Genomic DNA, 56,572 nt, shown 5'->3' with positions numbered 1-56,572 from the left:
GCCTCCGGCGAAACCGACCGTGATCACCCCGGCAATGACGACTGCCGCGCCCGCCAGGGCGAGGGCGCTGGGTCGTTCGGCGAAGAGCAGCATTGCGAAGATGACGGAGAGCAGCGGACCGGTCCCCCGTGCCAGCGGATACACCACCGAGACGTCACCGGCCCGATAGCCGGTCTGGAGCAGCAGGAAGTAGACGACCTGCAGGGCGCCGCTGACCGACGCGAAGCCCAGCCAGTGCCACAGGTTCGCACCGGAGTCGATAAGCGACCACACGCCGAACGGCAGGTACACGATCGCACCGACCAGGAACGCCAGCCAGAGGAACATCGCACCGGTGGCGCCGGCCTTCTTGATCGCCAGATTCCAGGCGGCGTGCACCACCGCGGCGAGGGCGATCAGGCCCAGGACGAGCGGGGTCATCCTTCAGCCGGCGCCCGGGATGGGCTAGTTGGAGACAAGCGTGCCGATGTTCTCACCACGGATGGCCTTGGCGACGTTCCCGGCCGGCGTCATGCCGAAGACCACCATGGGCATCCCGTTGTCCATGCACAGGCTGAACGCTGTCGAGTCGACCACCTTCAACCCCTGTACCAGGGCCTCCTGGTAGGTCACCTTCTCCAGCTTGGAGGCGTCGGAGTTCTTGTTCGGGTCGTCGTCGTAGACCCCGTCGACACCGTTCTTGGCGACCAGCACGACATCCGCGAAAATTTCCAGCGCCCGCTGGGCAGCCACCGTGTCGGTGGAGAAGTAGGGCAGGCCGGCACCGGCGCCGAAGATGACCACACGGCCCTTCTCCAGGTGACGCTCCGCACGCCGCGGGATGTAAGGCTCGGCCACCTGGGTCATCGAGATGGCGGACTGCACACGCGTAGCCGCGCCGGCCTGCTCGAGGAAGTCCTGCAGGGCGAGGGCGTTCATCACGGTGCCCAGCATGCCCATGTAGTCGGCTCGGCCACGGTCCATCCCGCGTTGGGAGAGCTCGGCCCCGCGGAAGAAGTTTCCTCCGCCGACCACGATGGCGATCTCCACCTCGGATGCGACCGAGGCGATCTCCTTCGCGATGGAGCTGACGACATCCGGATTCACGCCAAGGGAACCGCCACCGAAGGACTCTCCTGAAAGCTTGAGAAGAACCCGTCGCTTGCTTTTCCCTGTCGTCATGTCTTCTCCCTCGATGGTGTTCTTACAGATTATTGCGTTGCACATGAAAAAGGGGTCCGAGTCGCATCAGCGTCTCGGACCCCTCATCACACCAGGGCTAGGCGCCGACCTTGAAGCGGGCGAAGCCGCTGACAGTCAGGCCGGCATCGCTGAGCACCTTGCTGATGACCAGCTTGTTGTCGCGGGCATACTCCTGCTCGAGCAGGGCGACCTGCTTGAAGAATGCGCCAAGACGACCCTCGATGATCTTCGGAAGGGCAGCCTCAGGCTTTCCCTCGCCGCGGCTGATCTCCTCGACGATGCGACGCTCGTTGTCGACGTCTTCGGCCGGAACGTCCTCGCGGGTCAGGTAGATCGGGTCAGCGAACGAGATGTGCTGCGCGACACCGCGGGCGGTCTCCCCATCGTCACCGGCGTAGCCGAGCACAACGCCGACCTGCGCTGGCAGGTCCTTGTTGGTCTTGTGCAGGTAGATGGAGAACTTCTCCCCCGAGACGGCGGCCACGCGGCGAAGCTCGATCTTCTCGCCGAGGATAGCGGCCTCGTCGCTGATGAGGTCGGCAACCGTCTGAGAGCCGGCGGGAGCCGCGAGGGCCTCCTCCAGAGTCGTTGCTCCGGCAGCGACCACCGCGTCGAGCACCTTCTCGCTCAGGGAGACGAATTTGTCGCTCTTGGCAACGAAGTCGGTCTCGCAAGCGAGTTCGATCAGCGTTGCGGTGTTTCCGTTCTCACGAGCGGCAATGAGGCCCTCGCTGGTGGACCGGTCGGAGCGCTTGGCGTTGCTCTTCGCACCGCGCAGGCGCAGCAGCTCGGTGGCCTTCTCCAGGTCACCGCCCGCCTCAACGAGCGCGTTCTTGGTCTCGACCATGCCAGTGCCGAGGCGCTCGCGCAGGGTCTTGAGGTCTTCCAGGCTGAAATCTGCCATGTCGGTTCCTTACTCCTTGTCTGCTGCGGCGTCAGCCTTGGCAGCAGCGGGCTTCTTCGCAGCCGGCTTCTTGACGGCGGCAGGCTTCTTCTCGGCGCCGGTGGAGGCGGCTTCGATCTTCGCCTCGGTCTCGGCGTCCGACTCCGGCTCGTGCTTCGGGGTGACGTCGCTCGACTCTGCAGCCTTCTCGGCAACAGCGGCATCCGCGTCGTTCTCCTGCGTGGTGTCGCCAACCGGCTTCTCCGCCTTCGCGGGCTCCTCGGTCTTGGCGGGCTCCTCCGCCGTGGCGGGCTCCTCAGCCGTGGCGGCTGCTTCAGCAGGCGTCTCAGCAGCAGGCGCGGCCTCGGCGGTCTGGCCGAGCAGTTCGGCCTCCCACTCGGCGAGCGGTTCGACGGCGGAGACGTTGCCCTCCTCGGTCTTCGAGTGGCGCTGAACCAGGCCCTCGGCCGCGGCATCCGCAATGATGCGGGTGAGCAGGCCGACCGAACGGATGGCGTCGTCGTTACCCGGGATCGGGTACTGAACTTCGTCCGGGTCGCAGTTGGTGTCGAGGATCGCGATGACCGGGATACCGAGCTTGCGCGCCTCGTCGATGGCGAGGTGCTCCTTCTTGGTGTCGACGATCCAGATCGCGGAAGGCGTCTTGGTCAGGTTGCGGATACCACCCAGGCTCTTGTGCAGCTTGGTGAGTTCACGCTTCTTGATCAGGAGTTCCTTCTTGGTGAAACCCTTGGTGGTGTCGTCGAAGTCGAGCTCTTCGAGCTCCTTCATGCGCGAGAGGCGCTTCGACACGGTCTGGAAGTTGGTGAGGAGCCCACCGAGCCAGCGCTGGTTGACGAACGGCTGGCCGACGCGCTGAGCCTGCTCGGCGATGGCGCCCTGAGCCTGCTTCTTGGTGCCGACGAACAGGATGGTGCCGCCGTGGGCAACCGTCTCCTTGACGTAGTCGTAGGTCTTGTCGATGTAGGCGAGCGACTGCTGCAGGTCGATGATGTGGCTGCCGCTGCGCTCGGTCAGGATGAAACGCTTCATCTTCGGGTTCCAGCGGCGGGTCTGGTGTCCGAAGTGAACGCCGCTGTCGAGCAGCTGGCGGATGGTGACAACGGCCATTGCCGTCTCCTTTTCTGGCACGGCTGCCCGAGGCTCGCCGTGCTCGTTCTCAGTTGTTATCGCGGCCGGTCGGCCACTGATCCTGGTGCCCGGCCCACATCCGCAGATCACTCCCGTTTCGACGTGCGGCACGGATGATCAGACTGATTGGATGTGAGTGCCACGTCGGTGAGGACGTCATGGGCACGCGTAGTCACCCCGAATACACGGGATGCGTCGTCAATCATAGCACTGCTCCCTCCCCTCCCCGTGGCTCCTGCGAAGTGCACCAATCAGGGTCAACCCCGGCGGTCCCTGGTCGGCGTTCGGCACCATGGAGGGGTGTTGCTCCCTCCGCCAGGCACCGGTCCATCCCGGCTTGCTGCGCTGGTGATAGTGATCGCATCGACACTGTTCGCGGCGTCCCCCGCCGCGTCGGCGACGAGCGTTCACGCGGCGGAGGGAGCATCCGTCACCTGGGTCTGGCCGGTCAGCCCGCCGCGGATGATCGTGCGGCCTTACATTGCCCCGCCCATCCCCTACGCCGCCGGGCATCGCGGTATCGACATCGGGACCCAGGCGGATGCCCCAGCCGGCGTGTTCTCACCGGATGACGGGGTGGTGCACTTCGCCGGAGTGGTGGTTGACCGCCCGGTGCTGTCGATCCGCCACCGTGGCGGCCTGATCTCGAGCTTCGAGCCCGTGACGACGGAACTGGTGGCTGGAGCAGCCGTACTTCGCGGCCAGCAGGTCGGAGTGCTGCAGCCCGGGCACTGTTCCAGGCCCTGCCTGCACTTCGGCGTTCGCCTGCACGGGGAATACCTCTCACCGCTGGCCTACCTCGGCGGGATCCCCCACTCGGTGCTGCTGCCGACCCGGCCTCTGCGCTGACTCGCGCTGAGACCTACTCAGGGCAGGCTATTTCGAGCGAGAAAGGGCGCTCGGCCACCAGATGGTGCGGCCGATGTCGTGGCTGAGGGCTGGGACCAGCAGCGAACGCACCAGGAAGGTGTCGAGCAGCACGCCGAAGGCGACGATGAAGGAGATCTGCGCCAGGAACAGGATCGGCAGGACTCCGAGCGCCGCGAACGTCGCCGCCAGCACCAGCCCGGCCGAGGTGATTACTCCCCCGGTGGAGGACAGCCCGCGCAGGATGCCCTCTCGGGTGCCGTGCTTCAGCGACTCCTCCCGCACCCGCGTCATCAGGAAGATGTTGTAGTCGATGCCGAGCGCCACCAGGAACACGAACCCGAACATGGGCACCGACGGGTCGGCTCCGGGGAAGTCGAAGATCCCGTTGAACACCAGCGCGGAAACTCCGAGCGCGGCGCCGAACGACAGCACGACACTGGCGACCAGCAGCACCGGCGCGAGAACCGACCTCAGCAGCAGCATCAGGATGAGCAGGATCGCGCTCAGCACCAGTGGGATGATCAGGTTCCGGTCGTGGATCGCTGCCTCGTTGGTGTCGATGGCGACGGCGGTGACCCCGCCGACGATGGCCGCGGAGCCGCCCTCCTGGAATGACCCGCGCAGGGCGTTCACGGTGACCGCAGCATCCGCTGAATCGCCGGCATCATCGAGTGTTGCCTGCAGCATCACCCGACCGTCAACCGTTTTCGGCTCGGGAACCGGTGTTCCGGGCGGACCGACCGGCTGGATGCCGTCGGCGGTCACCGGTGCTGTGCCGCTGGGCGAATCATCCGACAGCACCGAGACGGATGCGACGCCGTCGGTTTCGAGGACGGTCGCCACCACCTCACCGAGCTCCGGCACCGGCGCGATGATCACCGCCGGGGTACCCGACCCTCCGGGGAAATGCTCGCCCAGCACCGCCTGGCCGTCCCGCGCCTGCGACTCGCCCAGCACGAACTCGCTCTGCGCGACGCCGTCCGCCTTCAGCTGGAGCATCCCGACGGAGGCGACCACCAGGATGAGGGTGCTGGCAATCCACACCACGCGCGGACGCCGGGAGACCAGACGACCGACACGGCCCCACACGCCTCTTCTGGCGGTGTGTTCCGGATGCTCGGAGCCGAGAGCCGGTGCAAACGGCCAGAACGCCACCCGCCCGGCAGCCATCAGCACAGTGGGAAGGAACGTCAGGGCAGCAAGCACCGCGAAGCCGATGCCGATGGCAGCGACCGGGCCCATCGCCTTGTTCGAGTTCAGGTCGCTGAACAGCAGGATCAGCATGGCCGCGATGACGGTTCCACCAGACGCCAGGATCGGCTCGAATGAGCCCTTCAACGCAGCCCAGGTGGCGTCCCACCGCCGTGCATGATCGCGTAGCGCCTCCTTGTAGCGCGCCACGTATAACAGCGAGTAGTCGGTGGCGGCACCGATCACCAGGATCATCAGGATGCCCTGCGTCTGCCCGCTGAGCACCACGATCTCTGCCTTCGCCAGTTCGACGACGACGAAGATCGCGGCAGTCAGCGCGAACATGCTGGTTCCGAGCACGATCAGGGGCAACAACGGCGAACGGTAGACGACGATGAGGATCACGAGCACTGCGGCGAGTGCGACCAGCAGCAGCAGCCCATCGATTCCGCTGAAGGCGTCGACAATGTCAGCAGAGAGACCGGCTGGGCCGGTGACCAGGGCGACCAACCCCGGCTCGGAGTCAGCGGCCAGGTAGGCGCGGACCTCCTCGACGGTGTCAGCCACCTTGATGTTCGTGTCGATCGGCACGAACAGTTCGGCGGCCTGGCCGTCCTCCGAGAAGATCGGCGGCGACACACCGTCAGACAGGACACCGTGCATGGTGCCGAGGTCTTCCGCCTGACGCTCGATGCGACGCTTGTCGGCATCCGTCAATCCGGTGGAGCGCTGGTAGACGAGCACGGCCGGAACAGCGTCACTGTCGCGGAACTCCGCCTGCAGCTCCTGCACTTCGGTCGCTTCGGCACTCGACGGCAGGTGCTGGGCCTGGTCGTTGTCGGCGACCTCGTTGACCTCACTGAACGACGAGCCGCCCACGCCGGCCATCGCAAACCAGGCCAGGGCCAGCACCATCGGGATCAGGACGCGCAGCCAGCGAGGCACGCGGGTACGGCGAGGTGGGCGGGCGGTGGTTGGAGTCTCAGATGCGGTCACTATTCCGACAGTATTCACGCGGATGTCCGGCGGCGTCGTACAAAAGTTTGAATCCGCCGGAGTGGTTCGGGGGTGATGGTCCGTTCGATGGATGCCGGGCATCCGCTGGCGGAACTAGGCTCGCGTCATGGACCGGACGGGCACACAGGAACGCACAGTCGTGTTCTCGCGGAACACCCCGCTGGCCCCCGTCTTCCTCGGCCTGCGCATTGCGCTGCACACGACGGTGACCGGGCTCACGCTCTTCGTGATCGTTCGAGGCGTCACGCTGGAGCTTCCGGCCGCCTCCTGGATCGTCGCCATGGCGGTCGTGCTGCTGATCACCTATACCAGTGGCGCTTTCCTGTTGCGGTCGGGGCCGTCGCGACTCGTCCAGTTGTGCTGGCTGGCCACGGTGACCGCAGAAGTCGTCGCGCTGGTCTGGCTGACATCGGATGCCGCGTTCCTGGTCTTTCCGCTGTTCTTCCTTCAATTGCACCTGCTCCCGATCAGGTGGTCGGTTCCCCTGGTGGCCGCCACCACGGCGTTCACCATCGCATCCATGGCCGCGCACACCGGGTGGGGCGTGGGCGGGGTGATCGGCCCGATCATCGGCGCTGCGGTCGCCATCGCCATCGGGCTCGGTTACCGCGCGCTGTACCGCGAAACGGAGGAGCGGCAGCGCCTGATCGACGACCTGGTGGCCACGCGCCACGAACTGGCGGTACGGGAACGGGAGACGGGCGTCCTGGAGGAGCGTGAAAGGCTGGCGCGGGAAATCCACGACACCGTCGCCCAGGGCTTGTCGAGCATCCAACTGCTCCTCCACGCAGCCGAGAGAACCGTGACTGACCCGGGGGCCGTCGAGCACGTGCGCCTGGCGCGCGAAACCGCCGCAGCGAGCCTCGCGGAGGCACGGCAGTTCGTTCGGGAGCTTTCTCCACCCGCCCTTGAAGAACAGGGGCTCCCGCAGGCCCTGGAGCGACTTGCGGAGGCCACCACACAGGCCGACCTGGTGGTGTCGTTCCACCTCAGTGGCGACCTCATCGAGCTGCCGATGCGCCAGGAGACCGCGCTGCTGCGCATCGCCCAGGCATCACTGGCCAACGTGACCCAGCACTCCGGAGCGACCCGAGCAGAGGTGACGCTCACTTATCTCGATGACTGGGTCGGCCTGGACATCGTCGACAATGGCAGTGGTTTCGATCCCAATGAAGCGACCAAAGCGTCGTCGTTCGGCCTGGCCGGTCTTCGCGGGCGCGTCGCGGGGTTGGGCGGCCGGCTGTCGATCGAATCCACTCCGGGTGGGGGTACGGCCATCGCCGCCGCGTTCGACCTGACGGATGGTGCACCGTGATTCGCATCCTGATCGCCGACGACCACCCAGTGGTGCGGGCCGGTCTGCGCGCACTGTTCTCCGGCGAGGCCGACCTCGAGGTGGTTGCCGATGTGCCCACTGCCGAGGAAGCCGTGCGGTCGGCAGGGCAAGGCACTGTCGACCTGGTGCTCATGGACCTCCAGTTCGGCGGGGGAATGCAGGGTGTTGCCGCCACCCAGGCGATTCGCGCGCAGCATCCGTCGCCCCGCGTGCTGGTGTTGACCAATTACGACACGGATGCCGACATCCTGGGCGCCATCGAGGCTGGCGCGAGCGGCTACCTGCTGAAGGATGCGCCGCCACACGAACTGCTTGCCGCGGTGCGAGGTGCGTCAGCCGGCGAGACCGCGCTGGCGCCCGCTGTCGCCGACCGTTTGAGCATCCGTCGGCAGAAGAAGGGGCCCGAACTCACGCTGCGCGAGATCGAGGTTCTGGGCCTGGTGGCCGACGGGAAGTCCAACCGGGCCATCGGGCGGGAGCTGTTCCTCAGCGAGGCGACCGTCAAGTCGCACCTCGTGCACATCTTCACCAAGCTCGGGGTGGCATCTCGGACCCAGGCCGTCGCCCGGGCGCGCGAGACCGGGTCCATTCGCACCTGAGACTGTGCGCTCAGGCGCGAGGGTGAGCCGAACGGTAGCTGTCCTTCAACCGCTCCATGGAGACGTGCGTGTATATCTGCGTTGTGCCGAGGCTGGCATGCCCGAGCATCTCCTGGACTGCCCGCAGGTCGGCGCCGCCGTCCAGCAGGTGCGTTGCTGCGGTGTGGCGGAGCGCGTGCGGGCCGGACGGCCCTCCGCCGGGGATCTCATCCAGAAGTCCGGACACCAACCGGTAGACCGTACGGCTGCCGAGGCGCCGCCCCTGGGCGCCCAGGAACATGGCCTGTGTCGGCTCGCGCAGCAGCAGCCCGCGAGCGTCGTCGAGGTAGGCGACGATGGCGTCCTTCGCCGGAACCCCGAACGGGACGACCCGCTCCTTCGACCCCTTGCCGAGCACCCGGACGGTGAGGCGCCCGAGGTCGACGCTGCCCTGGTCCAGCCCCACCAGCTCGCTGACACGTAGAGCGGATGCGTACAGCAGCTCGATGACGCACAGGTCACGCATCGCGTTCGGGTCGCCCGTGCCCGCCTTCACCTCGAGCGAGGCGAGCATGTCCGCCAGCTGTTGGCGGGTCAGCACCCGGGGTAGTGAGCGGTCTGGTCTCGGCGATTTCAGGCGGACTGCCGCATCCGTCGACCCGTCCTGCTTGGCCAGCCAGGCACTGAACGCCCTGGCGGCAGCTGACCGGCGGGCGAGGGTGGACTTCGCAAGGCCGTCCTGCGTTCCCTGCCAGAGCCAATCGCGGAGGAGGTCGAGCGAGAGGCCCTGTGACGTTGCGACGCCCTGGGTGTCGGCGAACTCGCTGAGCCTGGCCAGGTCTGCGCGATACGACCTAACCGTGTTCGGGCTGAACCCCCGCTCGGCGCTGAGGTAGCGCGAGAACGCGTCAATGGCAGGGTCAAGCTTCACGCCTCTATCGTGCAGCGCGCTGCCTCCGCTCTGCCGCTCCCCCGCCGCAGTGCGCGGATCGGATTCGCTCCAGCCGGGCGGGTAACGGCCGATTAATGTCAGCGCATGCCCTAAGGCCGCTCCCCTGGCCGGCTACCCTCAGCTGGCAGGTTCGGTGCCCAGGTTGAAGCTGCTCTTCTTGCTGGAGAACATCTCGCGCCGCTGGTGGGGTGTCATGGCTTCGATCTGGGCGCGGTAGTCCGCGGAGAAGCCGGAAACTTCAGCGTTGTCTCCGAGCGGGACGAGCGAGTGCACCACCCTGTCCTCGTAGACATGAACCATGCTGATCGCCTGGCCAGCGTCGATGCCGGAGAGCAGGCGGTGGTCGGCGGTGAGGTCCAGCGTGTAGCAGGTGGCTGAGACGACCGACACGGGCACGCCGGCGAACATGCTGTGGGTGGAGTAGTGGAGGTGGCCGGCGAGGATGCCGCGGACATCCGTTCCCCGCACCACCTCGGCGAAGGCGTGCTGGTCTTCGAGTTCGAGCATCTCCATCGCCCAGAGGAGCGGGGTGGGGATCGGCGGGTGGTGCACGGCGATGAACGTGCCGTGCGGCGCAGGCGTGGCCAGCTCGGCGCGGAGCCATTCGAGTTGGTCGGGGGTGATGGCACCGTGGTGGTAGCCGGGCACGCTGGTGTCCAGCGAGATGATGCGCAGGCTGCCCACGTTGTAGACGCGGTCCTGGGGCGCTTCGCTGCCCGGTTCGTCGAAGAGTTCCTGCGAGTACTGCAGGCGCTCATCGTGGTTGCCCATCACCCAGATGACCTGGGCGCCGAGGCGTTCGGCGGCCGGCTCGACAATGGCGCGGAGGCGCTGGTAGGCATCCGGCTCCCCCAGGTCGGCCAGGTCACCGGTGAAGACGATCGCTTCGGGGCGGACGTCTGACCGTTCCAGCTGCTTGAGCGCCTGCTCCAGGTGGTCTTCGGTTCTCACCGATCCGTACAGCTCTTTGCCGGCGGCGAGAAAGTGGGTGTCGCTGATGTGGGCGATGGCGTGCAGGGGCGCGGGGTGCTGGCCGAGTTGAGTCACGGCTCAACAGTATTGCCCGCCGCCGACCGTGACCAACTACACGCCTTTCTTCACCCAGCCCCGCTCCCGCTCCGCCACTGTGCCCTCCACGGAGGCGGCACCGAGGATCGCCTGCACGGTGGCGACGGACAGCCCGGAGCGGGCGGCGATGTCGTGGGTGGTCCGCGGGGAACGCGTGCTGATGGCATCGAACACCCTGACCTGTTCGGAGGTCGCACCCTCGCCGAGGCCGTCCAGCGTGTTGGCTTCGGCCCCGGCGAGCGGCGCCAGCTCGGCCATTTCGGCGGCATTGGTCACGCAGACGGCGTCGAAGTCGCGAATGAGGCGGTGACATCCGGCGGATGCCATCGAGGTCACCGGCCCGGGGACCGCACCGAGCGGCCGGCCAAGGGCAGCAGCGTGCCCAGCGGTGTTGAGCGACCCGGATCGCCAGCCGGCTTCCATCACGATAGTGGCCTGGCTGGCAGCCGCTATGAGCCTGTTTCTTTGAAGAAATCTCCACTTGGTGGGTTGTGAGCCGCACGGCAATTCCGAGACGACTGCCCCGGACTCGACAATGCGGGTCAGGAGCGCGTCGTGCCCGCTCGGATAGAACCGGTCGACGCCGCCGGCCAGGAACGCCACGGTCTGGCCGGAACTCGCGAGCGCCGCCCGGTGAGCCATCCCGTCGATCCCGTAGGCGGCGCCGGACACAATCGTGTACCCGCGGTCGACCAGGCTGGCGGATGCTTCCATGGTCACCTGCTCGCCGTAGCCGGTCGCCGCCCGGGCACCCACCAGGGAGATCGACTGCTCGAGGGTGAGCATCGTCGAGACGTTCCCGCGCAACCAGAGCGCGATCGGCGCATGGAGGCCCAGGTCGGCCATGCCGACCGGCCAGGCCGGGTCGCCGGGCGTGAGCAGTCGAACGTTGAACCGGGCGGCCTGCTTCAACGCGATCAGTGCAGTGGCAGACGTGATTCGCGGATGCCAGCGCTTCAGGGCATCCGTCGCCTCCTCCTCCGTCAGGTTCTCAATGCCGGTTTCGCGCACCTCCGACACCATTCGGGTCACTGTCCAGCGGTCAACCACGGACGCCAGTGCCTGGGAAGCACCGAGCGCGGACACGAGGACGCCTGCAACACGGTCCCCGGGCTCGGCGATCCCTGTCCATGCTGAGCGGGCGAAGCGCTCCGCGATCTCCGATGGCTCCAGCTGTTCACCGGCAATCTCACGGATCAGTGGCGCGACCACCGCCTCCTTGATGCCGAACATGCTCATCGGTGCGCCTTTCTCTTGGTGGGTTATCTCTTGGTGGGCTGTGTCTTGGTGGGTCGTGCCCTTCAGCTCCGTCATGACATCGCCCTTCTCAGGTATAGGGCGCGGCCGATCTGGTCGGGCCCAGGCGTGGTGACGCCGTCGAGGTCGGCGAGCGTCCAGCCCACTTTGAGCACGCGGTCGTAGCCGCGCATCGTGATGCCGCCGCGTTCGAGAGCCCGATCGATCGACACAGTCGTCGCGGGCGACAGCCTCATGCGCTTCGAGCGCAGCCAGGTGCCCGGTACCTGGCTGTTGAGCGTCCACGGCGTGCCAGCGAGCCTGCCCACAGCGGAATCTCGGGCGCCGATGACCCGCGAACGTGCCTCTGCCGTGGACAGGCGAGGCAGCTCATCCGCCACCTTCAGCTGCGCTGCCGTGATGCGCGACACCCTCAACTGAATGTCGATGCGGTCGAGAAGCGGCCCGGACAACCTGGCCAGGTAGCGCCGCCGCGAGTGCGGAGGGCACACGCAGTCGGAGTCGCGTGAACCGTACTGCCCGCACGGGCAAGGATTCGCGGCCATCACCAGCTGGAACTGACCGGGAAAATGGGCGACCGCGTTGGCGCGGTGGATGCTGATGACACCGGATTCGAGTGGCTGCCGCAGGGCATCCAGCACGTTGCTGTGGAACTCCGGCGCCTCATCGAGGAACAGCACGCCGTGGGCTGCACGGGCGGCAGCCCCTGGGCGGATGATGCCGGTGCCCCCGCCGATCAGGGCGGCGGCGGTTGCGGTGTGGTGCGGTGCTTCGAGCGGTGGCCGGGTGACCAGGCCGGCGCCGACCGGCATCCCGGAGAGGGAGCGCACCGAGCTCACCTCGAGGGCGGATTCGGTGCTCAGGTCGGGCAGGAGCCCAGGCAGTCTGGCCGCGAGCATGGTCTTGCCTGCTCCCGGTGGCCCGAGCAGGAACACGTGGTGTCCACCGGCGGCGGCGACCAGCATCGCGTGCACGGCGTCATCGTTGCCGACAACGTCTGCCAGGTCTGGCGTCTCGGCCTCGATAGCAGCAACATCCGGTCGAAGAATCGCGTCAACCGGGATCGGCTCGAACTCACCGCCGTGCCAGATGGCGGCGTCTCGCAGTGATGCGACACCTATGACGCGGATGCCTGGGACCAGGGCGGCTTCGTCCTGGTTGCCGGTCGGAACCATCACCGTGGTGGCGCCGGCGCGCGCCGCAGCCAGCACCGCCGGGAGCACTCCGTTGATCGGGCGCAGCCTGCCGTCGAGACCGAGTTCGCCCAGGTGCACCACCGATTCGACGGACCCCGCGCTGACCGAATCGGCAGCGACCAGCGCGGCGACGGCGATCGCCAGGTCGAACCCGGAGCCCTGCTTCGGCAACGCAGCCGGTGACAGGTTCACCGTCAGCTTTCGCGTCGGCAACGGGCATCCGGAGTTCGTGGCTGCAGCCCACACGCGATCACGTGCCTCGCCAAGCGCCGTATCAGGCAGGCCGATGAGCACGAACTTGGGCAGTTGGTTCGAGATGTCCGCCTCAACCGAGACCAGCGAACCGGTGAGGCCGAGAAGCGCCACAGCGGTGGTGCGCCCGATCGGCATCAGAACACCCGCTTCAGGTGCTCGATCTGCGGGCTGCCTAGCCTCGGGGCGATCACCGCGATGGCGTCGATGCGGATGCGCTCGTGACTACCCGGGTGCGCCTGGCACCAGGCGGCCGCCAGCCGACGAAGCCTGGCCAACTTGAGCGTCGTGATGGCTTCGAGCGGATGCCCGAAGGCGATGCTGCTGCGCGTCTTCACCTCGACGAAAGCGGTCTCCGAGCCGTCGAACGCGACCACGTCGATCTCACCCTGGCTGCAACGCCAATTGCGGTCCAGGATCGTGTACCCGGCGTCCACCAGGAATGCCGTGGCGAGTTCTTCGCCGTGCCGCCCCAGCGCATCCTTTGCAGCCATGACCACCTCCGACTTCGAGGATGGCGGCAGGTGCGCAGGCGCCTAGCGTGGTTCAGCGAAACCGTGATCGGTGGGTGTCAGCGCAGGCCTGTGGAGGGAGGGACTGCGTGAGGGCGATCTACTCGTCGAGCGCGAGTTCCTTGGGGAGCTCCAACTCCTTGGCGTTCAGCTCCTCGACGTTCACGTCTTTGAAGGTGAGCACGCGCACGGACTTCACGAAGCGGTCGGAACGGTAGACATCCCAGACCCACACGTCGTTCATGGTGAGCTCGAAGTAGAAGTCGTTCTCGGTGTCCTGCCGGACAAGCTCCACCTCGTTCGCCAGATAGAACCGTCGCTCCGTCTCCACGACATAGCGGAACTGGCCCACGACGTCCCGGTACTCCCGGAACAGCGCAAGCTCGACCTCGCGGTCGTAATCCTCGAACTCGTCCTCATCCATAGCGTGTTCAACTCTACGCTGTTTCCGATGGTGCCCTGCCGGGGTATGCAGCTCAGTCGGCGATGGCGACGAGCTCGTCGAATAGGGCCGGCTGCTTCAGCCAGGTGCGGCGGTGGAAGTCGGTAGCGCCCAGCTCGGCGATGGCCGCCATGTGCTCCGCACTGCCGTAGCCCTTGTTGCCGGCCCAGCCGTACCCGCTGGTGACAGCATCCGCTTCGATCATCAGCCGGTCGCGATGCACCTTGGCGATGACGGATGCTGCGGCGACCGACGCGCATTGCTGGTCGGCCTTGACGAGCGTGCGCACCGGGAGCGGGGACGACAGCCCGGGGTTGAGCCAGTCGAAGTGGCCGTCGAGCAGTACGATGCTTTCGCGGATGCTCGCGCCAGCCTCATGCAGCGCGGTCAGGGCGCGCTTTCCCGCCAGGGCGAGGGCGGCGGAGATGCCCAGCTGGTCGACCTCCAGGGGCGACGCGAGACCGACAGCACTGAAGCGGCACCACGATGCGCTGAGCGGCGCCAACTCCTCGCGGCGCTTCTCGCTGAGCATCTTCGAGTCGCGAAGCCCCTTCGGGATCGCGCCCATCTTCCGTTCGACCACGCTCATGCCCACCCCGACCGGGCCGGCGATCGCACCCCGGCCGACCTCGTCACATCCGATGACGTAACGGGCGCCCTGCGCGTGCAGGCCGGCTTCGTAGTCCAGTGTGGGGTCGGAGACAACCATCTACTGTCCCTCGTCGACCCCAGCGAAAGTCTGGGGGTAGTTGTCGAGCCAGGTCCAGTTCTGGCTGGGCCAGCTGACCAGGAACGCCCGGCCCACCACGTGGTCGAGCGGGACGAATCCTTCGGTCGGGCCAGAGGTATTGCAGCGCGAGTCGCAGGAGTTGTAGCGGTTGTCGCCCAAGACCCATAGGGAATCCTTGGGGACGGTGATCGCGAAGTCGTCCTTCGACACCTTGGTCACCTTGTCCGGCAGCTTCAGGTATCCCTCATCGATCGGCACGCCGTTCACCGACAACTGGCCGAAAGCGTTGCAGCAGGCCACCTCGTCGCCGGGAAGGCCGATGACGCGTTTGATGAGGTGGTCGTTGCTGTCCGGGGCGCTCAGGCCGATCGCCGACAGCATCCAGTCGACCGCCTCGACCAGCGGGGCGCGCTCTTCCTGCGGAACCGGGTTCAGCCAACCGCCCGGATCCTTGAACACCACGATGTCGCCGCGCTCGACGTCGAACAGGTCGGGGATCAACTGGTTGACGATGATGCGGTCCTGCACCTGCAGGGTGTTCTCCATCGACGAGGAGGGGATGTAGAACGAGCGGATCAGGAAGGTCTTGATGCCCACCGAAATGATGATCGCGGCCAGGAAAATGAGGACGATGTCGCGGAGGAACAGCTTGATACCGCGTGTTTTGCGGCGCCGTTCGATCGCCTCGCTGGCTGTGCGCGAAGCAGGCAGTGCATCTGTCATTTAACCCCTGAGCTCCCCGCCATATTACGTGGTGGGGAGCTGAAGTAGCGTGCGCTATCGGGTGCGTTGCGTGGGACGGGAGGAGCGCTTAGCGCTTTTCCTTGATCTTCGCCTTCTTGCCGCGCAGGTCGCGCAGGTAGTACAGCTTGGCGCGACGAACGTCACCGCGGGTGACGACCTCGATGTGGTCAATGACCGGGGAGTGAACCGGGAACGTGCGCTCCACGCCCACCTGGAAGCTGACCTTGCGAACCGTGAAAGTCTCGCGGACGCCCTCGTTCTGGCGGCCGATGACGACCCCCTGGAAGATCTGGATACGTGAACGCGTACCTTCAACGATGTTGACGTGCACCTTCACGTTGTCGCCGGCGCGGAAGTCCGGGATGTCTGAGCGGAGTGAGGCCGCATCTACGGCGTCGAGAATGTGCATGATTGTTCGCTCTCTGCGGCCGCCACTGGTCGACCACGATCTAAGTACTGCTGAAGAATGGGATGGTGCCGAAAGAATGCTGGCTCCCCTGTGGCAGAGCCGTGCGCGGGCACAAACGCTAATTCTGCCATAAGCGGATGATCGCCGCCAGTTGAGCCCGCTTGTCCGGCCCGGAGCGTTCAGTCTTTCGGCGGCTCCAGGCGGATGACCGTGCCGGCGCCCGGCGCATCCGGGTTCGCCTGCCGATACTGTGACGCGGGAACGGCGGTGTAGTCCAGTGATGCCAGCGCAGACTTCACTCGCCGACGAGTCTCGGTGAACAACTGCCAGAGTGCCGACCAGAACGCCGCAACGGACAGCATGATGACGATCGCGGCGACAGCCGGATGCGCGAAAACGCCGGCGGCGATGATGGAGAGGTACCACGCGAAGTGGAGCCCGACGTCCAGCCACGACAGTGCACGGTCGCGGCGCACCGACTTGCGCGCCACCGTGAATCCTGCGACGACCAGCATCACGACACCCAGGATGGGGCTGATCAGCAGCAGCAGCGCGAAGTCCCAGCCACTCTCCGCGAGCACCAGACCGCGCCCGATCAGCAGGAACACCGGCAGCACCACGAAGGCGCCGAACATTGCGTAATAGAACGCTCGCCTCAGCCACATGGGACAAGCGTACGCGAGGCCTGCTGGAGAACAGCTAGGCCTAGCCGGTTACCCGTAAGGCAAGCATCCGTGCGTCTTTGATGGAGTACCCCAAGGTTGACGATGAAGACTGGCACCGTAACCGGATGTCATTGTTGCTGGTCAGGTCGACAACCTGGGTCCAGCCCGGTGCGATCGTCTGAACAGTTCCATGTGCAACCAGGGAACAATCACCGGTACCGCCGTCAGGCGTCCATTGAATCTCGACGAGCCACTTCTCGGCACTCAACATTGGGCTGAAAGCAAGCACCGTGTTCGGCGTATCGGTGAACCCTTGGGATGCCTTCTCGACCAGCCGCACATTCACGTCGCCATCGGCTCCATCGACACCGTCAACCCCATTTGCACCGTCAACTCCATCTGCACCAGGCGCACCGGCAGGACCGGGCATACCGGCAGGACCCGGCGAACCCGCGGGTCCCTGCGAACCTGCGTCGCCCCGAGCACCTGTGGAGCCTTTCGGCCCTACAGCCCCGCGAGCACCAGCCGGACCTACGCTCCCGTGGGGCCCGGCCAAACCGTCGACACCTTGTGCACCCTCGGGGCCGGTCGGACCCGCAGGCCCCGCCGGGCCCTCTGCTCCGTCTGTCCCGCTCGATCCCGTGGCGGACGTCGCATCCGCAACGCCCTGCGAGGCTCCTCCAGCAATGGCGTTGCCTGCGAGGCTTCCTCCCAGGGCCACCACGAATACAGTGACAAGAAGGGCGATGATACTCAAAACAGTCTTGGGCACGGGTACTCCTGAGTCGGCTGTCGGGTCCCATCGACGATATACTGTGGGACTCTCACTTTACCGGTTCGTTAGCTAGCCGTTACCATCCAGTAGTTCAGGCCTGACCTCACGGGTGCGATCCAGCTGTTGCGCCCGTCGCCACGCGGCGATGGCGGCGTGGTTGCCGCTCAGGAGCACCGGCGGTACCTCGAGCCCTCGCCATTCGGCCGGTTTCGTGTAGCTGGGGTACTCGAGCAGCCCGTCTTCGTGACTCTCCTCGACCAGGCTCTCCGGGTTGCCGACCATGCCGGGGATGAGCCGGCCGATCGCCTCGATCATCGCCATCGTTGCCACCTCTCCCCCGTTGAGCACATAGTCGCCCAGGCTGATCAGGCGAACGGATGCCCGGGTCGCCGTGTAGTCGATGACCCGCTGGTCAATGCCTTCGTACCGGCCGCACGCGAACACCAGCTGGGGCTCCTGGGCGAGCTCGCGTGCGAGCTTCTGGGTGAAGACCTCGCCAGCTGGCGACGGGAAGATGACTGTTGGCCGAGCATCCGCTGCTGCAGCATCGAGGATGCTGTCGAGCGCCTCACCCCACGGCTCCGGTTTCATCACCATGCCGGCGCCGCCGCCATAGGGGGTGTCGTCGACCGTGCGGTGCCGATCGTGGGTGAAATCGCGGAGGTCGTGCACAGTGAGGTCGATCAGGCCGCTCTTGCGCGCCTTACCGAGCAGTGAGACGTCGAGCACGGAGAAGAACTCCGGGAAGATCGTCACGATGTCGATGCGCACGTAGTGATCCTAAGCGCGGAGGACTCGCTGACACGAAAGGAGGAGAAAGCAGCACTATCGCCGAAAAAAGTCCCTCAAACCGTGCAGACGGCACGAAAGGTCCCTCAATTCGCGGGCGGCTCTTCGGTGAGTGCAGGCTTGTTCGGTTCGTCGTCGGGCTCGTCGGGCAGCTCCTCGAAAAGGCCGGGGGGCGGCGTCACCGTCAGGGTGCCGGCCTTGATGTCGACTGCGGGCACGATCGCCTTGACGAACGGGACAAGCACCTCACCGGCATCCGTCGTCACATGCAGGAGGTCCTGGGCCGGAAGGTGATCGACCAGGCTGATGGTCCCGACTTTCACGCCGTCGCGGATGACGGACAGGCCGACCAGCTGATGGTCGAACCAGGCATCCTCCTCGTCAGGGCTCTCATCGAGATCCTGGTCGACCCAGAGGATCGCCTTCAGCAACGACTCGGCTGTCGTGCGATCCGGGACATCCTTGAAGAACGCCACGGGATGCGTGTTGTACCACTTCAGCTCGACGAGCTCGAGGGTCTTGCCGTGCCAGGGCGACGAGGTCGGCACCTGGAGAGTGAACACGGCGCCCGGGACGAAACGTCGCCCCGGGTCATCCGTGTACAGCTCGATCTTTATTGCACCCTTGAGGCCATGTGCCTTGGTAAGGCGGCCGACTCTGAGTTGGGTCTTACTGGACATCGCTTGTCTAGTAATCGGTGTCGACAACGTCGACGCGCACCTTGCGGCCATCGGCGAGAGCCGAGACCAGGGTGCGGAGCGCCTTCGCAGTGCGGCCAGCGCGACCGATCACACGACCGAGGTCCTCCGGGTGCACGCGCACCTCGAGAACGTCGCCGCGAGGAGAGTTCTTTGACACGACCTGCACATCGTCCGGGTGATCGACGATCCCCTTGACCAGGTGCTCCAGAGCGGGTGCGAGCACGTGCTACGCCTTGTCTGCGTCGGGAGCGGGGGTTTCCTCGGCGGGAGCTTCGGCTGCTGCCTCAGCTGCCGGAGCCTCCTCGACCTTGGGCTCCTCGGCGGGAGCTTCCTCAACCTTGGGCTCCTCGGCGGGAGCTTCCTTAGCCTTCGGCTCTTCCTTCTTCGCCTCTTCCTTGGCCGGGGCCTCGGTCTTCGGCTTCAGGACAGCCTTCTTCTTCTCGTCGGCGACGAAAGGAACCTTCGGCTCCTTCGTCTTGACAGTCGACTTGGCGTTCTTCTCGCCCTTGAACGTTCCCCAGTCACCGGTCAGCTTGAGGAGAGCAGCAACCTGCTCGGTCGGCTGTGCGCCGACGCTCAGCCAGTACTGGGCACGCTCGGAGTTGACCTCGATGAACGAGGGCTCCTCGGTCGGGTGGTACTTGCCGATCTCTTCGATGACACGGCCGTCGCGCTTGGTGCGCGAGTCGGCGACAACGATGCGGTAGTAAGGAGCGCGGATCTTGCCGAAGCGCTTCAAACGAATTTTTACAGCCACAATTCTCCTGTGTTTCTAGATATGGGAGCGAACTGACAGCCGTGAGCGTGGGGGCACACTCGGCAGAAAGGTCTAAGGAAATCTGGTGCGGTTTGATTAGAGGGTCGAACCGCGCAGACTCAACAGTCCATTCTGCCAGAAAAACCGTGACGGTGATTACCGGGGTCGGCTACTCCGCCTGAACCGGCACCGCCGGAGTGGCTGCACGTGACGTGCGGCGGCTGAGGGCGACACCGATCAGGCAGATTACTCCACCGATGATGGCCAGTACGGTGGGGATCTCCTGGAAGAAGAGGAACCCGAGGGCGACCACGATGGCCGGGACGACGTAAGTGGTGACGCCGAGCTTGCCCGCGGGCATCCGCGACAGGGCGTAAGCCCAGGTGCTGAAAGCGAGAGCCGTCGGGACTGCGCCCAGGTAGACGACGCCGGCGATCGCCGCTGCCGGCGCCTCCTGGAGTTCGGCGATGAGACCGCCACTGAACGGGAGGCAGGCGATGGCGCCGATGACGCAGCCCATCCAGGTCACCTGCGTCGCCGGCATCCGCGTCAGTACGCGCTTCTGGCAGAGGACTCCGATGGCGTAGGCCAGCGCGGCGACCAGGCACCAGATCACACCCCAGCCGTCACCGAATTCGGATGCCCCGGTGCCGAGTCCGATGAGAATCACCCCGAAGAATGCGACCCCGGCGCCGATGGCGAGCCACTTCGGGATGCCCTCACCGAGGAACAGCCCGGCACCCAGAGCGATGAGGATCGGGCCGATGTTCACCAGCATCGCCGTGGTACCGGCATCCAGAGTCTGCTCTGCCGTGTTCAGGGCCACGTTGTAGACGCCGAACCAGGCGATCCCGAAGACCAGGATGAGGAGCCATTCGCGGCCGGTCGGCTTCACCCAGCGGCGCCCGATCAGGACCAGGGCGAGCAAAGCCGTGCCGATCAGCAGACGGCCGAGCGCGAGCGGACCGCCGGAGAAGTAGGGAGCAACGCCGCGGATGACGACGAAAGCGCTAGCCCAGGCGATCACCGTTACCACGATGGCGACGAGTACGAGGGTCGATGCGCTGGCGACGGGACGCCGGGTCTTCAGGGTGGTCACCGTCTCACGTTATCCATAGCCACCGACATTGGATCACCGAACGACGGCCTGTGGCACGGACTTGTCGAAGGCTGGCAGAAAGCTACCTGGAGTTCTGCTGATCGCGCCAGGAAAGCCAGCCCTTGATCGAGTCGAAATCGTACTCTGGCCGACGCAACTCGATCGTGAACAGGCTGACGCCGAGGGCGACCTGCTCGTCGGCGTCCGCCACGGACATCCGCGACCCCAGCTTGGTGGAGATTTCGATCTCGCTGACGTCGCGACCGACGTCCTCGCCGTGTTTCGCAAGGATTCCCAGCTTGCGCTTCAGGGTGGGCGCGTCGGAGAAGCTGTGCCAGATGTCGGCGTGCTCGGCGACGATGCGGAGCGTCTTCTTCTCCCCGCCACCGCCGATCAGCACAGGGATGCGGCGGGTGGGAGGCGGGTTCAGCTTCTCCCAGCGTGAGCGGATGATCGGAAGGTCACGAGCGAGGGCGTCCAGCCTGCTGCCGGCCGTGCCGAACTCGTAGCCGTACTCCTCGTAGTCGCGCTCGAACCAGCCGGCGCCGGTGCCGAAGATGAACCGGCCGACCCCGTCGGGACCCGCGCTGATGTGGTCGATGGTGCGGGCCATGTCCGCTTGCAGGTTGGGGTTGCGGTAGCTGTTGCAGTTCACCAGCGACCCGAGCTGGACTGTGCTGGTCTGTTCGGCGAGGGCCGCCAGCATGGTCCACGACTCGAAGTGACGGCCATCCGGGTCGCCGGACAGCGTAAAGAAATGGTCCCAGTTGAAGAGCACGTCGATGCCGAGGTCTTCCAGTTCGGCGGCGGTGTCACGCAGCTTGGGGTAGTCGGCGTGCTGGGGCGCCAACTGCACGCCGATGCGGATGGGGCGGGTGATCATCCGCTCAGCCTACGAGTCGTGAGTGGTACCTGTCGGTTCAGCGGGTCAGCGATCCCAACGCGGTACCGGATGCGTCGAAGAGGTGCAGGTGGCCGTCGGTGTCCATTCCGGCAGCGGATGCCTGCGCGACCCATGCGGGAACAGGCGCACCCTCACAGAACATCAGCGTTGACGGCCCGGAAGTCGCGAGGAACCCACCGTCGCCGTCCACCGCCCACCGTCCGCCGCCACCGTTGCAGCCGTCGGAGCCGGTCCAGGTGCCCCCGGCGTTGAACACGACGTGCGGGTCGGTCGGGGTCGTATCGACCGGTACCCACTTGCCGTCGAGCGCATCCGCTGTTGCAGGCTCCAACTCGCCCGGAAGCGGCGCCGGAGCCGCGAACTGGGCGCGCACCTCATCGGTGACCTCCGGCGGCTCGGCGAAGAACTCGGCCGCCGTCGGGATCGGCTCGGGCGCGCCGTCGATGCTGAGCGATGCGACGACACTGCCATCCGCCGCGAGCAGGTCGTAGCCGCCTGGCGTCGCGGTGAACCCCACCACCTGGTTCAGCCACTCCACGACCGGCATGCCGTCGGTCGCGCAGTCGCCCATCGCGCCCCACGCCTCACCAAGGAAGATCGAATCTGTTGCCGCCCAGGAACCGTTGATCATTCCGCAGTCCCGCCACAGCTGGAACTCGTTCGCGTCCAGCCGCAGCCACGTCGCTTCGCGTTCGCCCTCGGCACCGGTAACACGCCAAAGGTTGACCAGGCCGAGCGCTGCGGATTCGCCCTCCCCCGGCTCGATGATGATCGGCGGGGACGTCGGAAGGACGTCGTCGGGGTTGGCTTGTCCTGCGCATCCGGCCAGGAGCAGGATGGCGACGACGGGCAGGGCGAAACGCTTCATGTTCTGACCGTACCCAGTGGGCAGCGGATGCCGCGACCCAACGTTTTGCGGGGGTTGGGCGTCAGCGGGAAACCTTGACGAGTTCGGCCAACTTGCCCGCTGTCAGTGCCGCGCTGGCGGCGCGGTCTTTTCGGTGGAACGCCATCGCATCCGTCGCAGCGTTCCACTGAAAAGGCCGCGCGGCGGAAGGGACGCGCCCGCGGAGCGACGTCAGCGACCGAGGAACTTCTGCAGCGAGGCGAGCTCTTCCTCGCTGGGGCCGCCCTTGGCTGCGCCCAAGCCGAACCCGGAACCGGAGGCGGGAGCATCCGCCGGCTTGCCAGAAGCAAGCGCAGCGTTCTCGGCTGCGCGCTTCGCCGGGTTGCCCGACTTGGAGCCCTTCTTCTTGGCCTTCTGCGGCTTGCCGCGTCCGCCTCCGAAGCCTGCGCCGGGGATCGGCCCCATGCCTGGCACCTGGGGCATCCCGCCCTTGGCGACCGTCTTCATCATCTTCGCGGCCTGCTCGAACCGGTTGACCAGGGCGTTCACCTCGGTCACCGATGTGCCGGAACCGCGGGCTATGCGCAGTCGGCGCGATCCGTTAAGCAGCTTCGGCTGGCGGCGCTCCATGAGGGTCATCGACTGGATGATCGCCTCGGTACGCGTGATCTCCGACTCGTCGAAGTTGTCGAGCTGCTCGCGCATACCCTTCGCGCCGGGAAGCATCCCGAGCATGTTCTTGATGGAGCCCATGTTCTTGAGCTGCTGCATCTGGGACAGGAAATCCTCGAGTGTGAACGTGTCGGTCGCGAACTTCTCCGCAACCTTTTTGGCCTCGTCCTCGTCAAAGTTCTTCTGCGCCTGCTCGATCAGGGTGAGGATGTCACCGAGGTCCAGGATGCGGCTGGCCATCCGGTCGGGGTAGAACGGTTCGAATTCGTCCAGCTTCTCGCCCGTGCTGGCGAAGATGATCGGGCGACCGGTGACGGATGCGACGGACAACGCCGCCCCACCGCGAGTATCGCCGTCGAGCTTGGTCAGCACGACGCCGGTGAAATCGACGCCCTCCTGGAAGGCCTTGGCCGTGGTGACGGCGTCCTGGCCGATCATCGCGTCGATGACGAACAGCACCTCGTCCGGGTCGACAGCCTTGCGGATGTTCCCTGCCTGCTTCATCAGCTCGGCATCGACACCGAGGCGCCCGGCCGTGTCCACAATGACAACGTCGTACTGCTTGTCCTTCGCGAATTTGATCGCGTTCTTGGCCACCTTGACCGGGTCGCCTACGCCGTTGCCTGGCTCCGGGGCGAACACTGCCACGCCGGCCTGCTCACCGACGACCTGCAGCTGGGTGACGGCGTTCGGCCGCTGGAGGTCCGCTGCGACCAGCAGCGGCGTGTGGTTCTGCTCGGCGAGCCACTTGGCGAGCTTGCCGGCGAGGGTGGTCTTACCGGCACCCTGTAGTCCGGCCAGCATGATGACGGTGGGCGCCGTCTTGGCGAAGTTGAGTCGCCTGGCCTCGCCACCCAGGATCTGGATGAGTTCGTCGTTGACGATCTGCACGACCTGCTGCGCGGGGTTGAGCGCCTTCGACACCTCATCGCTGAGAGCGCGCTCGCGCACCTTGCCGGTGAACTCTTTGACGACATCGAGCGCGACGTCGGCGTCGAGCAGCGCTCGCCTGATCTCGCGAACGGTGCCATCGACATCCGCTGGGCTCAGCTTGCCCTTACCGCGCAGGTTCTTGAACGTATCGACGAGGCGGTCGGTGAGGTTTCCAAAAGTGGCCATGGTGCTCCCTAGTTTAAGCGGAAGGCGGGGGCTCAGGTGACCGCGGGCGGTGACGGCGGCTGGCCATAGGGTTGAGCCATGCGCCACGGAATTGTGATTCTCCCCCAGGACACGTGGGCGGATGCCCGGCACAAGTGGCAGCAGGCGGAGCAACTGGGCTTCGACCATGCCTGGACCTACGACCACCTGTCGTGGCGGAGCCTCGCCGACGAGCCGTGGCATGCCACGATTCCGACGCTCACGGCTGCCGCGACGGTCACGTCAACGATCCGGTTGGGCACCTTCGTGGCGTCGCCGAATTTCAGGCATCCGGTTCCGTTCGCCAAGGAACTGGCCACGGTCGACGACATTTCCGGCGGGCGGATGCTGCTGGGTGTCGGCTCCGGCGGCACCGGGTTCGATGCGTTCGTGCTGGGGCAGCCCGAATTCACGCCGCGGCAGCGACACGAGCGGTTCGTCGAGTTCGTGACCGGCCTCGACGAGTTGCTGCGGTTCGAGGCGCCGGGAAGCGGAGGCGTGTCGTTCGAGGGCGAATGGTTCACGGCGAGCGGCGCCAGGATGGTCGGAGCGCCCGCTCAATCGCCCCGGATACCGCTGATCGTCGCCGCAAATGGCCCAAAGGGCTTGCGGATGGTCGCCGAGCGTGCGGACGGCTGGGTGACGACCGGTCGGGAATCCGAAACCGGCGACGTCTGGTGGGCGGGGATCGCCGAGCTGTCCGGACGCCTCGACGATGCGCTTGCGGCGCAGGGGCGCGAATCCATCGACCGGTACCTGAGCCTGGACTCGGGTGGCCGGCTCGCGCTGGACAGCGTTGGCGCCTGGGAAGACTCGGTCGGCCGGGCATCCGTTCTCGGCTTCACCGACGTGGTCTACCACTGGCCGCGCGCTGAAGGCATCTACGCCGCTCGGGAAGAGGTGCTGTTCGAGGTGGCATCGCGGCTCTACGGAAAACAAGCGCAGAAGCCGGTAACTTGGGGGGCATGACTTCACCGCTGATCATCCGCCTCGGTGGAAACACCCCCGCCATCGCCGACACTGCCTGGGTTGCACCCAACGCCACTCTCATCGGGCAGGTGGCGCTCGGCGACGAGTCGAGCGTCTTCTACGGCGCGGTGCTGCGCGGCGATGTCGACAGCATCACGCTCGGCGACCGCAGCAACCTGCAGGACAACGTCACCGTACACTGCGACTCCGGGATCCCGACACGGATCGGATCTGGCGTGAGCGTCGGGCACGCCGCCGTGCTGCACGGCTGCACCGTCGAGGATGACTGCCTGATCGGCATGAGTGCGACGGTGCTCAACGGCGCGGTCATCGGAGCCGGCTCGCTGGTGGCCGCCGGCGCTGTCGTGCTCGAGGGAACCGTCATTCCGCCGCGATCGCTGGTCGCCGGGGTGCCGGCCAAGGTGCGCCGGGAACTGACGGATGAAGAGTTCGCCAAGGTGAAGGACAACGCGACCCACTACGTCGGATACGCGAAGACGCACCGCGCGGCTAACTGATCCTCGTGGGTTGACTAGGCCCGCAGAATTGGGCTAGTCGAGGAGTCCGGCGACGAAGACGTGCGGCGTGAACCCGGTGAGGTCGCCTATGCCCTCGCCCTGGCCGATCAGCTTGATCGGGATGCCGGTGCGCTCCTGAACGGCGACCACGAAGCCGCCCTTCGCTGACCCGTCGAGCTTGGTGAGCACCAGCCCGGTGACGCCCGCGTGCTGAATGAAGGCCTCGGCCTGCGACAGCCCGTTCTGGCCGGTCGTCGCATCCAGCACCAGCAGCACCTCGGCGATCTCGGCCTGCTTCTCGATCACGCGCCGGATCTTGGACAACTCGTCCATGAGCCCGCTCTTGGTCTGCAACCGCCCGGCAGTGTCGATCAAAACGATCTCGATGCCCTCCCGCTGAGCCTTCTCGACGGTCTGGAAGGCGACGGATGCCGGATCCTGCCCCTGCTGCTGGGGACGCACGATCTGCGCTCCCCCGCGCTCGGCCCAGGTCGCGAGCTGCTCGACTGCTGCCGCACGGAACGTGTCTGCTGCACCAACCACGACACTTCGCCCGTGGCCTACGAGGAACTTCGCAAACTTGCCGATCGTCGTCGTCTTCCCGACGCCGTTCACCCCGACAACCAGCACGACAGCGGGCCTGGCGCTGAGGGTGAGGGTGGGGTCCAGCCTGGCGAGGCGCTCTTCGAGGCTCTCCCGGAGCATCCGCTTCAGATCTGCGGGATCTGTCGTGTTGTACTTGCGCACCTGCTGGCGCATCTCGTCAACGACCGCGTCAGTGACATCCGACCCGAAGTCGGCCCTGATCAGCGCATCTTCCAGGTCTTCCCAGGTCTCGTCGTCGATGGTCTTCTTCGCGAACATCCCCCGCAGTGCCCCGGACAGGGACCAGCTATTCGTCTTCTCGGCCATCCCCCAATCCTAAATGCCCGGTGACGGTCGCGCTGTGGGGGGTTCCGCGCGGCTGGGAACCCCCATAAAGCACCCCTCAGGGTCGGAGACTACGGTGGCACGGAGCGATTTTTCGGAGGGCGGAAACACGTGACAGTGATCGGGTTCCACGCATCACACGAGCAGGTCCATCCGAGCGAGCTACTGGATGCCGTGCAACGCGCTGAGGAGGCCGGTTTCACCGCAGCCATGTGCAGCGACCACTTCGCCCCGTGGAGCGAACGCCAGGGGCACTCTGGCTTCGCCTGGGCCTGGCTCGGCGCAGCATTGCAGGCGACCTCGATCCCCTTCGGCGTCGTCAACGCCCCCGGCCAGCGCTACCACCCGGCCATCATCGCGCAGGCGGCCGCCACCCTGGAGAGCATGTACCCGGACCGGTTCTGGGTGGCGCTCGGCAGCGGCGAGGCCGTCAACGAGCACGTGACCGGGGATGCCTGGCCGAGGAAGGAACGCCGAAACGCCCGCTTGGAAGAGAGCGTCACTGTCATCCGCTCCCTGCTGGCCGGGCAGGAGGTCAGCCATGATGGCGAGGTCACGGTCGACCGGGCGAGGCTCTGGACGCTTCCCGAGCATCCGCCCTCCCTGCTCGCCGCCGCAGTGAGCGCGAAGACCGCAGGCTGGGCAGCCGGTTGGGCTGATGGACTGGCGACCGTGGCGCAAGCGCCGGATGCCCTCCGCGGCGTCGTGGACGCCTACCGATCGAACGGCGGGGTCGGGCCCCTGGTGCTCCAGGTGCACCTGAGCTTCGCCGCCACCGACGACGAAGCTCTCGCCATCGCCCATGACCAATGGCGCACCAACGTCTTCTCCCCACCGCTGTGCTGGGACGTGGACTCGGTTGAGTCGTTCGACCTGGCCGCAACCCACGTCCCCCCGGAGGCGATGCACGGCAGCGTCAACGTGTCATCCGACCCCGCCAGGCACGTCGCCTGGCTGCAGGAAGCCATCGACCTCGGCTTCGACGAGATCTACCTGCACCACGTCGGCCAGGAACAGACCGCGTTCATCGACGCGTTCGGCGAGCATGTACTGCCCCACTTGCCGGTCACCAGGAAGGAACGAGCATGAGAATCTCCGACACCAGCGACCTGTGGTGGAAGAACGCCGTCGTCTACTGCCTCGACGTTGAAACCTTCATGGACTGGAACGGCGACGGGCACGGCGACTTCGGAGGGCTCGCCCACCGGCTGGACTACCTCTCCGACCTGGGGGTCACCTGCCTCTGGCTGATGCCGTTCTTCCCCACACCGGACCGCGACGACGGCTACGACATCACCGACTTCTACAGCGTCGACAAACGATTGGGTCACCTCGGAGACGTCGTGGAGCTGATCCGCAGCGCCAGCGACCGCGGCATTCGCGTGATCACCGACATCGTCGTCAACCACACCTCCGACAAGCACCCGTGGTTCCAGGCAGCGCGCTCCAGCAAGTCGTCCCCGTACCGCGACTTCTACGTGTGGCGGGACAAGCCGCCGAAGAACGCTCCGGAATCGGTCTTTCCGGGAGACGAGGACGGCGTCTGGACGCTGGACGAACGCACCGGCCAGTACTACCTGCATCGCTTCTACCACCACCAGCCCGACCTCAACGTGGCCAACCCGCGGGTACGGGAGGAGATCGGGAAGGTGCTCGGCTTCTGGCTGGAGCTCGGGTTCTCCGGGTTCCGGGTGGATGCAGTGCCGTTCTTCATCGAGGACGACAGCGACTCGTCAGAATACGGCGACCCGCACGACTACCTGCGTGAGCTCCGCGAGCTGGTCAGCAGGCGGCGAGGCGACGCCATCCTCCTGGGCGAGGTGAATCTTCCGTACAAGCAGCAGCAGACCTACTTCGGCGGGCGCGACGGCGACGAGCTGACCATGCAGTTCGACTTCGAGGCCATGCAGCGCCTCTACCTCTCCCTGGCGCGAAACGATGCCCGCCCGCTGTCCAGGATGCTCGCCAAGCGCCCGGCCATCGCGCGCACCTCCCAGTGGGCGAACTTCGTGCGCAATCACGACGAGCTGACTCTCGACAAGCTGAGCGACGCCGAGCGCGAAGAAGTTTTCACCGCCTTCGCCCCGGAAGAGCGGATGCGCGTCTACGGTCGAGGAATCGTGCGGCGCCTCCCCCCGATGCTGGAGGGCGACCCCCGTCGCATCCGCATGGTGTACAGCCTGCTCTTCTCGCTTCCTGGCACTCCTGTGCTGTTCTACGGGGAAGAACTGGGCATGGGCGAGAACCTGGATGCCGGGAAGCGGTTATCGGTTCGCACCCCGATGCAGTGGACGGATGGCAAGAACGGCGGGTTCTCCAGCGCCAGGCGCTCGCTGCTCCCGAACCCGGTCACCGAGGGCAGTTACTCCCCCACCCACGTCAATGCGAACGCCCAGCGCCACGACCCGAACTCCTTGCTGCAGTTCGTGCAGAAGCTGATCCGTCGCTACCGCGCCTCCGCCGAGATCGGCTGGGGCGAGCTGACGATCCTGAAGCAGCCGCATGCCGGAGTCCTGGCCCACCGCGTCACCGGCCCGCTGGGCAGCATGATCGCGCTGCACAACTTCACCCCGGAGGCTGTGTCGGTGCCGCTCACGATCGATGGCGCCAATGGCGACACGAGGCTCGTCGACCTGCTCGACGAGGAGGTCAGCATGACGAGCGGGAATGGCAGTGTTCAGCTCGACCTGGACGCGTACGGCTACCGGTGGCTGCGGGTGCTCGACCCCGGCAGCAAGCGCCTCTCCTGACTTCGGGGACAATGAGATCATGACTATCGCCTTCATCCGCCACGGCCAGACTGACTGGAATGCCGCCCTCAAGATGCAGGGATCGAGCGACATTCCCCTCAACGAGACCGGTCGTCAGCAGGCGCGCGATGCGGTAGCCGTGCTGGCTGATGCGGGTTGGGAGGTCATCGTCAGCTCTCCCCTGGCGCGGGCGCGGGAGACCGCCCAGATCATCGCCGACGGGCTCGGAATCGCACTCGGACGCAGCTACGACCTGTTGGTCGAGCGCTCCTACGGTGAAGGCGAAGGCCTCACCCTGGCCGAGATCGACGCCCGCTGGCCCGACCGGCAGTACCCGGGTCTCGAGCCGCTCGACTCGGTGGTCGCCCGCGGCACCAAGGCGCTGCAACAGATCGCGGACGAGTATGCGGGCAAGAATGTGGTCATCGTCTGCCACGGCACGATCATCCGCTACACCCTTGCCTCCCTCGCGGGCCGGCCGTTCGATCACATCCTGAACGGGTCGGTGTCGACGCTCGACGTGGTCGATGGCCAGTGGGAGGTGCTCAGCGTCAACGGGGAGCACCTCGAGTCGCTGGTCTAGCCTTCGATCAGGACGTCGGCGGGGGCGGATGCCCGCAGCAGCGCCCACAGGAGAACGGCGGCCACCAGCAGCATGCTGGCCAATCCGAGCCCCGGGTAGCCGAAAGCAGTCAACACCGGCCCCGCGAGGGCACCACCGGCAGCGCCGGCGAGGTTCATCATCAGGTCGGACACTCCCTGAACGCCCGGCCGATCGCCGATGGGCACCGAGTCGACCAGCATCGTCGATGCCGCGATGGTGGACGCCGACCAGCCGAGCCCGAGGAGCACCAGGCTGACCCCGACCAGGGCGTGCGACTCACTGCCGAGCCAGGCGACGACGAGAGCGGATGCCAGGATCGCCTGGCCGCCGAGCAGTACCGGAAGCCGGCCGACGCGGTCGGCCAACCAGCCGAAGACCGGTGACAGGCCGAACATCCCGGCGATGTGGAGGCTGATGGTGAACCCGACGATCGCCAGAGTTGCGCCGTGCCCGTACAGGTGAACGGGTGTCATCGACATGACGGCGACCATGGTCGCGTGGCTGAGGGCCACCGCTCCGACAGCGAACCGCGCGCGCGGGTTGATCCGTAGGGTGGCGAACCCGAGGCGCGGCCGCTCCCGGGCTTCCGTGCCGAGGGCATCACGGGCGACCACCAGCGGATCGGGCCGCAGGCCGAACAGGTAGATGCACACGGTGATCGCCTGGGCGGCAACCGTGAACACGAACGGGCCGGTCAGGGTCGGCAGGCCGAGCACGTCGCCGATCGCCTCGCCCGGTTCGATCAGGTTGGGCCCGAGCACGGACCCGATGGTCGTCGACCAGACCACCAGAGACAGGTCTCGACCACGGTGTGCCGGTCGCGCCAGGTCGGTGGCGGCGAACCGGGCCTGCAGGTTGGTGGCCGAACCCGCACCGGAGAGGGCGAAGGCGACCAGCAGCAACGGGAACGATCCGATGGACGCTGCCAGCACCAGCAGGATCGCGGATGCCCCGGCCAGCATGGACCCGAACCCCAGCGCCGGGCGACGGCCCCGGCGAACAGCGAACCGGGCCAGGGGCAGTGCGAGCACCGCTGCGCCGAGCGTCGACATGGTCGCCGCCATGCCCGACCAGGCGTCGTATCCGGAGACGTCTGCGGCCAGCAGGGCGCCCACGGATGCCGTTGCACCGATGCCCAGCCCGCCCATGATCTGCGCGCTGCTGAGCACCCAGACGGTCTTGCGCTGAAGACGTTCGATGTCGGTCACCGGGTTACTCTACCCACCGCGAACGACGTTGTGTGAGACGAGGGGCCTAGCCGGCTTTTTCCTCGGCGGCGGCCACGCGCTGGCCGACGACCGCGCTCACACCGTCTTGCCGCATCGAGACGCCGTAGAGGGCATCCGCTATCTCCATCGTGCGTTTCTGGTGGGTGATGATGATCAGCTGCGAGGTCTGGCGGAGGTCTTCGAAGATCTGCAGCAGCCGGCCCAGGTTGGCGTCGTCGAGGGCGGCCTCGACCTCGTCCATGATGTAGAACGGGCTGGGGCGCGCCTTGAAGATGGCGATCAGCAGGGCGACCGCGGCCAGCGAACGCTCACCGCCGCTGAGCAGCGACAGGCGCTCGATCTTCTTGCCGGCGGGCTTGACCGTGACCTCGATTCCCGTGGTGAGCAGGTCGTCGGGGTCGGTGAGGTGGATGCTGCCGGTCCCCCCCGGGAACAGGATCGGGAAAACCTGGTTGAACGCGGCCCTGGTGTCTTCGAAGGCGCTCGCGAAGATGTCCTGCATCTTCTCGTCGATCTCGTCGATGATCGTCAGCAGGTCTTTCCGCGTGTTGGTGAGGTCGGTGAGCTGCTCGGTAAGGAACTTGTGGCGCTGCTCGAGGGCCGCGAACTCCTCCAGTGCGAGCGGGTTGACCCGGCCCAACTGCGCGAGCTTGCGCTCGGCCCTCGCGAGTCGGGCCTCCTGCTCGGCGCGCACGAACGGGATTCCCGTAACCTCGCCGTCAACAGGAGCGTTTTCCGAATCGCCGAGCCTGGCGGCGCCCTCGTCGGCATGTTGCTCAATCCGTCCTGTTGACGGAGGGGAGGTGGATCCATCGACGAGCTCAGAGCTGGGGGCGTCCTCGTCGAGGTCGGTCGTGAGGTCGGGAATGGGAACCTGGGGGCCGTACTCGGCGACCAGCACGTCTTCGACGAGACCGAGCTCCTCGCCCGCACGCTCGAGCAGGGTAGAGAGGTGCAGTTTCTTCTCGTAGATCTGCATCTCGAGTCCGTGCACGCTCTCGCTGATCGTGTGCAACCGTTCGCGAAGCACACTCTCGTTGCGGCGAAGTTCGGCCAGTTCCTCGTTCTGCTTCGCCCGCTCGGCTTCCCGGCCGGCAAGCTCGAGCCTTGCCTCCGCCACGGAACGATCGACGGCGTCGAGCACCGCGGGCAACGCCGAAATCACCTGTTCTGCTGCCTCCACCTGCCGGCGACGGATGACGGCACGGCGGGCTGCCTCCTCGGCCGCGGCCCGCTCGGCGTCCAGTTGCTGGGCGAGCTGTGTCGCCCGCAGTTCCTGGGCACGCACTCGTTCACGAGCGGTCTCCACCTGCAGGCGTGCCTCAACCTCGCGCTCGCGCGCGGCATCCAGTTCGGCGGCGAGACCGTCGCGCGCCGCGATGTCGAGGATCGGGCGAGGGCGTGCCTTCGCCGTCTCCAGTTCGGCCTCGGCACGCTCGGAGGCTGCAACAGCATCCGTCACGGAGGAGTTGGCCAACTCGAGCCCGCGTTCGAGACGCTGCGCCTCGGCATCGGCGGCCTCGACCTGCACCTTGGAGCGGTTGAGCTTCTCGGTCTGCGCAGCCAGCTGCGAGTCGAACTCGCGCAAGGTGGCCAGTGCGCGAACGCTCTGTTCTTTCGCCACCTGGAGGGTGCCCCGCTGCTCGGCGAGCGCGAATTGGGCGCGTTCGATGAGCGAGGTGACCTCGGAGAGGCGCTCGGTCGCGGCCTCCCGATCGGCGACCAGTTCGAGGCGGGAGCGCTTGGCGCCGGAGCCGCCACGGAGGACGTACTGGCTGAGCACGTCGCCCGATTTCGTGATGACGGTGAGCGCTGAAGCGCCTGAACCCTCCGCCTCGTGCGAATGCCCCCCGGCAGTGCGGCGTGCGGTGGTCAGCCCGGTCCACACCCGCCTGGCGGCCTCGAGATCGTCGGCGATCACGACCCGGCCGAGAAGACCGAGCACACCCGCGGGGGCGGTCACGACGTCGACCGCGAAGACAGCGCCGTCGTCCAACTGGCCGCTGACTCCGGTAACAACGTCGGCATCGGCCAGCACGAGTTCGACGCGGCCGAGGTCGTCGGCGGCGGCGTGAGCAAGCGCGTCGATCGCGGAGTCGCGGTTCTCGGCGAGCACGGCATCCGCCAGCGAGCCGAGGGCGGCAGCGATGGCCGCCTCGTAGCCGGGCTTCACCTGCACGTGCTCAGCCACCAGTCCGCGGATGCCCGGACGCTTCGCCCCGACCAGCGCGCTCGAGCCGTCCTTCTGGTCGAGGGCCATCGAGAGGGCGCTCTGGCGGGCCGCCAGCGCGTCACGTTCCCGTTCGAGGGTGTGCAGCTGCTCACGAAGGGTGTCGATCTCGGCTTCGGCCGCCGTCACATCCGCCTGTGCGCTCTGGTACTGCGCATCCAGGTCGGTCTCCCCTTCGTCTCCGAGGGTGGATTCCGCCTCCAGTTGGGACAGCAGCTGGGCTGCGGCGTGGCGGCGGGCCAGTGCAGCATCCAGCGCGTTCTGCTGGCGCAACACCTCACCGCGAACGGCGGCGAGGCGGGAGGCCGCGGTGTCGGCCTGCCCGGTGAGCTTCGACAGCTCCAGGTCGTGGCGGGAGACGAGCGAACTCTGATGGGCGATCTCCTCGTCGAGCCCGTCGAGGTTGGCGCGCGCCTCAGCGGTGACCGCCTGCGCCGCCCGCCAGGCGGTCTCCGCCTCGGCAATCGTCGCGGTGAGCCGGGCAGCCTCGTCCCGGGCATCCGTCACCATCTGCGGGCTGACACCGGATGCCGCCTGGGCGGTCTCCGCCTGCGAACCGAGCAGGGCGAGCCGCTGGTTGGCGAGCGTGTACAGGCCGCGCAGGCGCTCCTGCACCGACTCGAGTCCGAACGCCGTTCGCCTCGCCAGGTCGACCGCGTCGCCGACCTGCGCCTGCTCGATGCGCTGCTCCCGCAGCTTCGACTGGTCGAGTTGCTCCTGCAGCACGATGCGCTCGGTCTTGCGCTCCGACTCGCTCTTGCTGTGCAGCGTGAGCGACTCGCGCAGGGTTACCACTTCGTCAGCGAGCAGGCGTGCGCGAGCATCGCGCACGATCGCCGCGATCGACTGGGCTTCCCTGGCAATCTCGGCCTGATGCCCGAGCGGCTTCAGTTGGCGACGGATCTCCCCCGCCAGGTCGCTCAACCTGGTCAGGTTGGCTTGCATGGCATCCAGCTTGCGGATGGTCTTCTCTTTGCGACGGCGATGCTTCAGGATGCCGGCGGCCTCCTCGATGAACCCGCGGCGGTCCTCCGGGCTGGCATGCAGAACGGCGTCGAGCTGGCCCTGGCCGACGATGACATGCATCTCGCGGCCCAGGCCGGAGTCGCTCAGCAACTCCTGGACATCCAGCAGCCGGCAGGTCTCGCCGTTGATCGCGTACTCGCTGCCGCCGCTGCGGAACAGGGTGCGGCTGATCGTGACCTCCGCGTACTCGATGGGCAGTGCGCCGTCGGAATTGTCGATGGTGAGGATGACCTCGGCCCGCCCGAGCGGCCCCTTGGTGGCGGTGCCTGCGAAGATGACGTCTTCCATCTTGCCGCCGCGCAGGGTTTTCGCGCCCTGCTCGCCCATCACCCAGGCGAGGGCGTCGACGACATTGGACTTGCCGGAACCGTTCGGGCCCACGACGCAGGTGACGCCCTCCTCGAAGGCGAAGGTGGTGGACTGCGCGAACGACTTGAATCCTTTGAGGGTCAGGCTCTTCAGATACACCTGCCTGCCCTCCCGTCGCGCCCGAAACTCACGGGTCAACGGTACCGGAAGGGCGTGCAATGGCCCGACTGCAACTCCGGTAACGATTTGGGTGATGGAGGTGCGGCATCCGCCGACCGCGTTGTAGCCTGATCGGCTGCCCATTCGGGGCATCCGCACCGGAGCAGAAAGAACTTTCATGGCCGACTTCGAGATCGACGAATTACTGCCGCCACAAACGCTGGATGGCCCAGCAGGCGCAGACTTCATCGAGATGGCACGCGTGCGCAATGACGTCGAGGCAGCGGCTGTCGGCAACTACGACCTCGCCATGAAGCCGGAAGAGCTCCTCCCCGAATACCACAACCCCTATGAGCCGAAGCGGATGTTCGTGGCCAGGGTCGACGGACGGATCGTGGGCCGCTCGGTGCACGAGTTGCAGAGCGGGGACGACGTGCGCTCAGCCTGGCTGCACGCAGAGGTGCTGCCCGAGTTCCGTGGCCGCGGGATCGGTACCGCGCTGTACGAGCGGGTGCTTGAGATCGCCCTGGCCGACAAGCGGCAGGTGCTTCAGTCGTTCGCCCACCACGCGGATGCGGCCGGCGAGCGCATCGAGTCACCGACCGGTTTCGGGTCCGTGCCGCTGAATGATCCGTCCACGCGGTTCCTCCTGGCCAACGGTTACGCCCTGGCGCAGGTCGACCGGATGAGCCGGTTGCCCCTGCCCGCTAACCTTCCGGAGTTGGATGCCCCGGAGGGTTACTCCCTCGAGCGCTGGATCGGTGCCACCCCTGAGCACCGGCTCGGCGACCTCGCGGTGCTGCAGCAGCGGATGAGCACTGACCCGCCGCTCGGGGAGGTCGACTACCAGCCCGAGGAGTGGGACGAAGAACGGGTGCGCGACCTGGACGCCCGGCGCGCGGCGGAGGGTCGGCACTGGATGACCACTGCGGTCCGTCACATTGAGTCGGGCACCCTGGTCGGCTTCACCGAGTTGGTCTGCGCCCACGACCCTGCGACACCGGTGTTCAACCACAACACCCTCGTTCTCAGCGAGCACCGCGGGCACCGGCTGGGCATGTTGATCAAGGCGGCGAACCTACGCCTCCTGTCGGAAACCGCACCCGGGCATCCGGCCATCTACACCTGGAATGCCGAGGAGAACCGGCACATGCTCGACGTCAACGAGGCGATCGGATTCGTGCCGGTCGGTTACGAGGGCTCCTGGAAGAAGGTGCTCTGAGCGCCTGGTGCTCTCCGCGGCGTCGGCTCATCCGTCAGCTATGGACACAGCCGGCTGCGCTGCGGATACAGGCGTGTCTCTACCTGACGGGTGAAGCGAGTCAGCGCAGGCGCTGGCAGAACGGGCAGAAATGGGACCCACGGTTCATGAACGTTTCGCGGATGATCGGACGCCCGCAGCGCGGACACGGTTGGCCGTGCTGGCCATACGCCTGCAGGGAGTGTGCGAAGTAGCCTGACTCTCCGTTGACGTTCAGGTATTGCGTGTCGAAGCTGGTGCCGCCCTCACCGAGCGCCTTCGCCAACACCAGCCGAACCTCGGCGAGCAGGCGTTTCGCCTTGGGCAGGCTGAGCGTATTGGTCGGCTGGTCGTAGTGGATGCGCGCCGCCCAGAGGGCCTCGTCGGCGTAGATGTTGCCGATGCCGCTGATCAGGGTCTGATCGAGAAGGGCGCGTTTCACCCCTGTCTTGCGGGCGCTGAGCCGCCGGAAGAAGACCTTGTCGTCGAACAGCGGGTCGATAGGGTCGCGGGCAATGTGGAAGACCTGGTTCGGGACCGACTGCGCCGGGGCATCCGTCGTCGCCCGCAGCTCATCGATGGCCATCGAACCGAAGATGCGCTGGTCGACGAAGTTCAGGCGCAGCGGCCCGTACTCCGGATGCACCACGTCGATGCGGATGCGCGTGAGCCGGTCCTCTACGCCGGGCTCGCGCAGGAGCACCTGGCCGCTCATGCCCAGGTGCACGACCAATGCCTCGGACGCAGTCGAAATCGAAGGACTTTCGGCCGAAACGGCGCCAGGTGATGCAGAAGCGGCCGAATCCGGACGGATCTCCTTCGTTTTCGATTCCACGAGCGGCAGCCACAGGTATTTGCCGCGACGGTTCGGGGTGAGCAGCGTTGCGCCGGTCAGCCGCTCGACGAAGTCCTCCGCGGGGCCAGGATGCCGGCGCAGCGAGCGCTCGTCCAGCACCGTGACGGCGGTGACAGTTGCGCCGGTCACGGCCGGTTCCAGGCCGGCGCGGACGACCTCGACCTCGGGTAGCTCCGGCATCTATTCGGACTGCAGCAGCGTCCACGCGTCGAGCGCGGCAGCCATCTCGGCGTGCTTCTTGCTGGTGCCGTCGCCCGAGGCGATCTCCTTGCCGCCGAGCACGACGACAGCGTGAAACCGCTTGGAGTGGTCTGGGCCGCTGTCGGTGATGACATACGTCGGCACTCCGCGCCCGCGGCGGGCGGCCAGCTCCTGCAAGCTGGTCTTCGGGTCCATCGCGGCGCCGAAACGCTCGGGGTCTTCCAACAGCGGGGAGATGAGTCGCAGCACCAGACCGGTAGCGGCATCCGCCCCCGCACTCAGATAGGTGGCCCCGATGATCGCCTCAACCGTGTCGGCGAGGATCGAGGACTTGTCTCGCCCGCCGGTCAATTCTTCACCGTGACCAAGGCGGACGTGCGGACCCAGGTCGATCGACCGGGCAACCTCCGCAAGCGCCACGCTGGAGACCAGGCTCGCGCGCCTCTTCGCGAGGTCGCCCTCGCTGAGTGTCGGATTCTCGGTGTACAGCATGACGGTGACCGCCTGGCCGAGAATCGAGTCGCCGAGGAACTCGAGCCGCTCGTTGTGGGCGATGCCGCCGTGCTCGTACGCGAAAGACCGGTGCGTCAGGGCAAGCTCGAGGAGCTCTGGGCTGACATCGACCTGCAATTGGTCGGCGAGACCGCGCTGGGGTGCGGCATGACGGCCCGACTGGGCGGAGACGACCGGAACCTGCCGTTCAGCAGACACCGGCGCTCCCTCCGCTCACGTAACCGCCAGGCGATTTAGACGTCGGCGACCTTGCGGCCCTTGTACTCCATGTACAGGGCGGTGCCGGCGGAGTCTTCGACAACCTTCGCGCGGTGCGGGAGGCTGTAAACGACCTTGCCACCCTCGATGGTCTTCACCAGGGTCGGCGCGGTCGCCTTCCACTGGGCGCGACGCATGCGGGTGCTCGCGCGGGACATCTTGCGCTTGGGTACTGCCATGACTATCTCTTCTCTCTCTCGACATCGGCCTCAGGGGCAATGTCGGCACCGCGCTGCGCGGCGTTGTCTGTTGGGGTGCTTGTGGCCTCGGTCAGGCCTTCGAGTCCGGCAAGCGCCGCCCAGCGGGGATCGATGGGTTCTTCATGCTCGTGACCGGGGTTGTCGAGAAGCCGCACCCCACATTCTGGGCACAGGCCGGGGCAATCTTCTTGACAGACCGGTTGGAACGGCAGCGACAAAACCACTGCGTCCCGAATGACGGGTTCAAGATCCACGTGGTCGTCTTGAACCTGATACTCGAAAGCTTCGTCCTCAGAATACGCGAAAAGCTCCTGAATATCGACTTCGACCGGGTGGGCGACATCGATGAGGCACCGAACGCACTCCCCGGTCGCCGTCGCATCCACTTCGGCACTGACCAGGATGCCGTCATGCAGGGCTTCGAGGCGCAGATCGATCTCGACGTTTGCGCCCTCCGGTACGCCGATGACGGCGTTGCCGAAGGGTTCCGGCGTCGCGATGTCGAGTTGGCGCTCGCGCATCTCGCCGGGCCGGTGCATGATGTCGCGCACGTCGACGGTCCAGGGGGTCTGGCGTAGGTGAGTCACCCGAGAAGTTTAGCCGGGCATCCTGAAGCAGCTACCAGTTGGCGTGTCAGGTACCGAACCGGATGTCGCTAGAATTTGTGCAGACCCACTGCGCCTGACCTGGCGTAGTGCGCTCGACCTCCGATTTGAGGCCGGCAGGTTTCGTGGCCGCTTGTGCCACGAACTCTCGCACGCCCACAACCGGAGGACCCCCATGAATTCTCGACTCGCCGTTCCCGCGATGATCGCCACTGCCTTGCTGCTGAGCGGATGCGCTGCAGCCGCCGCACCCGAACGCCCGGCCCCGACGCCGGAGGCGATCACCAATTGCGGCCTCGAGGTGACGTACTCCAACCCGGAGCGCGTCGTCACCATCAAGTCGTCGACCACCGAGATGCTGCTGGCCCTGGGCCTCGGCGACCGCATCGTCGGCACCGCGTTCCCTGATGGTCCAGCCCCTGAGCAGTGGGCGGATGCTGCGGCCGACATCCCGGTGATCTCCGACAAGGTGCCATCGGAGGAGACCGTTCTCACCCTCGAACCCGACCTGGTCTACGCCGGCTGGGAGTCCAACTTCTCAGCCGACGGCGCCGGTGAGCGCAGCGAGTTGCAGTCGCTCGGTGTTGACACCTACGTTTCCCCCTCCGCATGCCAGTCACTTTCCGCCGATCACCCCGCACTGACGGTGGACGACATCTTCGCCGAGATCACCGAGGTCGCGTCGATCTTCGAGACGGATGCCACGGAGCTGGTCTCCGGGCAGCGGGCAGCACTCGAAGCGGTCAAGCCGCTCTCCGGCGAGCGCACCGCCCTGTGGTTCTCGTCCGGATCGGACACCCCGTTTGTCGGCGGCGGCACCGGGGCGCCGCAGGTCGTGCTCGACCACCTCGGCCTCACCAACATCGCCGGCGACCTTGGACAGGCGTGGGCCCCGTTCAACTGGGAGGCCGTCATCGCGGCCAACCCTGACGTGATTGTGCTGGTCGACTCCGCGTGGAACAGCGCGGACAAGAAGATCGGCATCCTGCAGGCCAACCCGGCCACCGCACGGCTCGACGCGGTCGTCAACGGGCGATACCTCGTCATCCCGTTCGCGGCAAGCGAGGCCGGGGTGCGCACGGTACCGGCGATCGTTGATCTGAGCGAGCAACTTGCGGAGCTTGAGCTTGGGTAGAACGAGCGAACGAGTGGGGTTTCGACAGGCTCAACCAGCGAAAATCGGTCGACCAGCGAGATCTGCTCGACCTGCGAAGGTGCACTCACGACCAGCAGTGGCGGCGATGGCGGCCGTGCTGGGAGCGGTGCTCGTGGCATCCGTCATCCTGGCCGTCACGTTCGGGCCGGCGGACATCACGCCGGGCGAGGTGTGGGCGTCCGTGCTGCATCACCTGGGAATCGGCGCGACCCCGCTCAGCGAGTTGCGCGACGGCATCGTTTGGGAACTGCGGATGCCCCGGGTACTGACCGCCGCGGCGGTCGGCGCCGGCCTGGCGGTCAGCGGCGCGGTGATGCAGGCGCTGACCCGCAACCCGCTGGCCGACCCGTACCTGCTCGGCCTCTCGTCGGGGGCCTCACTCGGCGCGGTGCTGGTGCTCCTGATGGGTGCCGCGATCATCCTGCCGCTGGCCGCATTCCTCGGCGCGCTCCTCGCCCTCGGACTGACCCTCGCGCTGGCCAGCTCCCTCGGGCGCATCACGCCCTCGCGTACGGTGCTCGCCGGCGTCGCGGTCTCGGCGCTCGCATCCGCCCTGACCAGCCTGGTCATCTTCTGGTGGGTGACCGGCGACTCCTACCGGGAGATCCTGAGCTGGTTGCTCGGCTCGCTGGCGGGCGCGCGCTGGCCCGCCGTCGCGATCACCTTCACGGCGATCCTGATCGCCGGCATCCCGATCCTGTTGAGCGGGCGCACGCTCGATGCTTTCGCTTTCGGCGACACCTCCGCCGCCGCCCTCGGGGTGAATGTGCAGGGCGTGCGCTGGAGCCTGCTGGCCGTCACCGCGCTGCTGACCGGGGCGATGGTGTCGGTGAGCGGGTCGATCGGGTTCGTCGGGTTGATCCTGCCGCATGCCGTGCGGCTGCTGGTCGGCCCGCGCCATCGCGCGCTGCTGCCGCTGGTCGCCCTGGTCGGGGCGATCTTCCTCATTTGGGCGGACACCGCCGCCCGCTCGCTGTTCGACCCGCGGGAACTGCCGGTCGGTATCGTGACGGCGATCATCGGCGCACCCGTTTTCGCGTTCCTGCTGGCGAAGCGCAGGACGGACGCATGATCGGCGACGGCCTCGACGTCGACCGGGTCGATGTGCGCATCGATGGAACCATGATCATCGACGGCGTGACCTCTTCGGTGCCGCCGGGCAGCCTGTGTGCCCTGATCGGCCCGAACGGTGCGGGCAAGTCCACCCTGCTAAGGGCGATCGCCGCCGTCGAGAAACCGGATGCCGGCACGATCGCCTTCGATGCCCAGAACCTGCCAGAGATGGCCCGGAAAGCAAGGGCACGACTGGTCAGCTTCGTGGAGCAGGATGCCGTCACCGAGCTGACCCTGACAGCCCGCGAGGTTGTCGCGCTGGGGCGGACCCCGCACCAGGCGATGTGGCAGGAGGAGAGTCGGGAGGACCGCTCGATCGTCGCCGACGCCTTGCAGGTCGCCGGGGTGACGGAGTTCGCCGAGCGGGACTTCACCAGCCTGTCTGGCGGGGAGCGCCAGCGGGTCTTGCTGGCGAAGGCGCTCGCCCAGCAGCCACGGCTGCTGCTGCTGGACGAGCCGACGAATCACCTCGACATCAGCGCGGGACTCGCGACGCTCGAGCTGCTCCGCAACCTCACCGACACCGGGGTGTCCGTACTCGCCGCCCTGCACGACCTGAACCTCGCGCTGGCGGCCAGCGACCACATCTTGGTGTTGCATCGCGGACGAGTGGTGGCCGCCGGGCCGACCGAGACGACGCTGACCGCCGAGCTCATTCGCGAGGTCTACGGGGTGCGGGCAGACCTGCTGCCGCACCCCGCGACCGGGAAGCCGATGGTGGCGTTCAGCGCCATGTAGCTGGTTTCGATACGGCGCTTCGCGCCTACTCAACCCGCAGAAGCGGCCTTGGCCAGGGCGGTCACGTACTCGTCGATGCCCCAGGTGAGCGAGAGTGCGGTGGGCGGTGAGACCGCTGCGACCAGTTCGACACCACTGACGGATGCGACCGCGCCGGCCTTCACCGCCGGAATCGTCTGGGCGTAGCTCTGGGCGAGGAAGGCATCCGCCTCGTCCTGCGTGTTCGCGAAGGCGACGATGATGTCGCTCTCCAGCTTGTCGAGCTCCTCATAGCTGAGCGTGAAGTAGAACGGTGACTCGCCGTTGGCTAGTTCGTCCACCGACGGAGCGTTGACCAGACCGAGGTCGAACAGGAAGCTGACCCGCGAGTCGGCCGGCTTGTAGACGTAGAAGGTGCCGGACACGTCCCATACGACCGCGACGGACTTGCCAGCCAGTTCGGGGTTCTCGGCCGCCTTCTCGGCGAGTACGGCGTCGACGCCGTCCAGCACGGACTGCGCCTCAGCCGTCTTGCCGAGCGCCTCGCCGACCAGCGAGACGACGTCGCGCCACGGGGTCGTCCAGGCTGCGTCCGGGTAGGCGACGGTTGGGGCGATCTCGCTGAGGAGTTCGTACTGCTCCTCGGTGATACCCGAGTAGACCGCGAGGATCAGGTCGGGTGCGGCTTCTGCGATCGCCTCGTAGGCCGGAGTCTCGTTGCTCGACGGGATGAGGACGGGCGTTTCGACGCCGGCATCCTCGAGGGCCTCAGCGGTCCACGGCTGCACGCCGTTCTCGTCCCCGCCGTAGGCCTGCGCCTCCATGGCGACGGGGATGACGCCCATGGCGATGGCGGCATCCGCGCTCCCCCAGCCCAGCGCGACGACGCGCTGCGGTTCGCTCTCGATCTCGGTATCGCCGAACGCGTGCTCCATGGTGACCGGGAAGACGCCGGAACTCGCGGAGCCCTCGGGCGTTTCTTCAGTTCCGGATGCGCATCCGCTCAAAACGAGGAGGGCGGCGGTCGCAGCGGCGAGCGCGGCTAGGCGGGGGCGAAAACTCACAAGGACTCCAAATCGGGGAAAGGTGAACACAACGCTTAGGGTTGCCTAACCTAACTATAGAGCACCGGTTACTCGTGTTTCGACAGAGATTCCGGCGCGTGGAACTTGCCGATCGGCACCACCATCGGGGTTCCGCAGACCGGATCGGGGGCGATGAGTGCCTCCAGCCCGAACGCGTCCCGCAGCAACTCCGCAGTGAGGACGTCGGATGGCGCCCCGTTCGCGATAATGCGGCCATCCGCCATCACCACCAGCTCGTCGGCGTAGCGGGCGGCCAGGTTGAGGTCGTGGAGCACCATGACGACGGTGGTCTGCCTGGTGCGGTTCAGCCCGGCCAGGAGGTCGAGCACGTCCAGCTGGTGGCGCACGTCGAGGAAGGTGGTCGGCTCGTCGAGCAACAGGATGTCCGGGTCCTGGGCCAGGGCCATGGCGATCCAGACCCGCTGCCGCTGGCCGCCGGAGAGTTCCTCCACGCGCCGCCCCACCAGTTCGAGGCAGGACGTGACAGTGAGGGCATCCGTCACAGCGACATCGTCTGCGGCAGACCACTGGCGGAACCAGCCCTGGTGCGGATACCGGCCGCGCCCGACGAGGTCGCCCACCGTGATGCCCTCAGGCGCGATCGGGGACTGCGGGAGGATGCCGACGACTTTCGCGACATCCTTCGCCGGGAGCGCGTGGACGTCGCGGCCGTCCAGGCTCACCACGCCGCTCTCCGGGCGCAGCAGGCGCGCCATACCCCGCAGCGTCGTCGACTTGCCGCTGGCGTTCGCACCGACGATGACCGTCACCCGGCCGGCCGGGATTTGAAGGTCGAGGTCGGTGACGATGCGGCGGCCGTCGTAGCCGAGTGCGAGTCCGGTGGCCCCGAACTCGTGGGCTTGCTTCTCTGCTGTCATGCGCCGCGTCCTCCGCGATTGGTGGTGGCCAGGAGCCACAGGAGATAGGGGGCGCCGACCAGCCCGGTGACGATGCCGGCCGGAACCTGCACGTCTCCCGGCAGCAGGTGCTGTGCCACGAAGTCCGCCGCCACGACCAGAACCGCGCCGACCAAGGCACTCGGGACCAGTGCGAGGCCGCCGGTTCCGAGCATCCGCCTGGCAATCGGCGCCGCAACGAAGGCGACGAACGCGAGCGGCCCGACGAACGCGGTGGCGACGGCGACCAGGGCCACGGCGACGAAGAGAATGGCCAGACGAGAACGCTCGGGGCGCAGTCCCAGCCCGCCGGCCGCGTCGTCGCCGAGTTGCAGGATGCGCAATCGCGCCGAGAACACCCACACCAGCGGAAGCAGCACAACCAGCGCGGCCACGATCACCGCGATATCGGCCCAGGAGGCGCTTCCCAGCCCGCCGACCATCCAGACCAGCGCCTGCTGCACTTCGCGCACATCGCCGCGGGTGATCAGGTAGCCGAGCACGGCCTGCACCATGAAGGCGACGCCGACGCCGATCAGCACGAAGCGAAAACCTGTCACTCCCCCGCGCCAGGCCAGCAGGTAGATGCCGGTGGCGACGACGATCGCGCCGAGGAAGGCGGCCAACGAGACCGCCGCTCCGCTGAAGCCGAGGATCAGGATGCTGAACGCGGCCGCGACGCTGGCGCCCTGGCTGATGCCGATGATGTCCGGGCTGGCGAGCGGGTTGCGCAGGAGCGTCTGGAACAGCGCACCGGCGATCCCGAAGGCGCAGCCGACCAGTACGGCGAGCACGAGCCGAGGCATCCGCAGCCGGAAGATGATGAAGTTGTCGCTTCCCGAGCCCTGGCCGATGAGAGCTTGCAGAAGGTCGGGGATCGGCAGCGTGTACGCGCCGACGGACAGGCTGACGGTGACCAGCACCACCGCAACCGCAGACAAGGCGAGCGTGATCGTGCGTGCGCGGCCGCGGATGCCCGACCGCTGCACGGCGACGGATACCGCGCTCACAGCCCGGCCAACTTCACGCGTCGAACCAGGGCGATCATGATGGGGGCGCCGATCACGGCGATGATGATGCCGGCCTCCAGTTCGGCTGGGCGCACGATCAGGCGACCGACCACGTCGGCGGCGAGCAGGAGCACCGGCCCGAGCAGGGCGGAGTAGGCGAGGATCCAGCGGTAGTCGGGCCCGGTGATCGGCCGCACGATGTGCGGCACGACGAGGCCGACGAACACCATGGGGCCGGCCAGCGCGGTGGCTGAGCCGCAGAGCAGTACGACGGCGAGGGCAGCGATCACCCGGGTCAGCGTGAGGTTCTGGCCCAGACCGCGGGCCAGGTCGTCTCCGAGTGACAGGAGGTTGAGCATCCGCCCCACTGCGAAGGCGAGTACGGCGCCGACGGCGATGAACGGCCACAGCGCGATGATCGGTTCGAAGTCGCGGGAGGCGAGGGAGCCGACCGACCAGAAGCGGTAGGAGTTCAGGGTTTCGGCGTCGGTGATGAGCACCAGGGTGATGATGGAGGTCAGCCCGGCCGTCAGCGCGGTTCCGGCCAGCACCAGCTTCACCGGGGTGGCGCCCTCCCTCCCGATGGCTCCGATGCCGTAGACGACGCTGGCGGCGGCCGCGGCGCCGAGGAAGGCGAACCAGACGTAGGCGGATGGGCTGCTGATGCCGAGCACGCCGATCGCCAGCACCACGAAGACGGATGCGCCGGCATTCACTCCGAGGAGGCCGGGGTCGGCGAGCGGGTTGCGGGTCACGCCCTGCATGATGGTGCCCGCGAGCGCCAGGGCGAGCCCGACGATGACTCCGATCACGGTGCGCGGGACGCGCAGGTCTCGCACGACAAGATGGTCGTTGTTGCCGGCGTCCGGCGCGAAGAGGGCGTTCCAGACGTCGGGAATGGCGACGTCGCGCGCGCCGAGGGCGAGGCTGAGAATGACCATCACCAGCAGGAGCGCGGCTGCCGCCCCGAGCCCGATCAGGCGACGGCGTCGCAGTGATTCGGGCCTACGGGTGTCTTGCAGGGCGGTGGCGGTCACCGCCCCGTCGCCAGTTCGTGCCGGTTCACACGACCTCAGCCTTACCGAACCGCCAATAGCCCATGAAGGCAACCCGCTTGCGGTCGATCCCGGTCTCACTCACCAGGAACCGGCGCAGCAACTTGATGGAGGATGCCTCGCCGGCCAGCCAGGCGTAGAAATGGCCGTCCGTCACTTCGGCCGGCGAGTCCCAGAGAAGTTCGATGTCGACGTCGACATCATCCAATTGCTGGGCGGAGGCCGCGAGGGCCGGGCGGATGATGGCCAGGTTGTCAGCAACCCACCCGCGCACTGCGGGGTCGAGCCTGGTTCCGACCGGGTGGTCTCCACGGTGGAGCCAGGTGACCGAGCATCCGCTCGGGAGGTCGATGGAGAGGAGGTCGGCGGCATCCGGAACCTCGATGAAGGCTTGCGCGCGCCGACCGTGTGGCAAGGATTCGAGCACGGCACAGATGGCCGGGGCCGCGGTCTCGTCGCCGGCGAGCAGCAGCTGGGTGGCCGCTCCGGGGTGCCAGTCGATGCCGATGGCGGAGTCGATGCTGCCTGCGTCTGGGCCGACGATGACGACTTCATCGCCGACGGTCGCACGGTTCAGCCAGCGCGATGCCGGACCGCCGTCACCGTGGCTGACCATGTCGACGTCGAGTTCGCGTTCGGTCGGTCGGATGGCGCGGACGGTGTAGGTACGGAACGGGTTGCGCCGGTCGTCGGGAAGTGCCCGCAAGCGTGCGTACCAGCTGCCGTCGGCGATGGTCTGCTCGTCGTCGGCGCCGAAGTCGCTGTAGCCGTGGCCCTCGATCGGGAACACGATCTTGAGGCGCTGATCGAGTCCATCGGTTCCGAAAGTGTCGAAGTCGTCACCGGTGAACGTGACTCGCACGAAATGCGGGGTGAGCTGAACCAGACGGGCAACGGATGCCCGGTACGGGCGGTACGCCGGACGCGCCACCTTCACCGGGACCGAAGTCATAGTAAGCATGCCCTAAGTATGGCATGCCTAACCTAAGGTGCTACGCGGTTTCCCTCGGCCGAACAGCCTGGACCGCACGGCGCCACAGGGAGGCTGGCAGCAGCACCGCTCGCACCCTGGCCCACCAGTCCTGCGCTGACCTCAGCCGGTTGACGGTGACCGCGACATCGTCGGCCGACACCGACACGCCCCTTCCGGGACGGGCATAACCCTCCAGCTCGATCATGGTGACGATGCGGGCCAGCGCTGCTGTCGCCGATGAGATCACGCCATCCGGATCCTTCGCCGGGCGCCGCCCGGACGCGATCGCCTCCGCCAGCAGCCGCCCGCTCTCGCGAGGGGTTGCCGACCTTGGAACCGGAATGCCGGCATCCTCAGCGCTTTGCAGAACCTCGTGCCAGCCGAGCGTCGCCGGAGCGAAACCGCGGCGGATCGTGCGGATGCGCGCCCGCCGCTCGATCGCCCGGATCATCGCCGGCGTGAAGATCAGGAGCACACCGAGCAGGCTCAGCCCGATCAGCCACAGGAGCCCTGCGGGAATCGTTCCGGCAGCGGCGCCGCTGCCCGAGTTGTCCCCCGCATCACGCGCGAGCGGATCATCCGCTGCAGCCGGATCGGACGGTGCGGGCTCCGGATCTCCTGCCCCGGCGGCCGGAATCGGAACGCCGGCGACCGTGGTGTCCGCATAGTCGGGGATCACGCCGCGCGTCGCCGTCGGCTCGAACGGCATCCAGCCGATGCCGTCGAAATACAGTTCGGGCCAGGAATGCAGGTCGTGCGACGTCGCCTCATAGACCGCGCGGCCCTCGAGTCGCTGGTCGAGCTTGCCACCAGGCAGGAACCCGACAGCAACCCGGGCCGGAATGCCGAGACTGCGCGCCATCAGGGCCATCGCCGATGCGAAGTGCACGCAGTAGCCGCTCTTCACCTCGAGGAACGTCGCGATCACCTCCAGCCCGGTGCCGTCGTAGCCCTCCTCGACGGGGGCATCCTCCGAATAGCTGAAGTCGCCGGCGCGCAGGAATTGCTGCAGGGCGAGCGCCTTCTCATAGATGGAGTCGGCGTCGCCCACCACCGCCCGGGCGGTCTCCTCGATGATCGGCGGCACATCGTCCTGTTGGATGACGGCGAGGTCGGCCACTGAGCGCGGCACGGTGGAACCGGCCTCCAGCAGTTGCTCCGGCGTCGGAGTCAACACCAGCGACTCCACCCGATACTCCTGGTTCCTGCTCGACCCGAAGCGGGTACGCAGCGAGAGACTGGCCGGGTCCCAGCTCCACCCCCGGTCAAGGCCAACCACCCGCTCCGTCGGGTACGGCAACGGCAACCAGATTGTGTCAAGGCCAACGATCTCCACCCGGGTGGAGTCCGTGGTGCGCTCGACCTCCCCGGAGAGTCCCGGAGGCAGCCCGAAGTCGTCCGGCGTGTTCTCCTCCTCGAACGGGGTCTCTCCGACAAACCACTTGTCTCCGTCGAACTGGTCAAGGCTGACCAGGCGCAGGTACTGCCCACTCCCCGACTCCGTGCTGTAGGTCAGCGCACGACGCTCGACATCGCGTCGCAGGTTGTTGCCCAGGTTCACGATGGGGCTGTCGCCGGTGGTGATGGCTGTTCCCGCCGGCCCGGCCTGCACCGGCTCTGTCGTCGGAAGCACCACCTGGGCGACCAACGCGACGGCGAGCGCACCAGCAGCCACCGAGAGGGTGAACCGCCGATCCGGCGCCGGCGCGTTCGCCCGCAGAAGGTAGAGGTAGGCAATGGCAGCCGCCATCACCCAGAACAGGTCGAAGTCGCGCTCCACCGTGAGCACCGGCATCCACAGCACGACCAGCATCAGCAAGCCGACCCAGGCACGCCGCTGAAGCGAGATCGCCACGAGGTCGGCAGCGAGCGAAATCAGACCAATGCCTCCGGCGATCAGGAACAGGATGCCTGGCACCGGCTCCGCGGGAACCGTCTGCTCCATGATCGACGTCTGCGCCAGTTCAATCAGCAACCCGAACTGTTCGATCGTGTCAAAGGTGGGGAACAGCCCGATGAACGTGGTCTGGGGTGCGAACTGCTGCGTGAGGAAGCCGAACAGCGCCAGCACCGCCACCACAGGTGGCACCCAGCGCCAGGTCGCCCAGACCCTCACCAGGGCGGATGTCCCCAGCACGATTCCGCACGCCAGCAGTGCGATGAACCACCAGCCGAGATCCTGCAGGACCACGTTCAGCGTCGCAGTCGCCGTCATGATGCACGCCAGCAGGGCCAGGCTCACCTTCCAGTGCGCCGGCGGGAGTTGCGGTTCTTCAGGAGGCACGAAGCGCTCCATCACCCTCGACCACCGCGAGCCAGGCGCCCTCGGCAGTGTCACCCGGCCGCACAACGACACAGGTCCAACCGGCCGTGCTCAGCGGAAGGCTCACCGACTCGTCGTCCGGCATCGCCAGGAACGCGACCGCCAGTTCATAACTGCTGCGGCGGCGGGCGAGGGCCTCGACCAGCTCAGCGTCGGGGTCCGAGATGATGGCGAACATCGAACCGGGGGTGCGGCTGGACTGCCCGCCGCCATTCGCCAGAATGACGTCCATCGGCGCCGGTACCGGGCTCAGGGCGACCGTGGCCAGGCTCTCCAGGAAGTGGGTGGTGTTCTCCACGGACGCGAGCTGGGCATCCGCCGACTCGTGCATGTGCACCAGGAACCCGGAGTGCTGGAGGTGCACCACCAGGGTGGCCGCGAAGCCGACCGCCCACTCGAATCGGTCACTCTCGGCGGTGGCCAGCGGGTGCAGGGAGTTCGCGTCCCGGTAACCGCTCCTGCGGGTATCGAGCAGGATGCTCGCCTCTGAGTGGCTGCGTTGCTCCTCCTGCCGCACCATCAGGTCGCCATGGTGAGCGGATGCGCGCCAGTGCACCCGGCGCAGCGCGTCACCGGTGCGGTAAGCCCGAGTGGTGACGTCGTGGTCGCCGCCGACCGAGCGGTGCTGCACCAACCGGGCAGACCCCTCTGCCTCGGCGATCGCAAGACCGGACTCCGGAAGGGCCCGCACCTCGGGGATGACGGTGACCGTCTGGGCGTGGTTCGCCACCTGCGTACCGCTGGCGAGACCGAACGGGTCGGTCATCGTGATCGTGAACGGCCCGATCTCGAACTGGCCACGCCGCGGCGGCGCGAGTTCGTAGCTGAGCCTGGTCGACGACAGCGGTTCCCGGTGGCGGAATAAGCCGCTGCGCAGCGGCTTCAGCTGCCCCGAGGCGGGATGTCTGGGAAGCCAGCCGACGGCATCCGTCCAGGTAGCCGCCGGGAACGGGCGCGGGGCCAGGTTCTGAACCTGCAGCCGAACCATGGCCGGGTGGCCGGCCGTCAGCACTAGCGGTGCAAAGCTGCGGCGAACATCCAGCTTCGGGCGCTGCAGCCTGATCAGGAACAAGGACAGCAGCGGGACAGCCGCGACGAAGCAGCCGACGAAGAGCAGTTCGGGGCGCCGAAGCGCGTAGGCAAGCACGATGAGCAGGAAGGCGACGGCGAGAAACACCCAGCCCCGCGAAGTCAGGCGGGTGTTACGCGCCCTCTTGCCAACCCGAGCTGCTAACACGACGACCTCACACCGAGTCGAACACGCCGAGGGGGACGTTGATGGAACTGACGATTCGCGTGATCGTCTGCGAGATGTCGGCGGTGTTGAACGAATTGCTGGCCCCGCGACTGGAGGCGATCAGCCGATGACCGAGCACCGGAATGGCAAGGTCATCAATGTCGTCCGGCAGCACGAACTCACGTCCGTCGAGGGCGGCGCGCGCCTTCGACGCGCGAACCAGGTGCAGCGTCGCGCGGGGGCTCGCGCCCAGGCGAAGCTCACGGTCATTGCGGGTGGCCTGCGCGATGCTGACCGCGTACCGCTCCACGGCCGGCGACACGTAGATGCCGCGCACAGTGGCGATCATGGAGGCCAGCTGCGCGGCCGAGACGACCGGCGAGATGTTGGCCAGCGGGCTGGTCAGTTCGCGGCTGCGCAGCATCGCCTGCTCGGCCGCCTCATCCGGATACCCCATCGAGATGCGGATCATGAACCGGTCGCGCTGGGCCTCCGGCAGCGGGTAGGTGCCCTCCATCTCGACCGGGTTCTGGGTGGCAACGACGGTGAACGGGTGCGCCAGCGGATGCGTGATGCCATCGACGGTGACCTGGTTCTCCTCCATGCTCTCCAGCAGGGCCGACTGCGTCTTCGGGCTGGCGCGGTTGATCTCGTCGCCGATGACGATGTTCGCGAAGATCGGGCCCGGGCTGAACTCGAAAGTGCGCGAGCCCTGGTTGAACACCGAGACGCCGGTGATATCCGACGGCAGCAGGTCGGGCGTGAACTGGATGCGGTTGACCGTGCAGTCCAGGGAACGGGCCAGCGCTCGGGCGAGCATCGTCTTGCCGACGCCCGGAACGTCCTCGATCAGCAGATGGCCTTCGGCGAAGAGCACGGTCAGGGCGAGCTGCACCGCCTCCGACTTGCCGTCGATCACGGTCTCGATACTGCGAACGATCCCCCGACTCAGGCTATGGAAATCGGGTACCGCCAGTGGGTGGGTTTCGTTCAACGTTGAACCTCAATGCTTGGTTTACCTCAAGTGAGTCTGTCAGATGATCCTGACTTTTGGGAGCGCTTCCCGTCGCCGAATCCGAGCGCGTATGACTCGTCGCTGCCGAGCCGGAACATGTCGTGTTCTGCCGGTCGCACCAGCGTTCGCGCCCCCGGCAGGTCGAGCTCGCCGACGAGGTCGGCCATTCCCCGCACGATCGCCACCGGAAGGTTGGCCGCCTTCCCCTTCACCAGGTCGGCGGCGGCGGCCAGCTCGTCGGCGACCGCGGTCACGGTGACCTCGAGTGGCCGGCCGTGGGCATCCGTGCTCCCCCGCAGGTCGTCGACGACGCGGATGCCCGCGGCGCCGATCGCGGCATCCGTCTGTCCCAGCCGCCAGGGTCGGCCGAGCGTGTCGGAGATGACCACACCGACCTTCACGTTGAAGCGGTCGCGGAGGGCGCCCGCGAGCCGGCGAGCCGAGGCATCCGGATCGATCGGAAGCAGCAGCAGGGTGCCGTCCGGGGTGTTGCTGGCGTCGACACCCGCCGCAGCCATGACCAGGCCGAGGCGGTTCTCGACGATGCGGGTCGTTCCGGCCGGATGCTCGCGGCTGGCCACCACGCGCACCGTCTCGTCGGTGATCGCCTGCTCACGATCCGCGGCGGCCACCTGACGACCCTCGGCCTTGGACACGATCTTGCTGGTGACGACCAAGATGTCGCCGTCCTTCAGCGCGTCATCGCCCTCGAGCAGGTCGCCGATGATCAGCGCGAGGTCGTCTCCCGAGACGATCTCGGGGATGCCATCGATCGCCCACACCTGCATTGCGTCCATTCGCCCATCCTGACGCAAAAATGAAGGAGATCCGTCCGCGTGGTGCGCCTGCGGGCAGCGAATAGCGCGTTCCGGCGCTGATCTCCTTCGTTTTCGATGGGCTCTTGCGCAGGTCGACTAATGGGCGTAGCTTTTTGGTTATGATGACTAGCCAATTGGAACTGCACTACCTCCAGCGGGCGGACGGCCGCCTCGCCTACACCCTGGACGGCACCGGACCGCTGGTCATCGCGGTCCCCGGGATGGGCGACCTGCGCTCCGTCTACCGTGACCTTGCCACGCCAATCGTGAGCGCCGGCTACCGCTTTGCCGTGATGGACCTGCGCGGCCACGGCGACAGCGGCACCACGTTCACCACGCATGGCGACGCCACCACCGGGCGCGACATTCTCGCCTTGATCGAGGAACTCGGCGAGCCCGCGATCATCCTCGGCAACTCGATGAGCGCATCCGCCGCCGCCTGGGCCGCCGCCGAACGCCCGGACGCGGTCAGCGGACTCGTGCTGCTCAGCCCATTCCTGCGCGAACCGATGCCTGGTGCGCTGGCGCAGGCGATGATGCGTGCCCTCTACCGCGTCATGTTCGCGTGGCCCTGGGGCGCAGCGTTCTGGGTGGCGTACTACGGCAGCCTCAACAAGGTCACCCGCTCGCCCTGGCTCGAGGAGCACCGGAAAGACCTCCGTCGCAGCTTCGCCCAACCCGACCGGTTGCGATCACTGCGGCGGCTGGCCGTCCAACTGGACCACTCCGAAGTCGAGGCCCGCCTCGCCGAGATCACCTCCCCCGCGCTGATCATGATCGGCGACCACGACCCTGACTTCCGCTCCCCCGCCGGCGAACTGGCCTGGGGCGCCACGGCGATCAACGCCGACGCGGTGTTGGTGGCGGATGCCGGCCACTACCCGCAATCGCAGCGACCCGACGTCGTGGTGCCGGCGCTGCTGCGCTTCCTGGCGAAGATCCGCCCGACGGTGCAGAACCCGGCCGAAGCGGCAGCGGATGCCTAGGGCCGGGCTCAGCAGGGAAGCCGTCATCCAGGCGGCGCTGGCCATCCTCGACGACACAGGCGCTCGGGGATTCGACGCGTTGACCCTCGCCGCTGTTGCTACCCGGGTCGGAGTTGCGGCGCCGAGCCTCTACAAGCACGTGAGCTCGCTGGCCGACCTGCGGCGGGAGGTTTCCGTCGCCTCCGTGCGGGACCTCACGCGGGCTCTCGGCTCCGCCACCGTCGGCCGCGCCGGCGAAGAAGCGGTGGTCGCGCTCGCGGCCGAAGTGCGCGCCTTCGCCCAGCGCCACCCCGGACGGTACGCGGCCACCCAGCACGCCGGAAACCCGGACGACCCGGCGGATGCCGAACTCGTCGCAGCCGGCGGCGAAAGCGTAGCGGTCATCGCGAACGCACTCCGCGGCTACGGTTTCGCACCCGACCAGGCGACCGATGCCATCCGCGCCATCCGCTCAGCCGTTCACGGATACGTGCTACTCGAACTGGACGGCGGCTTCGGCCTGCCCCGCGACCTGGACGCCAGCTTCGACGCGCTCATCCGGATGCTGGTGCGCGGACTGCAGGACCTCAGCCGTTAAGGATTCTGGAGGAAGTCGGCGACCGCGCGCGGGACGTACGGGCTGACGTCGCCACCCAACGCCGCAACCTGCCGCACCAGCGAACTGGACACGTGGGCGTGGGCCGGATCCGGCAGCAGGAAGACCGTCTCGACCCCGGCCAGGTTGCGGTTCACGATCGCCATCGGCGTCTCGTACGCGACATCAACGCCCGAACGCACGCCCTTCACCAGGACGCTGGCACCGACATCCGTGCAGTAATCGACCAGCAGGCCGACCGTCCAGGACGTGACGCGGATGTTGCCAGGCAGGCCCGCCTCGGCGATCGACTTCTCCAGCAGCGACACCCGCTGGGCCACCGGGAGCAGCGCCGTCTTGTCCGGGTTGTGCACCACCAGCACATGAAGTTCGTCGAACATGCCGGCGGCACGCTCGATCACGTCAATGTGCCCCAGGGTGACGGGGTCGAACGATCCGGGAACAACGGCGATCCTGCTCATACTCTTCACCTTATCGGCGTGACTCTGAGAATGCCGCCGTCAACAGGATGGATTACGCGACACGCGGTGGCGCGGGCACCCGGGCTGGCGCGCCCACGTTTCCGTCCTGTTGACGGAGTTCAGACCGGTCAGTTCTTCGCCAGGAAGTCGCGCGTGGCGTCGTCGAGCCTGCGCGCGATGGCGTGCCGCAGGGCGGGGTGCCCGGCCAGGATCGGGTCCTCGTCGAGCACTCTCTGGGCCAGTTCGCGAGCCTCAGTGATGAGCTTTCCGTCCTTCGCCACCCGCAGCAGCCGCAACGAGGAACGCCCACCAGACTGCGTGCTGCCCAGCACATCGCCCTCCTGCCGCAGCTCGAGATCTTTCTGCGCCAGCTCGAAGCCGTCCAGGGTGGAGGCGACGGCATCCACCCGGTCTCGCGCCAGGGTTTCCGGCTCGGCACGTGTCACCATCAGGCAGAGACCAGGCACCGATCCCCGACCGACTCGCCCGCGCAGCTGGTGGAGTTGCGAGACGCCGAAGCGGTCGGCGTCCAGGATGACCATCGTCGAGGCGTTCGGCACGTCCACGCCCACCTCGATGACCGTCGTCGCGACCAGCACGTCGATGTCGCCGGCCGCGAATGCACGCATCAGGGCATCCTTCGTCTCGCTCGGCAACCGGCCGTGCAGCGCCTCGATGCGGGCGGATGCCAGCGACGGCAGCGCGCGAAGCCGCGCCAGGGTGTCGGTGACGTTCTCGGGGGGCGCGGCGCCTTCGACGAGCTCAGGAAGCTCATCCGCCTCCTCCTCCTCCTCCTCCTCCTCCTCCGTCGCCTTGGACTTGTCGTTGCTGTCGATCGCCGGGCACACCACGAAAGCCTGCCTGCCCTGCGCGAGCTCCTCAGCCATCCGCTCCCAGATGCGCGACGCCCAGCCCGGATGCTCGGCCAAGGCGACAACGTGCGATGTGATCGGAACGCGGCCTGACGGCAGCTCGGCGATCGTGGAGATGTCCAAGTCGCCGAACACCGTCATGGCGACCGTGCGCGGGATGGGCGTTGCGGTCAGCACCAGCACGTGCGGAGGGGTCGACCCCTTGCGTCGCAGTGCCTCCCGTTGCTCGACACCGAAGCGGTGCTGCTCGTCGACCACCACCAGGCCAAGGTCGAAGAATCCGACGGACTCGCTCATCAGGGCGTGCGTGCCGACCACGATGTGGGACGACCCGGAGATCGCCGCGAGCATGGCCTTCTTACGATCGGCGGTGGACATCTGGCCGGTGATGATCGAGGGACGCAATTGGGCTGCAAGATCTGGGCCCAGGGTGCGCACGATCGACCGCAGGTGCTGCCCGGCGAGCACCTCGGTGGGTGCGAGAAGCGCCGACTGGCCGCCCGAATCGGCAACCGCGAGCATACCGCGCAGCGCGACCAGCGTCTTGCCGGAACCCACCTCGCCCTGCAAGAGGCGATTCATCGGGGACTCCGCCGCCAGATCGGCAGCAACCTCCTCACCGACTCGGGCCTGGTCACCGGTCAGCGTGAACTTGAGCTGGGCGTCAAACCGCTCGAGGAAACCGCCCGGCTTCGGCACCCGGGGCACCGCCGCCTGTGCCCGCAATGCCACCCGCTGCTCGAGCAGCGCGGTCTGCAGCACGAACGCCTCCTGGAAGCGCAACGCCTTGCGCGCCGCCCGCCACTCGATCTCCTTCTTCGGCCGGTGAATGAGTTCGACAGCGCGCGAATAGGCCATCAGCGTGCGTTCCTGGCGGATGGCATCCGGAACCGGGTCGTCAAGCTTCGGCAGGGTGTCGAGCACCACACCGATCGCCTGTTGCACCTTCCAGGACGCGACGGATGCCGTGGCCGGGTAGATCGGGATCGGCTGCTCCGCCCAGGCGCGGGCCGACTCGACGTCGGTGGCGGCATCCGGTTCGAACAGCTGGTAGTCGGGGTGGGTCAGCTGGCGGGCGCCTCGGTACTCGCCGACCTTGCCGGCGAAGATGCCCCGCACGCCCGGCTTCAGCTCGTCTTTACGCCACGCCTGGTTGAAAAACGTGAGGGTGAGCATGCCCCTGCCGTCAGTGATCTTCGCCTCGAAAATCGACCCACGCTTGGCCTGCATCGAGCGCTGGCTGACCTCGATCACCTCGGCCACGATCGTGACGTTCTCGTCGAACGGCAACTCGCTGAGGGCGGTCAGCTCTCCGCGCAGGGCGTACCGCCGCGGGTAATGGCTGAGCAGGTCGCCGATAGTCTCCAGGCCGAGGTGCTTCTTCATGGCCGTCGCGGTGCGGCCGCCGAGCGTCGAGCTCAGCTTGGCGTCCAGCGGCGATTCCACGCTTCAACCGTACCGGCGGCCACCCACGCTCGCCGCGCATCCGCCCTCCCGTCGTCCCGGCCCCCTCCCGCTGTCCCAAATGAAGGAGATTCCCGCGACG

General features: G+C 67.1%; 57 protein-coding genes (1 of these 57 cut by a window edge). 14 read left to right on the top strand and 43 right to left on the bottom strand.

From position 1 onward, the window contains the following. From ACX3PH_RS06135 to rpsB, 4 genes are all read right to left on the bottom strand, one after another. Window positions 1–420: the 5' portion of an EamA family transporter gene (locus ACX3PH_RS06135; RefSeq protein WP_459090472.1), read on the bottom strand. It extends 441 nt beyond the left edge of the window; 420 of the gene's 861 nt are visible here — the first part of the coding sequence; it begins with the start codon at window positions 418–420; its stop codon lies beyond the left edge, outside the window. 24 nt (window positions 421–444) lie between these two features. Next, window positions 445–1,161 carry a UMP kinase gene (pyrH, locus tag ACX3PH_RS06130; protein WP_459090470.1) on the bottom strand — a complete coding sequence of 239 codons (717 nt, stop codon included), beginning with the start codon at window positions 1,159–1,161 and terminating at the stop codon, window positions 445–447. A gap of 97 nt (window positions 1,162–1,258) precedes the next feature. After that, window positions 1,259–2,086 (bottom strand): translation elongation factor Ts, encoded by an 828-nt coding sequence (tsf, locus tag ACX3PH_RS06125; RefSeq protein ID WP_459090468.1) that lies wholly within the window; start codon window positions 2,084–2,086, stop codon window positions 1,259–1,261. Window positions 2,087–2,095: 9 nt separating this feature from the next. Further along, window positions 2,096–3,196, bottom strand: a complete 1,101-nt coding sequence (gene rpsB / locus ACX3PH_RS06120; protein ID WP_459090466.1) for a 30S ribosomal protein S2 — start codon at window positions 3,194–3,196, stop codon at window positions 2,096–2,098. Between the two features lie 375 nt (window positions 3,197–3,571). On the opposite strand from rpsB, the gene ACX3PH_RS06115 reads away from it, so the two are divergent. Then, entirely contained in the window at window positions 3,572–4,066 is a 495-nt protein-coding gene (locus ACX3PH_RS06115) for a M23 family metallopeptidase (protein WP_459090464.1), read from the top strand. Window positions 4,067–4,093: 27 nt separating this feature from the next. On the opposite strand, the gene ACX3PH_RS06110 is transcribed toward ACX3PH_RS06115, so the two are convergent. Continuing rightward, on the bottom strand, window positions 4,094–6,193 hold the full coding sequence (locus ACX3PH_RS06110; protein WP_459091442.1) for an MMPL family transporter: 2,100 nt from the start codon (window positions 6,191–6,193) through the stop codon (window positions 4,094–4,096). 208 nt (window positions 6,194–6,401) lie between these two features. On the opposite strand from ACX3PH_RS06110, the gene ACX3PH_RS06105 reads away from it, so the two are divergent. Together ACX3PH_RS06105 and ACX3PH_RS06100 are read left to right on the top strand one after the other, a co-directional pair. Continuing rightward, window positions 6,402–7,610 (top strand): sensor histidine kinase, encoded by a 1,209-nt coding sequence (locus tag ACX3PH_RS06105; RefSeq protein ID WP_459090462.1) that lies wholly within the window; start codon window positions 6,402–6,404, stop codon window positions 7,608–7,610. After that, window positions 7,607–8,230: a response regulator gene (locus ACX3PH_RS06100; protein WP_459090460.1), complete on the top strand. Its 624-nt coding sequence runs from the start codon at window positions 7,607–7,609 to the stop codon at window positions 8,228–8,230. Before ACX3PH_RS06105 ends, ACX3PH_RS06100 begins: the two co-directional genes overlap by 4 nt. Before the next feature lie 10 nt (window positions 8,231–8,240). On the opposite strand, the gene ACX3PH_RS06095 is transcribed toward ACX3PH_RS06100, so the two are convergent. The 20 genes from ACX3PH_RS06095 to ffh all read right to left on the bottom strand — a co-directional run bounded on the left by ACX3PH_RS06095 (window position 8,241) and on the right by ffh (window position 24,099). Next, a complete protein-coding gene (locus tag ACX3PH_RS06095) occupies window positions 8,241–9,140 on the bottom strand; it encodes a tyrosine recombinase XerC (protein ID WP_459090458.1) in 900 nt (299 codons plus the stop codon). A 138-nt stretch (window positions 9,141–9,278) separates the two neighbouring features. Next, window positions 9,279–10,208: a phosphodiesterase gene (locus ACX3PH_RS06090; RefSeq protein WP_459090456.1), complete on the bottom strand. Its 930-nt coding sequence runs from the start codon at window positions 10,206–10,208 to the stop codon at window positions 9,279–9,281. A gap of 36 nt (window positions 10,209–10,244) precedes the next feature. Next, window positions 10,245–11,468: a DNA-processing protein DprA gene (gene dprA, locus ACX3PH_RS06085; RefSeq protein WP_459090454.1), complete on the bottom strand. Its 1,224-nt coding sequence runs from the start codon at window positions 11,466–11,468 to the stop codon at window positions 10,245–10,247. A 71-nt stretch (window positions 11,469–11,539) separates the two neighbouring features. Beyond that, window positions 11,540–13,072 (bottom strand): YifB family Mg chelatase-like AAA ATPase, encoded by a 1,533-nt coding sequence (locus ACX3PH_RS06080; protein ID WP_459090452.1) that lies wholly within the window; start codon window positions 13,070–13,072, stop codon window positions 11,540–11,542. Beyond that, window positions 13,072–13,428 carry a YraN family protein gene (locus tag ACX3PH_RS06075; protein ID WP_459090450.1) on the bottom strand — a complete coding sequence of 119 codons (357 nt, stop codon included), beginning with the start codon at window positions 13,426–13,428 and terminating at the stop codon, window positions 13,072–13,074. The genes ACX3PH_RS06080 and ACX3PH_RS06075 overlap by 1 nt, the downstream gene beginning before the upstream one ends. A gap of 118 nt (window positions 13,429–13,546) precedes the next feature. Beyond that, window positions 13,547–13,870 (bottom strand): DUF2469 family protein, encoded by a 324-nt coding sequence (locus ACX3PH_RS06070; RefSeq protein WP_459090448.1) that lies wholly within the window; start codon window positions 13,868–13,870, stop codon window positions 13,547–13,549. 52 nt (window positions 13,871–13,922) lie between these two features. Then, entirely contained in the window at window positions 13,923–14,597 is a 675-nt protein-coding gene (locus tag ACX3PH_RS06065; protein ID WP_459090446.1) for a ribonuclease HII, read from the bottom strand. Continuing rightward, on the bottom strand, window positions 14,598–15,341 hold the full coding sequence (gene lepB, locus ACX3PH_RS06060; RefSeq protein ID WP_459090444.1) for a signal peptidase I: 744 nt from the start codon (window positions 15,339–15,341) through the stop codon (window positions 14,598–14,600). An 88-nt stretch (window positions 15,342–15,429) separates the two neighbouring features. Next, window positions 15,430–15,771, bottom strand: a complete 342-nt coding sequence (rplS, locus tag ACX3PH_RS06055; protein WP_459090442.1) for a 50S ribosomal protein L19 — start codon at window positions 15,769–15,771, stop codon at window positions 15,430–15,432. A gap of 179 nt (window positions 15,772–15,950) precedes the next feature. Next, a complete protein-coding gene (locus ACX3PH_RS06050; protein ID WP_459090440.1) occupies window positions 15,951–16,436 on the bottom strand; it encodes an MFS transporter in 486 nt (161 codons plus the stop codon). Between the two features lie 40 nt (window positions 16,437–16,476). Continuing rightward, window positions 16,477–16,782: a hypothetical protein gene (locus tag ACX3PH_RS06045; protein WP_459090438.1), complete on the bottom strand. Its 306-nt coding sequence runs from the start codon at window positions 16,780–16,782 to the stop codon at window positions 16,477–16,479. Further along, entirely contained in the window at window positions 16,779–16,922 is a 144-nt protein-coding gene (locus tag ACX3PH_RS06040; RefSeq protein WP_459090436.1) for a hypothetical protein, read from the bottom strand. Before ACX3PH_RS06040 ends, ACX3PH_RS06045 begins: the two co-directional genes overlap by 4 nt. A gap of 358 nt (window positions 16,923–17,280) precedes the next feature. Next, window positions 17,281–17,982, bottom strand: coding sequence for a tRNA (guanosine(37)-N1)-methyltransferase TrmD (gene trmD / locus ACX3PH_RS06035; RefSeq protein ID WP_459090434.1), 702 nt, complete (start codon window positions 17,980–17,982; stop codon window positions 17,281–17,283). A 104-nt stretch (window positions 17,983–18,086) separates the two neighbouring features. After that, a complete protein-coding gene (gene rimM, locus ACX3PH_RS06030) occupies window positions 18,087–18,680 on the bottom strand; it encodes a ribosome maturation factor RimM (protein ID WP_459090432.1) in 594 nt (197 codons plus the stop codon). Window positions 18,681–18,687: 7 nt separating this feature from the next. After that, entirely contained in the window at window positions 18,688–18,924 is a 237-nt protein-coding gene (locus ACX3PH_RS06025; protein ID WP_459090430.1) for an RNA-binding protein, read from the bottom strand. A 3-nt stretch (window positions 18,925–18,927) separates the two neighbouring features. Continuing rightward, window positions 18,928–19,458, bottom strand: coding sequence for a 30S ribosomal protein S16 (gene rpsP, locus ACX3PH_RS06020; protein ID WP_459090428.1), 531 nt, complete (start codon window positions 19,456–19,458; stop codon window positions 18,928–18,930). A gap of 169 nt (window positions 19,459–19,627) precedes the next feature. Further along, window positions 19,628–20,557, bottom strand: a complete 930-nt coding sequence (locus tag ACX3PH_RS06015; RefSeq protein WP_459090426.1) for a DMT family transporter — start codon at window positions 20,555–20,557, stop codon at window positions 19,628–19,630. Between the two features lie 82 nt (window positions 20,558–20,639). Next, on the bottom strand, window positions 20,640–21,440 hold the full coding sequence (locus ACX3PH_RS06010; RefSeq protein ID WP_459090424.1) for an LLM class F420-dependent oxidoreductase: 801 nt from the start codon (window positions 21,438–21,440) through the stop codon (window positions 20,640–20,642). Window positions 21,441–21,477: 37 nt separating this feature from the next. Then, a complete protein-coding gene (locus ACX3PH_RS06005; protein WP_459090422.1) occupies window positions 21,478–22,329 on the bottom strand; it encodes an META domain-containing protein in 852 nt (283 codons plus the stop codon). A 210-nt stretch (window positions 22,330–22,539) separates the two neighbouring features. After that, window positions 22,540–24,099, bottom strand: a complete 1,560-nt coding sequence (gene ffh / locus ACX3PH_RS06000; protein ID WP_459090420.1) for a signal recognition particle protein — start codon at window positions 24,097–24,099, stop codon at window positions 22,540–22,542. Window positions 24,100–24,177: 78 nt separating this feature from the next. On the opposite strand from ffh, the gene ACX3PH_RS05995 reads away from it, so the two are divergent. Together ACX3PH_RS05995 and ACX3PH_RS05990 are read left to right on the top strand one after the other, a co-directional pair. Further along, a complete protein-coding gene (locus ACX3PH_RS05995; RefSeq protein WP_459090418.1) occupies window positions 24,178–25,086 on the top strand; it encodes an LLM class flavin-dependent oxidoreductase in 909 nt (302 codons plus the stop codon). Further along, window positions 25,083–25,604, top strand: a complete 522-nt coding sequence (locus tag ACX3PH_RS05990; RefSeq protein WP_459090416.1) for a gamma carbonic anhydrase family protein — start codon at window positions 25,083–25,085, stop codon at window positions 25,602–25,604. Before ACX3PH_RS05995 ends, ACX3PH_RS05990 begins: the two co-directional genes overlap by 4 nt. Before the next feature lie 33 nt (window positions 25,605–25,637). On the opposite strand, the gene ftsY is transcribed toward ACX3PH_RS05990, so the two are convergent. Next, on the bottom strand, window positions 25,638–26,516 hold the full coding sequence (gene ftsY / locus ACX3PH_RS05985; RefSeq protein WP_459090414.1) for a signal recognition particle-docking protein FtsY: 879 nt from the start codon (window positions 26,514–26,516) through the stop codon (window positions 25,638–25,640). Window positions 26,517–26,645: 129 nt separating this feature from the next. On the opposite strand from ftsY, the gene ACX3PH_RS05980 reads away from it, so the two are divergent. The 3 genes from ACX3PH_RS05980 to ACX3PH_RS05970 are packed head-to-tail and all read left to right on the top strand — an operon-like array spanning window position 26,646 to window position 29,867. Then, the gene (locus ACX3PH_RS05980) at window positions 26,646–27,623 is read left to right on the top strand and encodes a TIGR03885 family FMN-dependent LLM class oxidoreductase (RefSeq protein ID WP_459090412.1); all 978 of its coding nucleotides are present in this window, start codon (window positions 26,646–26,648) and stop codon (window positions 27,621–27,623) included. Beyond that, the gene (locus ACX3PH_RS05975) at window positions 27,620–29,284 is read left to right on the top strand and encodes an alpha-amylase family protein (protein ID WP_459090410.1); all 1,665 of its coding nucleotides are present in this window, start codon (window positions 27,620–27,622) and stop codon (window positions 29,282–29,284) included. The genes ACX3PH_RS05980 and ACX3PH_RS05975 overlap by 4 nt, the downstream gene beginning before the upstream one ends. A gap of 19 nt (window positions 29,285–29,303) precedes the next feature. Further along, window positions 29,304–29,867 carry a histidine phosphatase family protein gene (locus ACX3PH_RS05970; protein WP_459090408.1) on the top strand — a complete coding sequence of 188 codons (564 nt, stop codon included), beginning with the start codon at window positions 29,304–29,306 and terminating at the stop codon, window positions 29,865–29,867. Here the strand turns inward: ACX3PH_RS05970 and ACX3PH_RS05965 are convergent. Both ACX3PH_RS05965 and smc read right to left on the bottom strand, forming a co-directional pair. Continuing rightward, complete coding sequence (locus ACX3PH_RS05965) at window positions 29,864–31,096, bottom strand: MFS transporter (RefSeq protein WP_459090406.1); 1,233 nt, start codon at window positions 31,094–31,096, stop codon at window positions 29,864–29,866. The two genes, ACX3PH_RS05970 and ACX3PH_RS05965, sit on opposite strands and share 4 nt — an antisense overlap. 46 nt (window positions 31,097–31,142) lie before the next feature. Further along, window positions 31,143–34,841: a chromosome segregation protein SMC gene (gene smc / locus ACX3PH_RS05960; RefSeq protein WP_459091440.1), complete on the bottom strand. Its 3,699-nt coding sequence runs from the start codon at window positions 34,839–34,841 to the stop codon at window positions 31,143–31,145. Window positions 34,842–35,019: 178 nt separating this feature from the next. Between smc and ACX3PH_RS05955 the strand changes: the two genes are divergently transcribed. Further along, the gene (locus tag ACX3PH_RS05955; RefSeq protein WP_459090404.1) at window positions 35,020–36,063 is read left to right on the top strand and encodes a GNAT family N-acetyltransferase; all 1,044 of its coding nucleotides are present in this window, start codon (window positions 35,020–35,022) and stop codon (window positions 36,061–36,063) included. A gap of 100 nt (window positions 36,064–36,163) precedes the next feature. On the opposite strand, the gene mutM is transcribed toward ACX3PH_RS05955, so the two are convergent. The 4 genes from mutM to ACX3PH_RS05935 all read right to left on the bottom strand — a co-directional run bounded on the left by mutM (window position 36,164) and on the right by ACX3PH_RS05935 (window position 38,696). Next, window positions 36,164–37,117 (bottom strand): bifunctional DNA-formamidopyrimidine glycosylase/DNA-(apurinic or apyrimidinic site) lyase, encoded by a 954-nt coding sequence (gene mutM, locus ACX3PH_RS05950; RefSeq protein ID WP_459090403.1) that lies wholly within the window; start codon window positions 37,115–37,117, stop codon window positions 36,164–36,166. Further along, a complete protein-coding gene (gene rnc, locus ACX3PH_RS05945) occupies window positions 37,118–37,768 on the bottom strand; it encodes a ribonuclease III (RefSeq protein ID WP_459091438.1) in 651 nt (216 codons plus the stop codon). 116 nt (window positions 37,769–37,884) lie between these two features. Continuing rightward, window positions 37,885–38,088, bottom strand: a complete 204-nt coding sequence (rpmF, locus tag ACX3PH_RS05940) for a 50S ribosomal protein L32 (RefSeq protein WP_459090401.1) — start codon at window positions 38,086–38,088, stop codon at window positions 37,885–37,887. A gap of 2 nt (window positions 38,089–38,090) precedes the next feature. Then, a complete protein-coding gene (locus ACX3PH_RS05935; protein ID WP_459090399.1) occupies window positions 38,091–38,696 on the bottom strand; it encodes a YceD family protein in 606 nt (201 codons plus the stop codon). A 193-nt stretch (window positions 38,697–38,889) separates the two neighbouring features. On the opposite strand from ACX3PH_RS05935, the gene ACX3PH_RS05930 reads away from it, so the two are divergent. The 3 genes from ACX3PH_RS05930 (at window position 38,890) to ACX3PH_RS05920 (ending at window position 41,721) form a co-directional block, all read left to right on the top strand. Continuing rightward, complete coding sequence (locus ACX3PH_RS05930; protein WP_459090397.1) at window positions 38,890–39,849, top strand: putative F420-0 ABC transporter substrate-binding protein; 960 nt, start codon at window positions 38,890–38,892, stop codon at window positions 39,847–39,849. A gap of 106 nt (window positions 39,850–39,955) precedes the next feature. Beyond that, on the top strand, window positions 39,956–40,942 hold the full coding sequence (locus ACX3PH_RS05925) for a putative F420-0 ABC transporter permease subunit (protein WP_459091436.1): 987 nt from the start codon (window positions 39,956–39,958) through the stop codon (window positions 40,940–40,942). Next, entirely contained in the window at window positions 40,939–41,721 is a 783-nt protein-coding gene (locus ACX3PH_RS05920; RefSeq protein WP_459090395.1) for an ABC transporter ATP-binding protein, read from the top strand. The genes ACX3PH_RS05925 and ACX3PH_RS05920 overlap by 4 nt, the downstream gene beginning before the upstream one ends. 29 nt (window positions 41,722–41,750) lie before the next feature. On the opposite strand, the gene ACX3PH_RS05915 is transcribed toward ACX3PH_RS05920, so the two are convergent. From ACX3PH_RS05915 to ACX3PH_RS05875, 9 genes are all read right to left on the bottom strand, one after another. Further along, on the bottom strand, window positions 41,751–42,764 hold the full coding sequence (locus ACX3PH_RS05915; protein ID WP_459090393.1) for an iron-siderophore ABC transporter substrate-binding protein: 1,014 nt from the start codon (window positions 42,762–42,764) through the stop codon (window positions 41,751–41,753). Window positions 42,765–42,832: 68 nt separating this feature from the next. After that, window positions 42,833–43,663, bottom strand: a complete 831-nt coding sequence (locus ACX3PH_RS05910) for an ABC transporter ATP-binding protein (protein ID WP_459090391.1) — start codon at window positions 43,661–43,663, stop codon at window positions 42,833–42,835. Further along, window positions 43,660–44,691, bottom strand: coding sequence for a FecCD family ABC transporter permease (locus tag ACX3PH_RS05905; RefSeq protein ID WP_459090389.1), 1,032 nt, complete (start codon window positions 44,689–44,691; stop codon window positions 43,660–43,662). The genes ACX3PH_RS05910 and ACX3PH_RS05905 overlap by 4 nt, the downstream gene beginning before the upstream one ends. Continuing rightward, the gene (locus ACX3PH_RS05900) at window positions 44,688–45,728 is read right to left on the bottom strand and encodes a FecCD family ABC transporter permease (protein ID WP_459090387.1); all 1,041 of its coding nucleotides are present in this window, start codon (window positions 45,726–45,728) and stop codon (window positions 44,688–44,690) included. The genes ACX3PH_RS05905 and ACX3PH_RS05900 overlap by 4 nt, the downstream gene beginning before the upstream one ends. 25 nt (window positions 45,729–45,753) lie before the next feature. Continuing rightward, window positions 45,754–46,707, bottom strand: a complete 954-nt coding sequence (locus ACX3PH_RS05895; RefSeq protein ID WP_459090385.1) for a siderophore-interacting protein — start codon at window positions 46,705–46,707, stop codon at window positions 45,754–45,756. Between the two features lie 31 nt (window positions 46,708–46,738). Further along, window positions 46,739–49,003 (bottom strand): transglutaminase family protein, encoded by a 2,265-nt coding sequence (locus ACX3PH_RS05890; RefSeq protein WP_459090383.1) that lies wholly within the window; start codon window positions 49,001–49,003, stop codon window positions 46,739–46,741. Then, entirely contained in the window at window positions 48,993–50,219 is a 1,227-nt protein-coding gene (locus ACX3PH_RS05885) for a DUF58 domain-containing protein (protein ID WP_459090381.1), read from the bottom strand. Before ACX3PH_RS05885 ends, ACX3PH_RS05890 begins: the two co-directional genes overlap by 11 nt. A 67-nt stretch (window positions 50,220–50,286) precedes the next feature. Beyond that, entirely contained in the window at window positions 50,287–51,273 is a 987-nt protein-coding gene (locus tag ACX3PH_RS05880) for an AAA family ATPase (protein ID WP_459090379.1), read from the bottom strand. A 26-nt stretch (window positions 51,274–51,299) separates the two neighbouring features. Beyond that, the gene (locus tag ACX3PH_RS05875; protein WP_459090377.1) at window positions 51,300–52,091 is read right to left on the bottom strand and encodes a coenzyme F420-0:L-glutamate ligase; all 792 of its coding nucleotides are present in this window, start codon (window positions 52,089–52,091) and stop codon (window positions 51,300–51,302) included. Window positions 52,092–52,234: 143 nt separating this feature from the next. On the opposite strand from ACX3PH_RS05875, the gene ACX3PH_RS05870 reads away from it, so the two are divergent. Next, entirely contained in the window at window positions 52,235–53,098 is an 864-nt protein-coding gene (locus tag ACX3PH_RS05870; RefSeq protein ID WP_459090375.1) for an alpha/beta fold hydrolase, read from the top strand. After that, complete coding sequence (locus ACX3PH_RS05865; protein ID WP_459090373.1) at window positions 53,091–53,675, top strand: TetR/AcrR family transcriptional regulator; 585 nt, start codon at window positions 53,091–53,093, stop codon at window positions 53,673–53,675. The genes ACX3PH_RS05870 and ACX3PH_RS05865 overlap by 8 nt, the downstream gene beginning before the upstream one ends. On the opposite strand, the gene coaD is transcribed toward ACX3PH_RS05865, so the two are convergent. Both coaD and ACX3PH_RS05855 read right to left on the bottom strand, forming a co-directional pair. Continuing rightward, complete coding sequence (coaD, locus tag ACX3PH_RS05860; protein WP_459090371.1) at window positions 53,672–54,154, bottom strand: pantetheine-phosphate adenylyltransferase; 483 nt, start codon at window positions 54,152–54,154, stop codon at window positions 53,672–53,674. The genes ACX3PH_RS05865 and coaD overlap by 4 nt on opposite strands. A gap of 128 nt (window positions 54,155–54,282) precedes the next feature. After that, window positions 54,283–56,472, bottom strand: a complete 2,190-nt coding sequence (locus ACX3PH_RS05855) for an ATP-dependent DNA helicase RecG (protein ID WP_459090369.1) — start codon at window positions 56,470–56,472, stop codon at window positions 54,283–54,285. Window positions 56,473–56,572 lie beyond the last annotated feature (100 nt).

It is taken from the genome of Homoserinimonas sp. A520 (genome assembly GCF_054489245.1).
This window is presented reverse-complemented; position numbering and strand designations above follow the sequence as displayed.

What these genes read in the sequence shown, in the direction of transcription:
- pyrH (WP_459090470.1), bottom strand. Translation starts at nt 1,161, where the DNA reads ATGACGACAGGGAAAAGCAAGCGACGGGTTCTTCTCAAGCTTTCAGGA.
- tsf (WP_459090468.1), bottom strand. Translation starts at nt 2,086, where the DNA reads ATGGCAGATTTCAGCCTGGAAGACCTCAAGACCCTGCGCGAGCGCCTC.
- rpsB (WP_459090466.1), bottom strand. Translation starts at nt 3,196, where the DNA reads ATGGCCGTTGTCACCATCCGCCAGCTGCTCGACAGCGGCGTTCACTTC.
- ACX3PH_RS06110 (WP_459091442.1), bottom strand. Translation starts at nt 6,193, where the DNA reads ATGGTGCTGGCCCTGGCCTGGTTTGCGATGGCCGGCGTGGGCGGCTCG.
- ACX3PH_RS06105 (WP_459090462.1), top strand. Translation starts at nt 6,402, where the DNA reads ATGGACCGGACGGGCACACAGGAACGCACAGTCGTGTTCTCGCGGAAC.
- dprA (WP_459090454.1), bottom strand. Translation starts at nt 11,468, where the DNA reads ATGAGCATGTTCGGCATCAAGGAGGCGGTGGTCGCGCCACTGATCCGT.
- ACX3PH_RS06080 (WP_459090452.1), bottom strand. Translation starts at nt 13,072, where the DNA reads ATGCCGATCGGGCGCACCACCGCTGTGGCGCTTCTCGGCCTCACCGGT.
- ACX3PH_RS06075 (WP_459090450.1), bottom strand. Translation starts at nt 13,428, where the DNA reads ATGGCTGCAAAGGATGCGCTGGGGCGGCACGGCGAAGAACTCGCCACG.
- ACX3PH_RS06070 (WP_459090448.1), bottom strand. Translation starts at nt 13,870, where the DNA reads ATGGATGAGGACGAGTTCGAGGATTACGACCGCGAGGTCGAGCTTGCG.
- ACX3PH_RS06065 (WP_459090446.1), bottom strand. Translation starts at nt 14,597, where the DNA reads ATGGTTGTCTCCGACCCCACACTGGACTACGAAGCCGGCCTGCACGCG.
- lepB (WP_459090444.1), bottom strand. Translation starts at nt 15,341, where the DNA reads ATGACAGATGCACTGCCTGCTTCGCGCACAGCCAGCGAGGCGATCGAA.
- rplS (WP_459090442.1), bottom strand. Translation starts at nt 15,771, where the DNA reads ATGCACATTCTCGACGCCGTAGATGCGGCCTCACTCCGCTCAGACATC.
- ACX3PH_RS06050 (WP_459090440.1), bottom strand. Translation starts at nt 16,436, where the DNA reads ATGTGGCTGAGGCGAGCGTTCTATTACGCAATGTTCGGCGCCTTCGTG.
- rimM (WP_459090432.1), bottom strand. Translation starts at nt 18,680, where the DNA reads ATGTCCAGTAAGACCCAACTCAGAGTCGGCCGCCTTACCAAGGCACAT.
- ACX3PH_RS06010 (WP_459090424.1), bottom strand. Translation starts at nt 21,440, where the DNA reads ATGATCACCCGCCCCATCCGCATCGGCGTGCAGTTGGCGCCCCAGCAC.
- ACX3PH_RS06005 (WP_459090422.1), bottom strand. Translation starts at nt 22,329, where the DNA reads ATGAAGCGTTTCGCCCTGCCCGTCGTCGCCATCCTGCTCCTGGCCGGA.
- ffh (WP_459090420.1), bottom strand. Translation starts at nt 24,099, where the DNA reads ATGGCCACTTTTGGAAACCTCACCGACCGCCTCGTCGATACGTTCAAG.
- ACX3PH_RS05995 (WP_459090418.1), top strand. Translation starts at nt 24,178, where the DNA reads ATGCGCCACGGAATTGTGATTCTCCCCCAGGACACGTGGGCGGATGCC.
- ACX3PH_RS05990 (WP_459090416.1), top strand. Translation starts at nt 25,083, where the DNA reads ATGACTTCACCGCTGATCATCCGCCTCGGTGGAAACACCCCCGCCATC.
- ftsY (WP_459090414.1), bottom strand. Translation starts at nt 26,516, where the DNA reads ATGGCCGAGAAGACGAATAGCTGGTCCCTGTCCGGGGCACTGCGGGGG.
- ACX3PH_RS05975 (WP_459090410.1), top strand. Translation starts at nt 27,620, where the DNA reads ATGAGAATCTCCGACACCAGCGACCTGTGGTGGAAGAACGCCGTCGTC.
- ACX3PH_RS05970 (WP_459090408.1), top strand. Translation starts at nt 29,304, where the DNA reads ATGACTATCGCCTTCATCCGCCACGGCCAGACTGACTGGAATGCCGCC.
- ACX3PH_RS05955 (WP_459090404.1), top strand. Translation starts at nt 35,020, where the DNA reads ATGGCCGACTTCGAGATCGACGAATTACTGCCGCCACAAACGCTGGAT.
- mutM (WP_459090403.1), bottom strand. Translation starts at nt 37,117, where the DNA reads ATGCCGGAGCTACCCGAGGTCGAGGTCGTCCGCGCCGGCCTGGAACCG.
- rpmF (WP_459090401.1), bottom strand. Translation starts at nt 38,088, where the DNA reads ATGGCAGTACCCAAGCGCAAGATGTCCCGCGCGAGCACCCGCATGCGT.
- ACX3PH_RS05930 (WP_459090397.1), top strand. Translation starts at nt 38,890, where the DNA reads ATGAATTCTCGACTCGCCGTTCCCGCGATGATCGCCACTGCCTTGCTG.
- ACX3PH_RS05925 (WP_459091436.1), top strand. Translation starts at nt 39,956, where the DNA reads ATGGCGGCCGTGCTGGGAGCGGTGCTCGTGGCATCCGTCATCCTGGCC.
- ACX3PH_RS05920 (WP_459090395.1), top strand. Translation starts at nt 40,939, where the DNA reads ATGATCGGCGACGGCCTCGACGTCGACCGGGTCGATGTGCGCATCGAT.
- ACX3PH_RS05910 (WP_459090391.1), bottom strand. Translation starts at nt 43,663, where the DNA reads ATGACAGCAGAGAAGCAAGCCCACGAGTTCGGGGCCACCGGACTCGCA.
- ACX3PH_RS05895 (WP_459090385.1), bottom strand. Translation starts at nt 46,707, where the DNA reads ATGCTTACTATGACTTCGGTCCCGGTGAAGGTGGCGCGTCCGGCGTAC.
- ACX3PH_RS05875 (WP_459090377.1), bottom strand. Translation starts at nt 52,091, where the DNA reads ATGGACGCAATGCAGGTGTGGGCGATCGATGGCATCCCCGAGATCGTC.
- ACX3PH_RS05870 (WP_459090375.1), top strand. Translation starts at nt 52,235, where the DNA reads ATGACTAGCCAATTGGAACTGCACTACCTCCAGCGGGCGGACGGCCGC.
- ACX3PH_RS05865 (WP_459090373.1), top strand. Translation starts at nt 53,091, where the DNA reads ATGCCTAGGGCCGGGCTCAGCAGGGAAGCCGTCATCCAGGCGGCGCTG.
- coaD (WP_459090371.1), bottom strand. Translation starts at nt 54,154, where the DNA reads ATGAGCAGGATCGCCGTTGTTCCCGGATCGTTCGACCCCGTCACCCTG.